The sequence below is a fragment of the Sphingomonas limnosediminicola genome (assembly GCF_039537965.1).
GTDB classification, from domain to species: Bacteria; Pseudomonadota; Alphaproteobacteria; order Sphingomonadales; family Sphingomonadaceae; genus Sphingomicrobium; species Sphingomicrobium limnosediminicola.
The window spans coordinates 2,778,422-2,835,151 of sequence record NZ_BAABBM010000001.1 but is presented as its reverse complement, the minus strand read 5'-3'; the positions used below and the strand labels follow the sequence as shown (position 1 = coordinate 2,835,151).

Sequence of the window (56,730 nt, the reverse complement as noted above, 5' to 3'; positions counted from 1 at the left end):
CGCTGACGTCACAGTCTTCGGAAAGCCGGTTCGCGAGCCCGATGGCTCCACGACCATCACGATCGAGGCACTGACGATTGGCGAATAGTCAACCCAACGAGCGGCGCAGTTCGGCAAGCGCTTCGTGAAGCGCTTCCGACGCGTCCGCGGTTTGCGGCCGCTGAGCTTGCTGGGACGGCGCGCCGCGCAAGTGCCGCTCGATACGATCGTTGAGCTGCCCAGGCGTCGGCATCGCTGCCCGGTCGAACAACCGGACGACACGCGATTCCGGGCCAAGCTCGGCCAAGATATCGTCGAGGACGAGTTCGTCGGCTTCGGAGGCAGCCATGGGGCGAAACCGGTCTTCCTCGGTGAGAAGCAACTCGACCTGCTCGGTCAGCAGCAACTCCTCCTCGGTAAAAAGCAACTTGGCCTGCTCGGTCAGCAGCAGCTCTTCTTCGAACTCAAGATCGGGCAGGTCGAAAGATGACGAACTGAACGCCTCCCCGCCGGCCGGCACTCGCCGCAACGCGCCTGCGCAGGCTTCATAAGCGAGCGCCCCGAAAAGCAACGCACCCGCCCCGAGACGCGGCAAAGGCAGCGCCTCGCGCATCGCGACAATGACGACGAACGCCACCGCCACGGCGAAGACCGCAGCCGCAGTCTGATCGATTGCGGCTTCAATTCGCTCTTCCCTGCGTCCGCGCATGAAAGTCGGACTAGCAGCTAATCCTTGCCAGTCAGTTAGGCTGGGATCTCGCGAGGATGCTGAATTTCCGTGACCTCCGGCGCCTCCTCGATCAGGTCGACGATCGCGCCGGTGAAGGCGTCGACGTCCTCAGGATTGCGGCTGGTGACGATATTGCCGTCCGTTACGGCCGCTTCATCAACCACATTGGCACCGGCATTCCGCAAATCCGTTCGGATCGACGGCCATGCCGTCGCGGTGCGCCCGCGCAGAAGGTCCGCCTCGACCAGCAGCCACGGCCCGTGACAAATGGCGCCGACCGGCTTTCCCGCGTCGGCAAAATCCTTGATCAGCTGGATCACCTTCACGTTGGTCCGCAGATGGTCGGGATTGCGAACACCGCCCGGCAGGATCAACGCGTCGAAATCATCGGCCAGCGCCTCGTCGACAGTCAGGTCCGGCCGGATCGTCTTGCCCGGATCGTCGTGGACCGTCGCCTGAATCGGATCGCGCTTTGGTGACGCGAGCACGACCTCGGCGCCGCGCTGCTGCAGGATCTGGCGCGGACCGAACAGCTCCCACTCCTCGAAGCCGTCGGTCGCGACGATCAGCACTCTCGCTTCATTGATCTGAGGCATCGGCGAGTCTCCTCCTTACTTCCGTTAGGAACCCCCGCCCTTCCCGCTCGCTTATGCCTGCCGATGGACCGAGTGAAGCGACAATCGGCGTGCTGAGGCATAGCAGCGATGCCGAGCCAGGCATCTCCCGCAAGCGGAAGGGCCGTTACTGGGCCTATTTCGATCCCGACGGGAAGCGCATCACGGACCGCGACGAAATCGACCGCCTCAACGCGGTCGGCCTGCCCCCGGCCTATGAGAATGCCTGGTTCTGCACCGATCCCAACGGCCACCTTCAGGCGACCGGGGTCGATGCGAGGGGCCGCAAGCAGTATCGTTACCACGAGGACTTTCGTGCCAAGCGTGAAAGCGCGAAATACGACGGCCTGCTGGAGTTCGGCAAGGCGCTGCCCAAACTTCGCCGCCACGTCGAGAGGGATCTGAAGCATCGGCAGCTCGGGCGAGAAACCGTGCTCGCCGCCGTGATCCGGCTCCTCGATACCGAGCATCTTCGCATCGGCAACGAGCAATATGCGCGGGACAACAAGAGCTTCGGCGCCACCACGCTGCGCGGCCGCCACCTCCGCAGCATAGGCAGCAAGATGACGATGCGCTTCACCGGCAAGCACGGCATCGTCCACGAGGTCCGGATCAGCGACAGCAACCTCAAGCGCATCTGCAAGCGCTGCCAGGAACTGCCCGGCCAAATGCTGTTCCAGTACGTCAACGGCGACGGCGAGCCGAAGCCGATCACATCCGGCGACGTGAATGAATATATCAAGCAGGCGACCGGCGGCGACTTCACCGCCAAGCATTTCCGGACCTGGGGCGCGAGCGTCATCGCCCTAGAGCAATTGCTGAAGAAGGCCGAGGACGCGCGGATCAGCGTCAAGACGGTGATCGAACCGGTTGCGGAAGCGCTCGGCAACACGCCGGCGATCAGCCGCAAGTCCTATGTGCACCCGCAATTGCTCGAGGCCGTAAAGGATGACGCGCGCGATCCGCTCAACGGCATGGAGCGGCCGCGTGCCAAGACGCGCATGTCGAGCACTGAAGTCGCGTTGCTCGAATTTCTCGCCCTCAACGGCAAGAAGCCGCGTCGCAGGAAACGGCGGTGAAGGAGAAGACCGCCGCTTGATTGCCACGGAAGTCGTTGCCAAGACCGCTGTCATGGCCAGCCAAGACCTCGCGACCTGGTTCAACAACAATCACCAAGGCTTGCTGATCGGGCTTCTGGTCGGCGCGATCATCGTCGCGGTGATGCTGATCCTGCGCACGATCGGTCAGCGGATCGTCGCCCGGGAGACCGAGACCATAGGCTGGCGAACGGTCGTCGGCCGCGTCCTTGCACGCACCACGACCGTCTTCATGGTCGTGGCCGCGGCAGACGTCGTTTCGACCTACGCCGAATTTCCGCACAAGATCGCGCGGCTCATCGACATACTGTTCATCATCGCCTTCGCGGTGCAGGGCGCAATCTGGGTCCGAGAGCTGATCCTTGCCCTCATCGGCCGCAGGATCGCGGGGGAAGGAAACAACAGCGGCCTCGCCAATGCGATGGCGATCATCCGTGTGCTGATCAGCGTCACGCTGTTTGCCATCGCCGGCATCCTGATCCTCGACAATCTGGGCGTGAACGTCACCGCGCTTGTCGCTGGCCTCGGCATCGGCGGTATCGCCATCGGCCTCGCCGCCCAGGGCATCTTCTCCGACCTCTTCGCGGCCCTTTCGATCCTGTTCGACAAACCTTTCAAGAAGGGCGACACGATCCGCTACGACCAGAGCACCGGCACTGTCGAGCGCATTGGCCTGAAGACCACCCGCCTCCGCTCCATCACCGGCGAGTTGTTGATCATGGCCAACACCAAGCTTCTCGAGCGCGAGATCCACAACATGGCTGCTGCCAAGGCGCGGCGGGTGACAATCTATCTCGCCATCGGCGGCGAAGCATCGGCGGCCTCGATCGATATGGTTGCGGAGCTTGCCGCTAAAGCCGTCGAGGAACGGAAAGGCTGCAAGCTCATTCGCTGCACCTTGTCTGGTGCGGGCGGCGGCGGCGGCCTTTCGTTCGATTTGGTCTACGACGACGCAACCCGCGACAATGACGTCATGCCCGCCAACCGCGCGGCGATCCTTCGTGCACTCGTCGAAAGCCTCGCCGCCAAGAAACTCCAACTTCTCCGCGCTTCCGACCAGCCAACCGCGCCACTTCCGCTCTGATCGGCAGTTGCGCTCTTATTCACACCTCTGCAAATAAGCGTCGATGCCAATCGCCAGCCTCGACGACATCCGATCCCGCATTGGCGAGGAAATTGGTGTTTCGGGTTGGCTCGAAGTCACGCAGGAACGCATCGACGCCTTCGCCGACGCGACCGAGGACCGGCAATTCATTCACGTCGATCCTGCGACTGCCGCGCAGACGCCTTTCGGCGGACCGATCGCGCACGGATTCCTGACGCTCTCGCTGCTGTCGCGCATGGGGGCGGAGGCGATGCTGCTTCCGGACGGTCTGAGGATGGCCGTGAACTATGGACTGGACCGCGTGCGCTTCCTTGCGCCGGTGCGCTCCGGGAGGCGAGTAAGGGGCCGCTTCGTCCTTGACTCCGTCGACGAGAAAGCGCCCGGACAATTGCTGTTACGTCATACGGTTACGGTCGAAATCGAGGGCGAGGAGAAGCCTGCCCTGACTGCCGTGTGGCTTGGACTGATGTTCACCTGAGGAGAGAATAATGGCTCGCGATGCCGTGATCGTTTCGACTGCCCGGACGCCGATCGGCCGCGCATACAAGGGCGCGTTCAACGCGACGCCCGGCCCGACCTTGGGCGCCTTTTCGTTGAAGCCGGCGATCGAACGCGCTGGCATCGACGCGGGCGAGATCGACGACGTGGTGTGGGGCGCGGTGCTGACGCAAGGCACGCAGTTCGGAAACATTGGGCGCCAGGTCGCCCTGCGTGCCGGCTGCCCCGTCAGCGTGTCGGGCATGACCATCGACCGCCAGTGCTCTTCGGGCCTGATGGCGATCGCCACCGCCGCCAAGCAGATCATCACCGACCGCATGGACGTAGTCGCCGCGGGCGGGCAGGATTCGATCAGCCTGGTGCAGACGCCCGAGATGCGGATCGCGCCCGATCCGTCGCTGATCGCCATGCACAAGCATGTCTACATGCCGATGCTCCAGACCGCCGAGACGGTCGCTCGCCGATACGGCATCAGCCGCGAGCGGCAGGACGAATATGCGCTGAAGAGCCAGCAGCGCACCGCAGCCGCGCAAGCCGCCGGCCGCTTCGACGCCGAAATCGTGCCCGTCACGACGACCATGTCAGTTAAGGACAAGGAGTCTGGCGAGGTCTCGCAGCACGAAATCACAGTTGCAAAGGACGAAGGCAACCGCGCCGACACGACGCTGGAGGGCCTCTCGGGCCTTAATCCCGTGCTCGGTCCCGACACGTCAATCACGGCCGGCAACGCCAGCCAATTGTCGGATGGAAGTTCTGCATCGATCCTGATGGAGGCCGGCGAAGCCGCGGGCCGCGGCATCTCGCCGATGGGCCGCTACGTCGGCATGGCGGTCGCCGGTACAGAACCGGACGAGATGGGCATCGGCCCGATCGATGCGGTCAACAAGCTCCTCAAGCGCTTCGACCTTAAGGTCGACGATATCGGCCTATGGGAGCTAAACGAGGCGTTCGCCGTGCAAGTGCTCTACAGCGCGGAGCAACTCGGCATTCCTGAGGATCGTCTCAACGTTGACGGCGGCTCGATCTCGATAGGTCACCCTTATGGAATGAGCGGCGCCCGCATGACCGGTCACGCGCTCATCGAAGGCAAACGGCGCGGCGTGAAATATGTTGTCGTCACGATGTGCGTCGGCGGCGGCATGGGCGCAGCGGGATTGTTCGAAGTGCTGTAAGCAAGCGGCACCGGCCACGCGGGGAAACGTATGACACCAGGATTGTTGATCTTACTCGTACCGTTGGTCCTGCTGCTGGTCAGTGCGCTCAAGAGCTTCGGCATCAACCAGGAATATCAGCGCGGCGTGCTGTTCCGCCTTGGGCGGCTTGGGACGATGAAAGGACCGGGCTGGTACTGGCTGATTCCGTTCGTCGATCGGGTGATCCGCGTCGATCAGCGGATCATCACTTACCAACTGGAGACGCAGGAGACGATCACGCGCGATGGCGTTGCGGTTCGGGTCAACGCCGTCGTCTGGTTCCGGGCCGACTCCCCGACCCAGGTCGTAACCTCGGTCGAGGATTGGCGCGGAGCGACGGTCCAGGCGGCGGAGACCGCGCTGCGCGACGCCATCGGCCAGAGCGAGCTCGACCAGATGCTGAAGGACCGGGTGTCGATCAACCATCGCCTCCAGCAGCTGCTGCGCGAAGCATCGCTGAAGTGGGGCGTCGAGATCGATGCCGTCGAAATCAAGGACGTCGACATCCCCGAGCAAATGCAGCGGGCGATCGCCAAGGAGGCCGAAGCGATCCGCGAGAAGCGCGCGCGCATCATCCGGGCGCAAGGCGAGCAGGAAGCCGCGGCGAAACTTAGCGAGGCAGCGGAGGTCATCAGCAAGGCGCCCGGCGCCCTTGAGCTTAGGCGCCTCCAGACGCTCAGCGAGATCGGCGTCGAGCACAACAGCACGATCATCGCCATGCTTCCGGTCGAGCTCGTCCACGCGGCTCGCAAGATTGCCGGCATGCCCGACGCAACCGACGACTGACCCTGGGCGTGTCGCCTGTCGAACTGATCGCGCTGGCGTCCACGGTTAGCCTGCTTGCCGGCTGGCGGCTTTACCTCGTCACGTTCGCGGTCGGGCTGGCGATGCGTTTCGGCTGGGTGCCGCTACCCGAGCAACTGCACGCGCTCGACGTGCTCGCGAACAACTGGATCCTCGGGATTGCGGGCGTCGGCGCGGTTGCGGAATTCTTCGCCGACAAGATTCCCTGGGTCGATAGCCTGTGGGACGCGGTTCATTCCGTCGTCCGGCCGATCGGCGGCGCGCTTCTCTCGATGGCGATCATCGACGGCGGCGATCCGGCCTGGCAGGTCGGGAGCTTCCTGCTCGGCGGCGGCGCGGCCCTGGTCGCCCATGCCGGCAAGGCAGGCGCGCGGGCGCTCGTGAACGCCAGTCCAGAGCCCTTCTCAAATGTCATCGTCTCGACCGGCGAAGACATCGCAACCGCGGGACTACTCGGGCTCGCCATTGCCAATCCGATCGCCGCGGTGCTGATCGCGCTTATCCTCGTCATCCTTTCGCTGTGGCTCGTTCTGGCGGCGCGACGTTTGTTAAAGCGCATCCTTGAACCCAAACGGCCCTCGACGGGTTGAATGCGGCAAAGAGGGAGGAACGAAGATGCCCGTTTCCGATCAGCCGCTCGTCGAGCGTATCGCCCGCGTCCTTGCCGGCGCAGCACACAGCAGCAATGCCGAGGGCAGCGACCCTTCCGCAGGAGAGAAAGTCGACCTCGTCTGGCGCCAACATGTGAACCAAGCGCTCGCCGTGCTCCATGCCATCCGTGAGCCAGACGAGGACATGGCAAGTGATGGCGATGCCGACGTGTGGCGCAAGATGGTCGAAGCAGCGATCGGCGAAAAGGTCGGTTGAGTCCGCTCGACTCCAGCGGTCGTTCAAAGACGCGGGTCGATCCGCGCTGGACTCTGGTGGCCTGCGTCCTCGCTTCCAGCCTGTCCTTCGTCGAAGGCTCGGTCCTCAGCGTCGCCCTGCCCGCGATCCGCGGGAGCTACGGCGCCGGCACGCAGGAAGTGCAGTGGGTCGTCAATGCCTATCTGCTGCCGCTCTCCGCGCTCCTGCTTCTCGGCGGCGCGCTTGGCGATCACTTCGGGCGCAAGCGGCTGCTGCTCATTGGCACGAGTATCTTTGCGCTCACCTCACTGGTGTGCGCGCTGGCGCCGAGCCTTCCGCTGCTGCTCGCCGCGCGTGCCGCTCAAGGTGTGGGTGCTGCCCTTCTGCTTCCGAACAGCCTCGCGTTGCTCAATGCCGCGTTCCAGGGTGAAAAGCGCGGACGGGCGGTCGGCATTTGGGCTGCTGCGGGAGCGGCTGCCGCGGCGATTGCGCCGCTGATCGGGGGCTGGCTGGTCGGTACCGTCGGCTGGCCGGCGATCTTCTACATCAACCTGCCGCTGGCGCTTGGCGCGATCATCATCGCCTCGCGCTTTGTCGAGGAAAGCAGCGAGGCGGGCGCCGGCCGGACCGATTATCCGGGTGCACTGCTGGCGACGCTCGGGCTCGGCGGCCTTACCTATGCGCTCACGTTGTGGTCAGCGACGCGCAGCTTCACCGGGGAAGCGGCAATCGCCCTCGCCATCGGCATTGTCACATTCGCGGCTTTCCTCTGGGCAGAGAAGAAGCGTGGCCTGCGGGCAATGATGCCGTTGAGCTTGTTCGCCAACCGCTGCTTCTCCGGCCTCAACCTGCTGACGTTCCTACTCTACGGAGCGTTCGGCGCGGCGATGCTGCTCATTCCGTACGTGCTGATTTCGAGTGGCGGCTATTCGCCGGTGCAGGCGGGGCTCGCGATGCTCCCGCTTCCGATCCTCATGACGTCGATCTCGCCAACGATGGGCAGCCTCGCCGCACGCCTTGGCCCGCGCATCCCGCTGAGCGTCGGGCCGATGATCGTTGCGGCTGGCATGGTTCTCGCCGTACTCGTGACCCCAAGCGGAAGCTATTGGACGGGCGCCTTTCCGATGATCCTGGTGATGGCGGTCGGCATGACCATCGCGGTTGCGCCGCTCACCTCATCGGTGCTGGCTTCGGTCGAAGAACAGCATGTCGCCATGGCCTCCGGCTTCAACAGTGCGGTCGCGCGCACCGGTGGCCTCATCGCGACCGCCCTGCTCGGCGCCGTACTGTCGAGCAAAGGCGACGAACTCTTTGCTGGATTTCACGGCGCGATGTTCGTCTCCGCTGCCGTCGCGGCTGCCGGGAGCCTCGTCGCGCTGACGATGCTCGGCGGAGTCAAAATGAAGAAGGGTTGATCGCCGCCTAGTCGTTGGCGGCGATGAACTTCTCGACGACCGGCGCAATGCGCTCGCGCCACTTGCGGCCGTTGAAGATGCCGTAGTGACCGACATCCTTGGCGAGCAGATATTGCTTCTTCGCCCGCGGCAGCTTGGTCGCGATGTCGAGCGCGGCCTTGGTCTGGCCGATGCCCGAAATATCGTCACGCTCGCCTTCGATCGCCAGCAGCGCAGTATCCTTGATCACCGCCGGATCGACGCGCTTCCCGCGATGCATCATCTGGCCTTCGGGAAGGAGGTGCCGCTGGAACACGACGTCGACGGTCTGAAGATAGAATTCCGAGGTCATGTCGCAGACAGACCGATATTCATCATAGAAACCGCGCGTGGAATCGGCGCTTTCCTCGTCGCCGACCACGAGATGCTTGAACATCTCCCAGTGGCTGATGAGGTGCGAGCCAAGGTTCATGGTCATGAAGCCCGCGAGCTGCAGGAAGCCCGGATAAACCTTTCGCCCAGCCCCCGGGTAGATAATCGGCACGGTGGCGATAACGTTGTTCTCGAACCAGCCGAACGGCCGCTGCGTCGCCAGGGTATTGACCGCGGTTGGAGCCTTTCGCGTGTCGATCGGGCCACCCATCATGGTCAGCGACTTAGGCCGCCATGGGTTCTTGGCGGCGTTCATCACCGCCGTTGCCGCGTAAGCCGGGACGGCCGGCTGGCAAACCGCCAGCATATGCGGCCGCTCACCCGTGCGCTTGCCGATCACTTCCAGGAACTCGATTAGATAATCGACATAATCGTCGAGATCGAACGTGCCGTCGGACAGCGGAACCATCTTCGCGTCGCGCCAGTCCGTGATGTAAACGTCCGCGCTCGGCAGCATCCGAGCCACCGTCCCGCGAAGAAGCGTCGCATAGTGGCCCGACATCGGTGCCACAATCAGCAGCGCCGGGCCGCCTTCGACGCCCTCGCGCTCGAAATGCTTCAGCTGGCCGAACGGCTTGCGGAGCAGTATCCGTTCGTGGACCGCGACAACCTTGCGGCCGATCTTCGTCGACTGAATGTCGAAGTCAGGTTTTCCGCGCGGCGCCGAAGCATGAGCAAACACTTCGAGGCTCGCCCCAACCAGCGGGCTCATCGAATTGTATCCCCAGGGATTGGCCGGATTGGAGAGCCAGCCGGCTCCCAGGCCCGCTAGCTTGCTCGCACCTGCGAGAAAAGAACGCTGAACCTCATAGGCGTCGTATAGCAATAGAACCTCACAAAAGCGCTCTGTCCCAACCGATGTGGCCCCCGTTTGCTCCACTGACAAGGCGAATGTTGCACCGCGAAAGCCGCAGTGCGGCAATTGAGCCGATTATGGCACGCTGTTAGAGCGTACAGATGGCTACCACACCCCAGAGCCGGCCCAAGGGCCGCTCCATCAAAAACCTTCGCATGGTGTGGAGTTTCGCGCTTCGCTACCCCGGTCACATCGCGGTTGCGGCGATTGCGCTGCTGGTTGCCGCGGGAGCCGCGATCTCAATCCCGTGGGGCTTCAAGTTCGTTATCGACAAGGGCTTCGGGTCGGGCGCGGGCAATGCCCAGTCGATCGCGCCATGGTTCGAAACTCTCCTCGCGATCGTCGCGGTCATGGCTGTCGCCACCGCCACACGCTATTATTTCGTCTCCTGGCTCGGTGAGCGAACCGTCGCCGACATCCGCTTGGCGGTGCACCGCAATCTGCTGCGCCTGTCCCCGGGCTTTTTCGAGGAGAACAGGCCAGCCGAAATCACCTCGCGCATCACGGTCGATACCACGATCATCGAGCAGGTGGTCGGCACCACGGTTTCGGTCGCGCTGCGAAACGTCGTCATGGGACTGGGCTGCGTGGCGACGATGTTCGTCCTCGCGCCGAAGCTGGCCGGCCTGATGCTCCTGGGCATTCCGCTCGTGCTTGGACCGATCCTGACGCTTGGCCGCCGCGTCCGGGCAATCTCGACCCGCAATCAGGATCGGATCGCCGACGTCGGAACCGTCACCAGCGAAGTCCTCGGCTCGATGAAGATCGTCCAGGCCTTCAACCAGCAGCAGCGTGAGTCCTCGCGCTTCAGCGAGGCGGTGGAGCGCGTGTTTGCAACCGCCAAGCGGCGCATCGCGCTCCGCTCCATTCTGACTGCGATCATGATCTTTCTGATGATCGGTTCGATCGTGATGGTGATCTGGCAAGGGGCCGTCGACGTCGCCAAGGGCAGCATGAGCGGCGGCACGATTGCCGCCTTCGTCCTGTGCGGTGGCTTGCTTGCCGGCGCGGTTGGCGCCTTGTCCGAAGTCGTCGGCGACTTGCTGCGAGCGGCGGGTGCGTCCGAACGCCTGTCGGAATTGCTGGATGCCAGGCCGGACATCCAGGCTCCCGCCGATGCGATCGCGCTGCCGACACCGCCTCTAGGCGAGCTCGAGTTTGACGCCGTCACCTTTCATTATCCGACGCGCCGCGAGACTTCAGCGCTCAAGGACTTCAGCCTGCGCGTGAAGCCGCGCGAGCGGCTCGCCGTCGTCGGGCCTTCAGGCGCCGGCAAGACGACCATCTTCCAGCTCGCCGAACGCTTCTACGATCCGCAATCCGGCCGCGTGCTGCTCGACGGCGTCGATCTCAAGGCAGCCGACCCCGCCGACATTCGCCAGCGCATTGCGATGGTGCCGCAGGACACGGTGATCTTCGCGGCAAGCGCGCGCGACAATCTTCGCTACGGCAATTGGGACGCGAGCGAGGAGCAGATTTGGCAGGCCGCGCGCGATGCGAATGCCGAGGAATTCCTGCGCGCGCTACCGGAAGGGCTCGACACGTTCATGGGCGAAGGCGGCGCGCGTCTGTCCGGCGGTCAGCGCCAGCGCATCGCGATTGCTCGCGCGTTGTTGCGCGATGCCCCTCTCCTTTTGCTCGACGAGGCGACCTCGGCGCTGGACGCCGAAAGTGAGCGGCTGGTGCAAGACGCGCTCGACCGCCTGATGGAACACCGCACGACGATCGTCATCGCTCACCGCCTCGCGACCGTGCGCGCGGCAAACCGCATAGTCGTCCTGGACGAAGGCCGCATCGTCGAAGAGGGCACGCACGCGAGCCTCAATGCCCGCGGCGGCCTCTATGCCCGGCTTGCGCGCCTCCAGTTCGAGGATCGCGCTGCCTAAGCTTAGCTCGGGGTTGCGCCCGAACCGCCTCCGGACCCGCCACGTCCGCCACGGCCACCGCCGCGCGTCGTGCGTGCTCGCGTTCCGCTTCCGCGCGTACGCGAAGCCGCAGCACGCGGCTTCTTGGCCGCGCCAGTCGAACGCGCAGCCGGCCTTTTCGCGGCAGTGCTCTTCGCCGCCGTCGAGCGCGTGGCGCCTGTCGCCGACTTGGCGCGCGTCGACGTCTTGCGGGTGCCCGATGCCTTGCGCTTCGTGCCAGTCGAGGCCTTGCGCGCACCGCCGCCGCGGCCTGCTCCAGCCGACGCCGAAGTCGAACCGGAAGACGTGCTCGCGCTGCCTTCGAGCGACCATTTGCCCGACATCACGCGCTGCGCCGCTTCGGCGACCGCTTCCGCGATGATCGAACCGAGCTTGGTCGCGCTGCTGACGACATTGCTTGCCGCGGCCGAAGCCGTGTCCGCCGCGTCGAGACCGGCGTCGCGAATTTTGCGCCGCGCAGCTGGACTGGCGCTGATTGCTGCTGCCGCAGCCGCGAGACCGGCCGCGAGCATCTCCTTACTCATCGCCGCCTTGGCGAGCTTGTCCATCGTGTCGCTGCTCGACGACGAGCCCGAAGTCTTTTTCGAAGGTTTGGCCATCACTTTATCTCCATCCATTGGGCGGAAAGACATTTGAATTGCCGTGACGGTTCCCTAACGAAACCCGCGAAGACTTTAAAGCCGGTCAATTCCTGAGGCGAAATTCAGGTATTCCAGATATGTTAAAGGGCACCGCCGCATTCCCTGCAGCGATGCCCTTCGACATGGTCAGCGGCCGAAGGTGTGGCCGTTCGTCAGCGATTAAAGCTTACGAACACCCCTTTCCGACCTCTGTGCTGAACCATGAGACATCGGATCACCTCCTTTCGCTGCGTTGAAGCAGCCTTGAAGATGAGTCGGATTCGACCTCAACGCAAGACTTGTAATGAGGTGAACATTCGGCAATCTTCATCGCTTCGCGCTATTCAGGCGCGGCAATCCTCCACTACACGAGCGACCTCCGCCCAGGCGGGAAATATGATCGCGGCTTGCGCGCCGATGCCGATCGCGAAGCGCCCGCGGCTGAATGCAATCGCATCGAGCAATTGGTCATAGGCGCTGAGATTCGCAGTGAGTCGCGCCGTCGCCGGCTGAAAGCTCGCCGGGAGATTCCGCGATTGAGTGCTCGTCCAGACGAAGAGGAACGGAGCCGCGCCAGTCGCCGGTCTGGAGATCGTGACGCTTCGAGCGGCGACGGTGCAGCGAACGCTCAGTTGCATCTGGTTCGCAACATTGCTGAATGTCGCCTCGCTACCGCCGGTTACGGGCGCGTAGCTCCAGTTGCCCTGGATCGGTGTCGCAATGCTGTAGTCGACTGTCGTTGTCATGGTTGTCGCAGTTTGAGCGTTGAGCGACGTGGCGGCGGCGGTCAGCGCGAGCGCTGCGGCAAATCGAATGATCATGACTGGCTTAACGGTTGAGGCGTTCGACTTTGGCCTGCAGCTCGGCGAGTTCTGCGCGCAACTGGTCGAGTTCGCTGCTGTCCGTAGCGGACTTTTCGATTTTCTTGCCGGTGAAGGCCCGGCTCGCGTCTTCGAACATTGCCATGTTGCGCTTCGCGAGGTCGGCGAAGACGTTTCCGCTGAACGCATCCTTCGCCGCATTCTGGTTGCGCGAAAATGCATCCATCGCCGCCTCGAGATATTGCGGCACGAAATTCTGCATCGAGTTGCCGTAAAGGCCGATCAACTGCTTCAGAAAGTTGATCGGCAGCATCGTCGAACCGCGCGCTTCTTCGTCGACGATAATCTGGGTCAGCACCTGGCGAGTGATGTCTTCGCCGCTCTTCGCATCGACGACTTCGAACTCGCGTCCTTCGCGCACCATTTGCGCAAGCCGGTCGAGCGTGATGTAAGTTGAGCTTTCGGTGTCGTAGAGCCGCCGGTTGGCGTATTTCTTGATCGTCACCTTACCCGAAGATTTCGCCATGAACCGTTCCCCAAGGACTTCTCAGCCTACTGCGCCCGAGGCCTTACTACCGCAGATTAGTGCGCTGCAACATGAACCGGCGAACGGCAAGGCGCCACGCCCACTCCCGCTCTTTCTCGAATTGGTACGGCGCGTAGGCGAGACGGACGCTGAGATCGCGCGCGAAGCCCTCGTTGGGTTGCGCGCTTATGAGAGCGCGGCGCGTCGCACGCGTCCCGCAGCAAAGCCTGAAACGGCGCGCATTCACGGTGCCTGCTTGCGCGACCACGGCGGCGACGGACCGGCGGCCGTCCTCATTCCGTCGCTCATCAATCCGCCCCGCATCCTCGATCTCGATGAGCAGGTCTCGCTCGCAGGTGCAGTGACGCGCATGGGCCGGCGCACGCTCTTGCTCGATTGGGGCGAAGCCAAGGCCAGGGCGGAACTCGACGTGGCGGGTCACATCGAAGAGCTGCTTCTACCGCTGCTGCGAAGCATCGGCAAACCGCCCGCGCTGATCGGCTACTGTCTGGGCGGTACGATGGCGCTCGCTGCGGCGAACCTTGCGAAGTGCGAGCGTGTCGTCACGCTCGCAGCGCCGTGGCATTTCGACCATTATCCCGACGCGTCGCGGCGGGCGCTCGACGACATGTGGCGACATGCGCAGGCGGCGAGCCGCGAGCTCGGCGCGCTGCCGATGGAAGTGCTTCAGGCCAGTTTCTGGTCGCTCGCTCCGGAGCGCACGGTGCAAAAATTCGCCGAGTTCGGCCGCCTCGATCCCGCAAGCCCTGAAGCTGCGCGCTTCGTCGAGCTCGAAGATTGGGCGAACGAGGGCGAACCCCTGCCCCTCCCCGCTGCGCGCGAGCTCATCGAGGACATTTTCGGCCGGGACCTTCCCGGCGCAGGCCAATGGGAGGTCGGCGGCCGGACCGTAACCGAGCGATTGAGCGTCCCGCTTCTCAACCTCACCGCCGAGCGCGACCAGATCGCCCCGGCCATCACCGTCGCGGCCGGAGAGACGATCGGCATTCAGTCGGGTCACGTCGGGATGATCGTCGGCTCGGCCCGGGCTCGCCTGCACGAGGCGCTGAAAGCCTTCCTGACGCCTTGCCGCTAGCAGCCGCCGTCGCTAAGTCGGCCGCGAAGCACCCGTAGCTCAGCTGGATAGAGCGCTGCCCTCCGAAGGCAGAGGCCACAGGTTCGAATCCTGTCGGGTGCGCCACTCCCGTGCAAAAATGGGCACCTTGGTTCCGGCGCTTGCCGCGGTCGCAATCACCGCGCGCTCCAGAGCTTTGCGCGAACCTCGGATCTGAATCTCGGTTTCATCAACGGTTACGTCGTCAATGAGTAGACGAACATAGGCTTGGCGCAGCGCGGGATTGTCGGCCCGCAGTCCCTCGCTCAACAACTTGCCAAATCGACCGACCACGTCCGGCGTAATCCGTCGCCGGCTTGATCCCAGCTGCCGCTCTAGCGAAGCGATATCGGCGCTGATTGCCACGATGCGCTGTCGATGATGCGTCAGACGTTCGGCAAAGTCGCGATCGGCGGGTGACGCAAGGCCTTGCTCGACCAACTCGTAGAGGCGATTGAGCGCGCCCTCGCTGTTCGTCCGGGCACCGCGCAGGAGTGAGAGCTCCTCACGCTTGCGCTGGTCGGACACATCGCTCTTCTCCAGGAACGCTGCCAACAGCTCGGGCAGACGCTCTGGAGCCAACACACGCTGCTCGAGCGCGTCGAGGACAATACCGTCGAGCTTCTCCATTCGGATCGAACGGCCATTGCAGGCAGTCTCCCCGCGCGTGGCCCGGCGCGAGCAAGCATAATAGCGGTACTGACCAGACTTGCCGGTCCGGATGGTCATGGCCCCGTGGCAATCGGGACAGCCACAACGCGCTATTCCGGTAAGCAGGGTTGGCCCGGAGACGACGCGGGCGGGTGTTTGCCTCAGGTTGCGTGCCCCAAGCTGTGCCTGGACCAGCTGAAAGGTCTCTTCTTCGACAAGCGCCGGCACAGCCATCGGCACCCACTCGTCACGGTGGCGACGCTCGCCAGTGCGCGAGTCTCGCTGATTGAAATAGTGGGTGCCCATGTAGGTCGTGCGCCTGAGCACTACGTCGACGTTGGACACGTGAAAGGGCTTGCCGCGATAGGAGTAATTTCGAGCGTTGAGCCACGAGACGATCTTCTTGATCCCCAACGGACCTGATGCTCCGTCGCCTTCGAGATACAGCGAGAAGATTCGCCGAACGAGCGGCGCCTCGGCCTCGTCAACGGCAAGCACCTTCTTGTCCTTGTCGCCACGGCGCTCGGCGATCACCACCTTGTATCCGAGCGGCGGGATCGAGCCGTTCCAAAATCCGTCCCGAGCATTGGCGATCATGGATCGTCGCACGTGCTTCGCCGTCTCGGCACTCTGGTACTCGTCGAACTTGCTGAGGATCGAGCGAACCAGATCACCGGTCGCACCTTCCCCAACATCCTGCGTGATCGAGACCAGCTCGACCTTGGCCTTGGCGAGCTTGCGGCGATAGCGCTCGAATTCGAACTGGTCGCGGAAGAAGCGGCTGAAGCTGTGGACGATGATGAGATCGTACGGACGCTCACGTGCAGTTGCTGCCTCGACCATCGATTGGAACTGTGGCCGGTTGTCATCCGTCGCGGATGCGCCGGGCTCCCGATACACATCGACCAGCAGGATGCCGCGAGCCTCGCAATAGGCCGTGATTGCTGCGACCTGGTCGGCGAGGCTGGTTTCATGCTCAGCCTGCCTGTTCGTCGAAACACGGACATAGGCGGCTGCCCTAGGTGCCGCTTGTGGCAGCTGAGGGGAATCCGGAGATGAACGCATGATACTCCTCAACCAAACAAGGCGAGAATTTCTCTGCCAAGATACAGATGAAGCAGTCTTACTTCATCGTCCGTGACTGCAAGGCAAGTCGGCAGATCATTGACAGGCGGGTTATCGTTGGCCGGAGCGTTTCTTTCCGGCACAACCAAGGGCGGCAGTCCGTTCAGCACAGTAATGTCGTTGGCTGGATTTGGCATCGGCGCGATGCTCGTCGCCGCCTGCACTGAACCATGTTTTAGCATTTAACCCTCCGCTGGTGAGGGTTTCCTGAGGTGACCCGAAAATAGGCCGGTGCAACACCCTGCTGTTGTAAGCTCGCCTTCTACAACAGCCGGCGTTGAATCAGTTCTGGCAGCCGAAGCTCAAGAAGGCCGGGTGGTGCCCAGGAGAGGACTATCGCATCACACTCCTAACCTATTGAAAACATTAGGCCCGCCCAACCGTGGGTGTATCAGTTGGGCCAGCCAGATGTAACAGTTTCACATATGCCTGCAAGCGAAGCTCGGCGCGATCAAGACCCGGCTGGGTAGAACGGCGCGTTGTCCTTGACCCCGGACAGGTGGCCGAAGGTGTAGGCTATGCGCAGAAACGTTACGAACGCCCACACGAACAATGCAAACCATGCGGAGACCACCGCGTAGACGACCGAGGTGGGGGCCTTAAGGTCCGGATTTATCACAAGCAGCGGTATGGAAAGAACGGTCAGGACAAAGCCCAACACGTTTGCGGCTTTCACGTAACGGTGGAAACGGTCCATGGCGACCGTACCCCGGACCGCATCGATGAAGCCCCCCGCCTTACTCGCTACGAAGCCGTAGACCCCGAAGGCAAAGCCGGTCTGGATTGCAGCCCAGTTGAAGACCGCTCCGTATAGGCCCTCGGCCTTCCATCCGTGGTTTGCGAACTGCGAGACTACGGCACCCTGCCAAAGCTCCAGCGCAACGAAGGTAAGCCCGCCAACGAGCAGCGGACCCCAGCTTTCTAGGAAGAGTGTAGTCTTACCGAGTTTCATTGTTGGTGTCGTGCAAGCACACGCTCAACGTGCCTAGCGCAAGCCTCATAGATAGCGTCTGGGTCGTTAGGTGGGGAGGCTATCTCGTCTTTATCAGAGAGCAGCTGATCTAGCAGATTTATGTCCTCATTATCTATGCCCTCCCCGGCATCTGGCGTAACCACGATACCCCTAACGTCAGCGCCTTGGCCGAGCATCCGCAGGAAGCCTTCGGTCATCTGCTTAGCCCCATCTGCTAGATGGCCTTTCGCATGACCCATGCTCAGTTCGAGAGTGACAACGGGGGCCTCGTAGTCTTCGCCTAAGTCGCGCAGGGCTAGGGCGGCTGGAGCAGCTGCGTCCTCGATAGCCGCTAGGTTCCTTGGGGTCGCCAGCTTGATCTTTACCTTGCGCAACGGCTGCGCGCGGAACCGTGCGATTGCATCATCGTCCATCGTTGGAGTGAACTCAAACAGCGGCGTGCGGTGCCACTGGGCGATGTAGTCAAACATCCGGCCAGGAGACACAACCCGAGGGTCGTACTGGATTGCAAGGCGACTGTCGGCTTCCCGGAACCTGAACGCTACGCCATCCCCTATGGGGCCATCGACCCCCAATCTCCGAGTACCTTGAGGCAAGACCTCGCACGGGAAATCCGTAGTCCGTACGCGCAACATTTCGCCCGACACGAAGCCAGCAGTGGTATGAAGCCGTTCCAGCCGACAAGAGAAGCTCTCGGATAACTTCACCTCCCGGTCGCCGGGTGGTCCGCTATCGTAGATTTCTTGAAGAGCTTGCCGGAGCGAAGCACCGTGCTGGGTAAGCTTACCTATCTCGAAAAAGCGCACCGTAATGGACTTGGGCATAACTCACCCATCCCTCCCCCCTGATCGGCACAAAGTTCACATTAAGCATTAGACTACGCTAGTCAAAGCAGGTCCCATTATTGGGACGCACTGAGGGGGGTAGCGCGTATTGTCTACAACCAAGCCGCCGCGCAGAAAGCAACGTCGCCCAGATCGTGAGCTAGTGGGGCTTAGGCCGTGGGCCGACGGCACTACGGCCTTGGCCATCGGGCTGGCATCAGCGGCGTTACTGTCGTCACTCGCGGCGGCGGGCCTTAACACGTTGACGGTCGCAAGGCTGCTTCTAGTGGCGGCATGGGTAGTCGGTCTGCTGTTTATATTTAGATCGGCGCCTGCCGCACGCTGGCCCTCGCGTACGAAAGTGGGCGCAGCTTTAGGGCTAACCTTGGCGTGCTTTGCTGTTGAACGTGTCGAAGCCCGCTACCAGCCCAAGCCTGTGCAGCTTCCGGCCCTTCCCCGGCCGCCGCTCATGCTGATGCTAAGGGACGGTCCCCGAAGTTGGGAGCTGACACCACGTGACTTCACGTTGTTGGCTCCTGTCCCCAATACGCCTAGCCGCAGGCGGCCATACGACGGGCCATCTTGCCTACGTGATCAAGGGTCCGATCGACCCGACATTAAGAGACAAGATCGGCGATGACGGACTACAGGAAGGCTACAGGTTCCAACTCATAGTTCGAGACAGGGGTACGGGAGCAAGCGAGACGCTAACGCTGCCGACCGCTCACCCAAAGGCATAAGGGGGCAGATCTGTGTCCCCGCCAGTTCACGACCTGTGCCTAGGCTTCTTACCCGAGAGTAGCCCTCTGATCGGATGCGTGCGTGGTTCCCCCATGGGTACCCGCTAATCCCTGACACACGCTTGTCCAGAATGGTCTAACGCTCGCTTGGCTGTCTCGGACGCGAGAGCGAACACTTCGAACTCCCTCCAGGTGCATCAAAGTGCGTCAATCGCCTTCCTCTCGGGCGCCAGAGGGCAGTGAGGTGCATCAAAACCGACACGAAAAGCACGCGGGCGAGGCGCGGGGCCAAGCGCCGCGCGACGCCGTTTGGCGATGCGCCAGGTGCATCAAAACGCGTCAGCGACCCTTCTCTCTTGTGTCAGAGGGAAACTACTTGCGTCAAAACCGATAGGAAAAGCACGCGGGCGAGGCGCGGGGCCAAGCGCCGCGCGCCCACTTTTCCAGAGCGCGAGTGCTGTCATTTAAGCTGAGCAAGTGCTCTTCGCCGGAAACTCCACTAAATCCTCCGGATGGAAATTCATGGAAGCATTGCAAACAATCTTGCGTCAGCGGTCCAGAGCGCTCGGCGTTTAAGGGGCCACCCCATCCACGGCGATACACTTGGCCATTGGAAGGATCTTCTCAATCACGCCCGTCAGGAGCTTGCAAATGGGTCAACTGAACCGATCGGAGCCCTGATCGCAGAACTCGAAAACGAGCTAGCCGATCGTCCAGCCTAAAGTCTGCTCTGGTGCTCGAACGAACTCCTGGAGACCCCGTCTAGGTGACTGAAATCGAATGACGGGCTCTCCTCTCGTAACGCAGAGGGGGAGAAGGTGACTAAAAACCGGTACGAAAAGCGCGCGGGCGAGGCGCGGGGCTGAGCGCCGCGCGACATTGCCGAGCTTGAGTGAATTCGAGTGAATCGCGGCCTTCTCTCAACGCAGAGGGCAACACGGTGAGTGAAGACGGACAAGAAAAGCACGCGGGCGAGGCGTGGGGACAAGCGCGACGCGAGGATCGCGACGTCTCAGATTGGCCGTTAGCTGACGATCCGCTTGTGGCAGGTTTCGACCCATTCCTGCCGCTAGCGAGGGCGACTTTCGACCCGAAGCCACATCTCGCCTCAAGCGGGGTGAGCGAAGGCTAGAGGACAGCGACAGTCACTGCCAAAACGGCCAGGGCGACGCCCGCGAGGAACATTCAACGACGGCCCTAGCCCCGGCTTCCAGCATTCAGTCGAGTGCCCTTCTCATTACTGAAGTTGCGTTGCGGGCCTGTTGGGCGCCGCTGTGAGCAGCATCTTTTGCCCGCTGCAACGCAGCAAGGTTGACGATGCCCCTTTCGTCGTCAGCAAAGGCTACAATTGCATGCTCAATCGTTGCCGCAAGCGTCTCGAAGTGGGTGACGATCTCATGCATAATCTTGTGATGGTCTGGCGCGGACATAATGAAGCTCCGTCACAGCGGGAGCTCTCGTATGTCTCTCAGTCGCCGTCGCGCTGATGCTCGGCACGGCGATGGTTTCGCGTATAACACTCAGATCCGATGGCGAAATACGGAGTAGTGCCTAAATCGGCGCCTCGACGATTTCCGATTGCGGACCTCCGGAAAATCTAGCTTCAGACTGAAACTGCTTTCGCGCCTCAGTTACGTACAATACCCAATGCACTGTCGTGAGGCAGCGAGATAGGGTTCGTGCCGAAATCGAGGCCTTGATGCCCATGCAACTTACCACCGTGTGGCCGTTACTACTTCTTGCCGTCCCTTTCTTCGTTGGGGCTGCAATTTATGCCCGAGCTTGGCTGCGAGGCTAAGTGCTCCCGGCAACGTTGATGTCCGCGTACCAGCCATTTCAGACATCGCCGGCACGGGTAACGTGACCTCGTGCCAAACAGCTACGAGGTAAGTGCCTTTGCGGGTCAGTCCAGTACGTGGTCCGCAACAAGTTCGACTATGTGCTCAATTGCCATTCTGAGTTCCACCCAAGCGGACATCACTGTGAAGGTACACTCACCATGATGTTGGCGTGCCGGGCGAGATGCCGCCAACCTTCGCCAGTACGAATGTAAACGTTGGTGTAGCGTCGGTTCAGGGTCTTGCGACCATACATGCGGGCCTGCTCGCTCGCCGCGCCTGCGACGACCACCTCGTGGCCCATCACCACACCGACATCGCCTGTGATGACCACATCCTCGGGAGTGCGCTCGAACACCTCGTTTCGGATTTCGCCCGACGCAACCATTCTCATCAAGTCTTCTCGCGTCAGAATGCGGTTATTGGGTGCGTTCACGCGCAAATGCGGATCTGAGATCCTGCCAATCGCAACAATGTCCTTTGATGCCACAGCCAGCCGCTGCTGCGCGTCTGCCGCCAAGACCGCCCGCTCATCGACGGTCTGATCCGCGGGGGCTGGAATTGCGGCCAGTGACGGCTGCGTAAAGATTATTGTTGCCGAAACCGCCCACGCAAACCGATGACATCGCAAGACGTTCATGTCCCACCTCCGGCCGCGAAGGCGGCTGCTACAGTTGGGCGCATCTCGCGCTGGAAGCTAGTGTCTGCTTTGCGCCGATGGCAGACATTTGCAGGTCTCCGAAGTCGTAACTTCAACCGTGAATGGTCTCGCCGCGCTCCAGCATGGAGACATATTCGGCGATCTTCCTGGCGCGCGTCTCCGGCCGTTTGACCGAGCCGATGCGGTAGAGGATCGCGTACCGGTTCGTCCCCTTCAACGTTGCGAAGAACTTCGCCGCCTGCGGATTGGCGTCGAGTGCATCCTGAAGATCAGCCGGGACTTTCGCGGAACTTGCAGGCGCGTAGGCGGCGTCCCACCTGCCGTCTCTCCTTGCGGCCTCGATTTGTGCAGCGCCTGATCTTCGCATCCGGCCTTCGGCAATCAGCTCAGTCGCCCGCTTCTTGTTCACCTGCGACCATTTGCTGCGAGCTTTTCTGGGGGTGAAACGGACGAGCCAATATTGGTCGTCATATTTGTCGAGCTGGCCGTCGATCCACCCATGACAAAGTGCCGCGTCGATCGCTTCAGCTTTTGTCATGCCAGGTGTGCTAGCCGACTGCTTCGGGAGCTTCACCCATGCCCCGGCGGCATCCGCAGGTTGCTGATCCAGCCACTCTTCGAAACTCTCTCCATCGCGGAAAGCAAGAACAGGTAAACCGCCGCGCTGCTCAGTCACCAAAGTGGCATAGCCGACACATCAGTTCTCGCAACCACGTCAGTTCCAAGGGTAGCTTTCCATCCCGACCTGCCGCGGCGACTTTCGACCCATTGCGGACATCGGCCTCGAGTGCGAAATTCTCCGCCATGTTGTACCGACCGTCTAACCCGCCAAAGCCCTAAGCGGCGAGCAGCTGTGGCGCGAATCTTCCTCAGTTACTCGCGTAAGGACGCAGACGCCGCGAAGGTGATCTCTGCTTCGCTGAGTGAACGCGATCACGACGTCTGGTGGGATAAGCACATCAGCGGAGGATCGAGATTTGCAGCCGAAATTGAGCAAGCCCTTACAGCTGCCGACGTTGTCCTCGTTCTCTGGTCGAAGGACGCGATCGCTTCCGCGTGGGTTCTCGACGAGGCCGCCGAAGGTCGTGACACGGATCGGCTGCTGCCAGTCTCGCTGGACGACTGCAAGCCACCGCTAGGCTTCAGACAATTCCAGACCATTCCGACGGATCATGGTCTCGAAAACGCGTTAGACAACATCTTGAAGTCGATTGCCGCCAAGTGTGATGCCGGTCTCTCGCCTTCCGCCACACGCGATCTTCCGCAGGCGAGCACGTCGTCTGCGGTCGCCATCGTTGCAAAGGCGCGCAATCTCCAAGAGCGAGGTGACTTCAAGAGTGCCGTCCGAGAAATCCAGGCAGCCTTGGTTCTGGACCCTGACAATATCGACCTGAACAAGGAAGCCGGCTCCCTTCATTATGTTCAAGGGAGAGCGGTCGAAGCGATCGCGTTCTATGAGAAGGCGGCGTTGCACTCAAAGAGCGATCACGAAAGCCCGGCGATGCTGGTTTCTTGTTACCGGGCAATCAAAGATGATGATGGTATGGATCGTGCTGCAACGCTCACGGTTGAGCGCGCTGAACAGGCGATTGCAGCGGCTTCTTCCAATGGGGCGGCTTTCGCATCGGGGGCCAAGGGCTTGGCAGCACTTGGTCATCGGGACCGCGCTAGAAAATGGATTCGGAAAGCGCTGAGCGTCGATCCCGGAAATCTGCGTATGCGCTATAATCTTGCGGCGACCCTGGTCCAGTTCCTGGAAGAGCCGGAAGCAGCCTTAGATGTGATAGAACCATTCGTGGAGGCGGCGCAGAACCGTATTCACTTGGCGCTTCTTCAGGCTGACCCGGCGTGGGAGCGGATACACGACACACGCGCCTATCAGGCAATGCTCGGCCGAGCGAGCAAGTGTATCGAGGCCATTGAATCTACCAACCGACTCTAACAGCACGTCTGTGTTCGGTAGTACTCAGCAGAGCGCCGCTTCATGCTGACCGGGTCAATCTCCACACGCTCCGGTCGGCGGTTGAACGAGTGCTCACGGCCTTAAACCAGCGCCTGACATTCGTACAATCTTCGGGCAACGGTTGCCCCTTGTCAGCAAGTTCGTCGAGGTAACCGTAGAGGCACATATCCGCGATTGAAAAGCGAGGGCCGACGATCCACTCATCGGTAAGCAACGCGTTGAGCCAGCGCATGCCGTCCCGCGCCCGCTCCTTCATCCCCTCGGCTGCTTGGGGGATGCAGCGAGTGCGCGTCCGGAACAGTTCGAGCCCTTCGCCGAAATAATACCCCATGATCATCGGTTGGCAGATGTTTAACTCAACTCTACGCCACCACATGCGCGTGATCGCGCGCTGTAATGGGGTTTCGCCGATTAGAACGGGCTCTTGGCAGGCCTCTTCGACATATTCGCAAATCGCAGGCGCTTCAGCCAGGATTGTGCCGTCCTCGAGCTCTAGAGCAGGGGTTTGTCCTGACGGGTTGAGCTTTAGGAACTCCTCGTCGCGATTCTCGCCGAGAAGAAGGTCTATTTGGTACCTGGGGATATCGATGTGCTTCTCAAGCAAGAAAAAGCGGACCATTCGTGGCGCAAGCCCAAAGCTATCAAAAAGTCGAACGGGCTGGGCGAGATTGGCCATGCCGCTGACCATAGCAGCATGTCAGCCGCCCACTCAAAATCTCTCTTGAGCTAGTGGCGGCTTTCGACCCATTGCAGACATTAGCGAAACGGGAGATGCTTCTGCCGATCTCAAATACTGAGCAAAGCCTTGGCGACAATCTTCATCAGTTACGCGCGAAGCGACGTGGCGGTTGCCGAAGCTCTCGCTGAAGCGCTTGAGCAAGCGGGTCACTCGGTCTGGTGGGATCGCCGGATAACGGGCGGAGCAGAATACAGCCGCGAAATCGAGGAGGCGCTTGGTTCAAGCGAGAAGGTCATCGTCCTGTGGTCGACACAGTCTAAAACCTCGCCTTGGGTTCGTGACGAGGCCACTTCAGCGATCGAAGCGGCAAAGCTCGTCCCGTTGACTATTGATGGCACGACCCCGCCCCTCGGGTTCCGCCAGTTCCACACAATCGATCTTTCTCGTTGGCTGGCGAGCCCAATCGGTGGATTACCAGACGAATTGGAACTGTCGCTCGGGCCGATTGATCTTCCGAAGGACAAGGAAGTCACACGCAAGAGTCCAGTGCGGGGCCGTCAGCGCATCACATTCGCGCGTGCAGATGACGGTGTGACTCTTGCCTATGGTCTGCTGGGCGATGGACCCGTGTTGGTGAAGGCGGCCAACGGCAATAACCATCTGGAACATGAACTGGAAAACCCGTTGTGGCGCAACTGGATCGAAGAGTTAGCTAGCCGCAACACGCTCGTTCGCTACGACCAACGCGGCACCGGAATGTCGGCTCGCGAAATAACCGATTTGAAATTCGATCTGCTCGTTGAAGACTTGGTCGCTGTCGTGAACGCGGCCGGCTTGGTACAATTTGACCTGTTCGCGATCTCGCAGGGATGTCCAACAGCGATCGCATTTTCGGCACGCTATCCCGAGCGGGTCAAGAGGCTCGTCCTCGTCAACGGGTTCGCCCGCGGTTGGCGATTTTCGCCAGACCGCGACTTCGTAGACAGCTGGGAGGCACTTTGCGTGCTCGCCAGATCTGGCGACAGCAATCTGCCACCTGGCTTGCGCAAAATATTCACCAGCCAGTACTTCCCCGGCGCGACACGAGCGCAGACGGACTGGTGGAACAAGATTCAGGAGCAGAGCTCCACCCCGAGCATGGCGCTCCGCTATATCGAGATGCTGGGCGACTTCGATGTGACGGCGTCGCTCGCGAAAATCCGGGCACCGACGCTGGTCATGCACAGCAAGGACGATCAGGTAGTGTCGTTCGACGCAGGACGCTTTATCGCGTCAAGCATTCCAGGTGCCGAGTTCGTGCCGTTGGAGGGAAGAAACCACCTCCCGCAGATTACGGACGAGGGTTGGCCGGAACTGTGGAACGAGCTTAGTCGATTTCTCGCCTGATGTGTGCCGCTATAGCGGGTAGCCACTTCCGACCCAAAGCTGCCGCTAGCCTAGTGTCAGCTTGGTGCGGAGCAGGCTGGGACTAGGTGTTCGAGAACTCGTTGCGGACGAGGCAGCTTCTGATAGGCCATCGAAGACCGCAACGGAGACACCGACAGATGTCTTGGGACCTGATCCTGCAAGCCTTGGAAACCTTGGCAGTTATCATCGGAGTGGTCTTCGGCCTGGTTCAGCTTCGGCAGCTTCGCGTGCAGCGCGAAGTCCAAGCGGGCATCGAGTTACTGCGACCGCTGCAGGCACCTCAGGCCGCCGAAGCATTGATGTTGATCCATGGTCTGCCGGACGGGTTAACTGAGGCGCAACTCACACGCAGTCTCGGGAAGAATTTCGGTGCGGTGATGGGTGTGCTTGCGCTCTTCGAAAGTCTGGGCCCCTTAGTTGCGCGAGGTCACGTGCCAATTGAAATGTATGCCGATTCCTATCGTGGGGTGACAGTGCTGTGCTGGCAAAAGCTACGGCCGTATATCGAAGAGCGAAGGCAGAACGGCTGGCCGAACTTGTTCGAGTGGCTGCAATGGCTCGCCGAAAGGATGGAGCAGCGCACGCCGCGAGCCGGGGATGTTCCTGCATTCGACCGGTTCAGGACATGGGTAAGGGGAAGCGACTACGAGCGGCTGTCTGCTTGATAGCTCCCCCCTAATGGCAGCTTTCGACCCATCCCTGCCGCCAGCGTGCGGCGGCAGTGTCCGACCCCAGACAGACTCGATTTGTCCCGGTGGCCAGGATGTCCAAGGGAGCCGAGTTTGGAGGTCGAGTTCGACTTGGGAGTTCCCGACTAACGGGTATATCCCGCCAGATCGGAAGGCTCCTGGTTTACGACCCGCTGAACCCGCTCGAAATCCCAGCGCTGAACGTCGCGCTTCTCCTTCCACTCGGCGACCGTCAGGCAGACTTTGTCGATTGCCAGTCGACTGCCGGTCCGCATCACGCGCTCGCAGACGACTTGCTCGAGATTGTTTTCTGGAAGCGGCGGCGGCTTCACGGAAGCATTAGAGTTTTCGATGCTGATGGTTTGCGCTGGGGCCGCAGCAGCAGCGCAGAGGGCGATTGCGGCGACGATGATACGCGACATAGCCGACTCCCAATTCCATAGGGGACCCCGTCACTATCACGAAATGCCAGGTAAGGCTTCAGTTTGCCTTGCGCGTCGCTTCAAACAGCGGATCCTGGACGACCTTTGTGGCGCTGAGAGCGCGGCATCCGCGTCAGCTTCCACCCATTCCGTTTCGACCCAAACTTGCCGCTACCGAGCCATTCCGGGAAGCCGGAACCTAACGTAAACCGGGAACGGGTAGGTGTTCACGTCGAAGGGGGAGGCACCAGTGAAGGGTCAGAGGCACAAGGGGCGTCTGCGCTACATTCTGCCAGCGCTCTACATAGCTTTCGCGGTCTACGGGTGGATTGATTTCGCCAACACCAACCACGATGGGCTCGCGAACCTGGGCCTGTTTGTGGCGACCCTGCCAGTCACGGCGGTCGACCTAATATTGGCCTATGCGCTGGGTGAGACTTCCGTCCTCATGCCAGAGGGTCATGGCTATCTCATGGATCATGCCTTGTACTATGTTCCAGCCGTCGCTGTGACGGCGTCACTCTTCTGGCTGGTTGGCCGGTCCGTCGATCGCCTGCGACACCCGTGATGCGACTGTTTGCAAATCCGCTGGCGATTTACTTCGCCGTGGTCGGCTTTGCCCTGTTTGCTGCGGGTTTGGCGCTGATGGTAGCTCGCCTGAGGCTTGCTGGCGGGCAACGCGCTCAAGGTCAGATTATCGGCTACCAAAAGCGCATGCGGGAGCGATTGGGCGCGAAGAGGCAATACATGCCCCTTGTGCGCTACCGTCCAGCTGGCGGTTCACCGGTTGAGTTCCAATCGCGGATGGGCAGCACTTCAAAGCCATTCCAGATCGGCGAGACGGTGGCAGTTCTGTATCGGTCCGACAAACCCGAGGTCGCAGAGATAGCTTCAACGCCGCGCCTCTGGCTGGCGCCGATCGTCATCGTTGGGATGGCGGTCGTTAGCTTCTATGCTTCTTGGAAAGCGGGCGCCGCGCACTGACCGATGGCCTGGTAAAAGCCCGCAAGCCAGCTCCGCCAACAGTACGGACCCTAAGCGTGAAGCTGGCCCACCTCGCCAATCTTGCCGGACCTGCGGCGACGCAAGGCAAGCCCCACTGTACCAAAGCCGAGCAGTAGCATCGTCCAAGTGCCGAGCTCCGGCACGCCACTCGTCGCCCGAACCGAAACGTCATCGAGGTACCAGAATGTCCGGTCGTGCTCGAACTCGAATGCGATCTGCGTGGCGGTGTCCGTCGCGATCAGAGTGAAAGTCTCAAGCGAATAGCCAAAGGGACCCGACCCGCTGCCCAACGAGAGCCGAGTGCCGCCGCCCCAGCGGAAATCGAAACTGTAAATTGGCAGATCAGGTTCATTCGCAAGCCAGAAAGACACGTCGTACGACTGACCGGGAATGGTCGTTAGAACCTGGCTGAGCGTGCCCGTCCCGAAAGTTGCACCAAGTGCGGCGCCCAACGATCCGCTGTGCGCGCAGGATGACCCGCATACTACCGTGCGACTGGTCAGTCCGGTCTGCAGCCATCCGCCGAAATCCCCGGTTTCGAACCCACCGTTGGTGACTAGTTCTTGCGTGGCGGTTGCTGGCGCCGACAGGCCGAACGCCGTCGCGCCGAACGCAGCGAGGATGACCTTGCGCATATGCTTGTGTGCTCCCCTGGGTTACGACAGCATCAGCGCCTCGCAACTGGGGGCAGCGTGGTCAGATCGACCCATCCGCCGGCAAGTCCAATGCCGCCCTGCTGCGATCTTATACGTGCGAAGGCCTAATTGCTAATTCAATTAACGCATTGTTAACGACATTGCCCGGGGGGCTTGTGGCAGCTCGCGACCCATTCCTGCACGGCAGCTTTCGACCATTGCGCCCTTTGAGCGCGTGTGTTCTCTCAAAGAATGGATTTCACGTTCGTCACAACACGCTTGTGCGTTGCCCTGGTTTGCGGCTTCATTCTTGCAGGCGCGGCAACAGCTCAGCCCGGCTCGGAAGCGTCGCAGGTCCCGATCCAAATCGGTTCGAGTTACAGCTTGCAATCAAAGACGCTCCATGAGTTGCGGACGGTCAATGTCGTTCTGCCTGCGAGCTACAGCAAAGATCCGTTGCGACGATATCCGGTCCTATATCTGCTCGACGGCGGTTTGGACCAAGACCTCCTTCACGTGGCTGGCGTGGTGCAGCTAGGCGCAATGTGGGGCCGGTCGGCCGAAGCCATTGTTGTCGGCCTTGAGACAAAGGACCGACGCAAGGAACTTGTGGGCCCGACAGCCGATCCCGAGCTGGTGAAGCGTTACCCGACAGCGGGCTCTTCAGCCAAGTTTCGCGAGTTCATCCGTAAGGAGGTGAAACCCCTAATTGAGCGCACCTATCGCGGCGACGGACATGACGTTGTTCTGGGGGAGTCTTTGGCGGGCTTGTTCGTGACCGAAACGTACCTTGTCGAGCCGTCGCTTTTCGATGGTTACGCGGCTGTGGATCCTAGCCTCTGGTGGGACAAGGAGTCTCTTTCAAATTCGGCTGCCGCAAAATTGAATGGCAGGCAGAAAGGTCATCGTTTGATGCTGGCGGCAGCCAAGGAACAGCTGGATGATGCCGCCGCGATTAAGCGCCTGGTCTCTTTGTTGAAGCAACGGGGGCTGACTTACTGCACAATGGCCCGTCCAAATCTCACGCACGCAACAATCTACCAGCAGCTGACGCCCCAAGCGGTTCAATACCTGCTGCCGCCTCTAGCCCCTCCACCGATCGGGTACGGGTTCAACCTAAATTGCTCAGACCGGTAGCGTCCGTTTTCGACCCATTGCGGACTCTTGCAGTGCAGCATTTCTCATCTTCGTAGTGGCCGCTTGCATGCTTTGGAAAAATGAAAGCAGCATCGGCCTCTAAGTAGTAGAGGAGCCGAGCCCCCCCCATTGCAGATCGTTGGTAATCGGGCGATTGCGTCGCTCCCCAACCCTTCCTTGAATGCGGACGCAGCTTACGGTGAAGGCCAATTCCAAACTGGATGCGATAGCATTCGCCGCCACCCTAACGATGTTCCTAGGGGTCTTCCTGTCGTCATCCACAGCAGTAGGGCCCGTCCTCATCGGCGCCGGCGCTCTCGTTATGTTGCTGGTTCTTCTCCACGTCGTGCGTAGGAAGGTTTGAGGCTGTTTCGACCGATGCTTTTGGCTCCGGCTTACAACCGCGGGGTTAGCTCTTTTCGGCAAGCATTCCGGTCGAGCGAAGCCGCGCTCATCGGCCTTGCTGTTCTTGTTGGGATTGGTGCTGGGCTGCTCATGATCGCGCAGCATGCGATCGCCCATGGCATGCAAGCGCTATTCTATGGATTAAGTGGCGCAAGCTTAAGTGCAGCGGCCTCGATCCCTCCAATCCGGTTTTTTGCGCTCCCGGTCGCCGGACTGGTGCTGAGTATTGGCTCCCGAGCGGCGATCCGCCGGTGGCGGACGCCTGTCGACGTCGTTGAAGCAAATGCCCTTCATGGGGGCGCCATTTCAATTCGAGATACGATGATCGTCTGCGCTCAAACGATCGTTTCAAACGGCGCAGGAGCATCAGTTGGGCTTGAAGCCGCGTACGCACAGGCTGGCGGCGGACTGGCATCAACTCTCGGGGCGTGGCTCCGACTCAGGCGCGCAGACATGCGGGTCCTAGTGGGCGCGGGAGCGGGGGCGGCCGTGGGTGCCGCTTTTGGCGCCCCCCTCACCGGAGCGTTCTACGCCTTCGAAATCGTGATCGGCGCCTACACGCCAGCCGCAATCGCACCGGTTGCAGCGGCATGTCTGTCGGCAGTGGTGCTCGTTCGGCTGGTCGGCATCGAAGCCTATGTTGTTGCGCTACCTGGCGCGAAGGCGATCACCACGGTTGATTACCTCCTTTATGCGGGTTTGGGCCTTATCTGCGCCTTCGTCGGAATCGCCGTCATGCGCGGCGTGACCTCACTCGAAGCGCTAGTGCGCCGTTCTCCAATCCCAGAGCTTTGGCGGCCGGCAATTGGTGGATTGTTGCTGATCCCCCTGGCCATGATCACGCCTCAGGTGCTCTCCGCAGGCCACGGCGCACTGCACATCGACCTCGGGGCCGAGGTTGCGCTCCGTTTCATTCTTCTGGTGCTTGCGGTGAAGGTCGCGGCGTCCACCATCTCGCTTGGATTCGGCTTCAGAGGTGGATTGTTCTTCGCGTCGCTCTTCATCGGTTCTTTGGTCGGACAGCTGTTCGCAGGCGCCATTGGTCACTTGGCTGTCTTCCCCCCCCTTGACCCTTCGGACGCGGCCCTCATCGGGATGGCGGCAATGGCGGTTGCGATTGTCGGGGGCCCGATGACCATGTCCATGTTGGTCCTCGAAGTGACGCATGACTTCGCACTAACAAGCGTCGCGATCACTGCAGCGCTTTGCGCGAGCACCTTCGTCCGTGAGACTTTCGGTTTCTCCTTCTCCACGTGGCGACTGCATATGCGGGGTGAGAGCATTCGAAGCGCCCGCGACATAGGATGGATGCGCACACTCACCGTCGGAAAGATGATGCAGCGTGGTGCGGAGACCGCCGTTGCCACAATGTCGGTGGCCGAGTTTCGACGCCGCTTTCCATTAGGTTCGACGAACAAGGTTGTGCTTGTCGATTCCTCGGGCCGCTATTCGGGTATCGTGGAGACAGCTAAGGCTTTTGATGGCGGGATGTCGTCCGACGTGGAGATAGGCACGCTTGGGATTCTCCCGGATGTGGCGCTTACTCCGGATCAGAACGTACGCTCTGCCATTCAACATTTCGACCTGAGCGAAGCGGATTATCTTGCCGTGATCGACGATGAGGGCTCCGTGCTCGGTACGCTCTCCGAGAGGTTTGTCCACCGCCGTTATTCCGACGAGGTCGAAAAAGCTCAGCGGGAGATGTTCGGTGAATGATGCGGAGCAACCGCCGCGTTGGCCCTCTTTTCGTGCTGTATCGCTAGGAAGCGGGTTGCTCGCGGTCGTTCTGGGGGGCGCATTCGTGGTCCGGTTGCTGTCGCCCGACGAGCGACCTCTCCGCCATCCACCTGTCGCTCCTTCGCCGGGACGACCGATCGTCCAAATTGTACGGCAGCAGCCCGGTCTTCCTGACCTCGCCGACCTCGTAGACCGGCTTTGTCCCTCGGTAGCAGTCATCGTACCGCACGGTTTGGATGTGACCTCCGAAGCCGACGGTACCGCGGTGGTACCCGCCTCGGCTTATTCGGCCGACGGCTGGCTGGTAACTTCTGCCGCCGAATTGCCACCGATGCCCCTTGACGCTGTCTTCGGCGACGGGCGCAGGGTGAACCTGGTGGACCAAAGGAAGGACCCGGTCTCTGGCTTGGCGATCGTCAAGGCGGAAACGACTGTCGCTCCACTGACATTCAGTGACCAAACGTTTCCACGCGTCGGCCAATTCGGAATGGCGATAACGACGGCGATTGGTAGCGGTTGCAGTGCAGCCGTGTCGATGATCGGCAGCGACTTTCTGGCGGACGGGGGCAGTGGCGTCGGCTACTTTCGGCTGCGGCCAGCGCCGGATGATTGGACTGCGGGAACGCCGTTGGTGGCCGCTGATGGCCAGGTCGTGGGAATCGGGACGGATGCGCCGCTCGGCGCGCTGATCCCAGCGCCCATTGCCAGTGTCATTCTCGACGAGCTCATTCGCAACAGCCTCTCAGCATCGACTAAATTCGGTTTTCGCACGATCGACTATGCCGCGCCTTTCTCCTCGCGGCTGGGGGATTTCCGGTCCGGTGCAGGGGTGGCGATCGTGCAAGCCAAGTCATCCGCCGAGAAAGCGGGACTTCAAGCAGGAGATGTCATCACGACGGTCGATGGCCACCCGATATCGAGCGCCTCCGAACTTAGCCGATTGCTTGACGCCGCGAGCAGCAAAGTGACTTTGACGGTGAAACGGCGCTCGGAGCAGGTTCAACTAGCCATCAAGCGAAGCACCAATTCGTGACGGATAGCTAATGTCCGCTTTCCACCCATTCCTGCCGCTAGCCGAGTGGCCGCTAACGACCCATTTCGGACATCAGCCGATCTTCGCGCTAGGACATTAGTGCTGTTCGCCAAGGCGGGGTTGCCAGAGGATAGGCCCATAAACGACCAGGAACAGAATTAGGGCCAACCCCCAGAACGCGCCGGCTACATCGAGCATGATCCCGTAAGGCCCCAATCCAAGCGACGCGGCGACCCTTAGAACCGCACCAAAGGTGACGCAGACGTACGCGGCCACAGTTGTCGGTGCGGCTCTGAGCTCCCGCGCGGTGTGGCCTAGGCTAGCGCGGGTCATGACTGCGAGGATCATCGTTGTCATTCCCCCTGCCGTAAGCGCGTGCACCCCTGCACTTGCAGGGATGTCTCGCCCTGCAATCGACAGACCGAGGAGCAGCAGGCCGACGGGCAGCCAGATGTAACCAAGATGAAGCACAAGGACCAACGGGTCGCTTCCGGTGCGATGTCCGCCCCAGCGATATTGCCGCATAAGCTGCGAGCCGGCCGCTAGCATGAGAACGATGCCTGTAAGCCAGTTGTTGGGAAAGATAAGCCAAAACAGGAGGGCCATCGCAGTAGATGCAATCACGAGCAGATCGAGCGCCTGCGGCTGAGTTGGAAGCTGCGTGGCCGGCACACGACGTTTGACCATCCAGTTCCGGGTGAACGATGGAATGATGCGACCGCCAATCATCGATATCATGATTGTCATCAACGCGACTGCGCTGCGCCAGCCGAGGTCGGTTGGGATAACACCCGCGGACCCTGCGTAGTCGGCTGCATCCGCAACACCAAAGGCAAATACCATCCCTACAATGGGGAAATTGCGATTATTGGTTGCGATAACTTCTCTCGCAGCGAGCATCGCGAGTGACAAGAATAGGCCGACGTCCAGGATGGCTGCAGGCCAGAAGCCGCTCAACGCCGAAGTGAGGACCGCGATGCGCGCCGCGGCCCACCAGGCAAATAGAGTGAGCAGTGGTTTACCCGCGATTGGCAATCGTCCGGTCCAGTTCGGGATAGCTGTCAAAAGAAAGCCCGCGACTGCCGCGCCGACAAAGCCAAACAGCATTTCGTGACGGTGCCAGGCGACCCCGTCGAAGCCGCTCGGGACCGTGATCTTCCCGGCAAGCTCGCACAGCCACAGCGTTAGAGCGATCACCGCCCAGGTGGCGGCGCCGAAGAAGAACGGACGAAAGCCGCCACGCAGAAACGGATGCGTGTTGGCCATCCGCTTCTTTCGGAGTGCCAGCATCTGCTCGCCCCGCGTGGCTTTGCTTGTCGGAGTGCCGGACACTCTCGCAATCACTCGAACAGGATGGTTAGCAGCAGCGAGCTATCCTCGATGGCGCTTAGGGAATACTTCTGAGCCCTAGCGAGGTAGAGCCACTCACCTATATTCAGCCGCACATCCTCCGGAGTCCTAAGTGACACCGCTCCTTCGATGCATTGTAATATCGTGTATCCGGGCACGGGGTGTCCGGAGATTTCGTCACGGGCGTTAAGCACGAGTTGCACCACTTCAAACCGGTCGGTTTTGACAAGTGCCCTCGTCTTTCGTCCGCCCGTCGCAGCAGTAGACAGGAGTGGGAATTTCTCGCCCGGTGCAAGGTGGTGGAGGGCCATCGGTTTTAACTCTCTTGCTCAATTTCGCACTGAAACCTCAAGCGGCATGGATGCCGGACCAACGTGCCGCGAGGTGGAAGCTGGCTTGGCGGCCGGACGCAATTGGCAATCTGTCTACTCGGCAGGGACTGTGGCTAATCGTCCCCGTGGTTCTTCAAGGCCGCGTCCCTTGCGCAGTTTGACAATGAAATCCCAGCTCATCAGCAGCCCGCCCGCGGAGAACACAACGTCGCCAGGCAAGCGCATCCACTGCCAGAAGAGCGTCTGATCATAAAATGCCTGGCTGCGCGCCCATGCGTAGCCGTGCTCGAACACGGCATTGAGTTGCGGCCAGCCAATGGGGAAGAAGTGCAGGAATATCCACATCCCGAGGCCGAGATTATAGAGCCAGAAAGCGATACGACCGGGAGTTTCATTGAACTCCGCTTCTGGCCCCGCGCGATACCTGAGGCAAAAGTAAATCAGGCCCAGGGCGAGCAGACCAAACGCTCCAAACAAGGAGGTGTGAGCATGATTGAGAGTCAGGAAGGTGCCGTGCTCATAATAATTGACGAGCGGTGCATTCAGTGTCCCGCCCCCGAACACGCCGGCGCCGACAAAATTCCAGAAGGCGGAGCCGAGGATGTAGAGGTAGGCGAGACCATAATCAAAGCTCGCGCTGCCCTTGATCAAACGATGCTGCGATATCGCTTCCAGGATTAGAAGCACTAGCGGCAGAACTTCGATGAAGGAGAACATCGACCCTAGCGGAACCCACATTCCGGGACCGCCGCCCCAATACAAGTGATGGCCCGTGCCGAGCACGCCGCCGAGGAAGATGAGGATAAGTTCGAGATAGACCGAGCGCTCTGCAAGCTTGCGTGAAACGAGACCGAGCGACATCAACAGGTAGGCACTCATCGCGACGGCGAAGAACTCGAACGATTGCTCGACCCAGAGATGGACGACCCACCAACGCCAGAAGTCGGTGATCGTGAAGCTTTTCTCGATACCGGTCAGCGGGATCATCCCAAAGATGTAAAGGACGGCGACGTTGATCGTCGCTGCCCAGATCAGATGCTCAAGTCTGATCTTCCCGCTCCAAAATTGCCGGGTAGCCTCGAGCACTGTGTCGCGACTTGGCCACAGGGCGCGAAACATGAGCCCGCTCCAACTCATCAGGGCGACGAAGAACAATATTTGCCAGAAGCGGCCGAGCTGAATGTAGGACAGGCCCTGGTTTCCGAACCAGAACCAACCCTGATCAATGACGCCTTGAATGCCGAGGTAGTTGCCGAGGAGCGCGGCGCCCACGACAAACAGCGATACCCAGAACAGAAGATCGACTAGGAAACCCTGTCCTTTGGCTTCGCGGCCGCCAGCGATCGCTGGTGCGATGAACAGACCGCTCGCAATCCATCCGAGGCCGATCCAGATAATCGGCGCTTGCAGGTGGAAGCTCCTGAGGAAATTGAATGGCAGGATATAATTGAGTTGCACGCCATAGAAGGTCGCGCGGTCATAATAAGAGTGCGCCATGATCGCGCCGGCACCTTGTGAGGCAAGGAACACCAGCGCCACGACCAGAAAGTATTTCCCTGTCTTGATCTGACTTGGCGTCAGCGCCCGGTAAATTGCGAGACCGCGCTCCATCGGCGCGTCGTCGGGATGGTCGAGATAGGCTCGATACAGCCACAGCACGAACCCCATTGCAAAAAAGGTGAAGCAGAAGCTGATCCAGGTCCACTGGAAGGTATTGGTGGTAGGCGTGTTCCCGACTGATGGCTCGTATGGCCAGTTCTCGGTCCATGACGTGTTCGGATGATCCGGCCTCCGCGCGACCGTCGTGATGGCCGAATAGATGATGAAGTCTGCAGTTTGCTTGCGCAGCTGCGGATCGAGACTTTTCGCGGGAACCCAGCCCGCGGAGAGGTTCTCACTGTTGAGCTTTTTGGTGAGCTCGCTCTGCAGACCACGGACCGCCTGCGCCACCTCGTCCGGCAAGACCACCTTGGGCTGCGTAAGATTAATCGACTGAAGCTGTTTCTGCATCGTGGCCGTCGCGGCAGCGTCGACCAGGGCATCCGCAGCCGACGTGGCAGCTGGGGTCGTGGGTTCGGGCGGCGTTCCAGCAGGCCCAGTGGTGGCGAGCGACTTATTGGCCGGAGCCGGGGTGCCTGGTGGCGTTGCGCCTGACTTGGTTAGACCCTGCTTAGTAAGCACGGCGAGGCGGACGAGTGCCGACGCGGTGTAATCCTCGCCGAAGTAGGACCCCATGCCGTAGATGCTGCCGTAGTCCATGAGGTCGGCTTTTTGAAAGCCGCCTTTGCCTGCGACGATGTCGTCGGCCGTCATCAGAACGTTCCCGGCGCGATCCGTGAATACGTGCGGGTGCGGAGGCGCCTGTTCGTAAGTTTGGATCGTCGCCCAGCCGAGGAGGCCGAAACAGATTACTGCGACGATGAGCAGTATCCACTTCAGAATGTCACTGACGGGATCAACTGAGGAAGCGAGGTCTCGAGGTGCGCTTTCGTTACGTGCTTCCGACATGGACTACTCCCGTCAAGGGTTGCCCTGCTATACGATTTCATGGCCCGACGAGTTTGCGCTAGCGCAAACTACCGTGCACTCCCCCGCTCGAGTCTGCAGGAACCGAGGAGTGTCAAAATGACCGTCCGGCATGAGAGCAGCGAACTCGCGACTGTAAGTGTGTTTGCAGACCTGGACGATGCCGCCCAGATGCAATGTGCCAGGAGTGCCCTCCGACGCCTTCTCTTCAAGGGGGAGCCGGTCTTCCACCAGGGTGACCGGCCTACGCGCTTCCATGTGCTACTTTCTGGCTGGGTTCGGATTTTGCAGGCGGGCGCAGACGGCGGGCTCTCGGTCGTACGCTTCGTCGGACCGGGCGAGGTATTTGGATCGTTCGCGCTGTTTACCGAGAGGGGGTACCCAGCCGATGCGATCGCCGCTGCGGACGCTGTCGAGTTGAGCTGGACCGAAGCTCAACTCCGTCAACTGATCGACCAGTACCCTTCCATCGCGATGAACCTCATGGCGGTAGCCGCTCGCCGGCTGGCAGATTTGCAGGAGCGGGTGCGGGAGATCTCGACGCAACGCGCTGAACCGCGCATCGCGAACGCGCTCCTCCGATTAGCCCGAAAGGGAAGCGAACCGCGGATTGATGGAGGCATTGAAATGCTGATGCCGTTAGCCCGGAAGGACATAGCGGCGATGTCCGCAACAACACTTCATACTGCTAGCAGGACGATGTCTGCCTGGCAGCGGTGCGGAATCCTGGCCTCGAGTAGACAACGCATCTCCATCATTAAACCGACTGAGCTCAAGCGAATTGGCGACGGATCTGATGGCTGATCTTCTTCAGCCGCCCGTAAATTGCGCTTTCCACCCGAACCTGCCCGGCAGCTCTCGACCCATTTCTGCAACTACCCGATAGGGACCGCGGTAGGCCTTGCAGACACAAGGGTCGCCGAGTGTCGCGGAATATGGACGAACCATGTCCCAAGCCGTCTCTTCAAATCTCTGTCCAACAGTATTGCCAGCGCTGGATGCGAAGGTATGCGGGCTGCTGCAAAGCATCGGAGAGCGGCAGCACCAAAAGAGATAAGATAAACTACTTATTCCGTACCTGACCCGACTGGCGCACTCTCGTCTCGACAAGTGACGTTGTAGGAGTTGTCATGTTGGGCGATAGAAAAACCCACGGTGAGCGAGTGTCTCGCCGTGACTTCCTGAGCATCGCTGCAGTCGGGACCGGTGCGATTTTCGCAGTCAGCGTGCCGACGACGAGTTCTGCGGCACAAAAGAAGTTCACTCAGCAGCAGGCGCACTATCAACCGGTTCCGAAATCGGGACAGCGTTGTCAGACGTGTGCGCTTTGGGAAGCGCCAACGTCCTGCCAGCAGGTTGAGGGGTCAGTGAGCCCCGCGGGATGGTGCGTGCTCTACGCGCCGAAGGGCTGAGTGTATCCTGAAATCGATACGCGCCTTCGAGGAGGATTGAAGTAATGAAACCCCATCGACAGCTTCTTTTAGCTAGTGTTGCTGCGCTTTTACTTGCCGTGCCGGCCTTCGCCGCCGAAGGGCCAGCTGTTCAGCCTGCCGCACCGGTCAGCAATGCCGCCGATATCGTCCGCGATCCGGCCGACCTACCCGGCCCGCTCGCCCGTCGGACTCCAGCGACGGTGACCGTCAATCTTGAGACCGTCGAAATTACCGGGCGTCTCGATGACGGCACGACCTACGATTACTGGACCTACAATCGAAAGGTCCCAGGGCCGTTCATAAGGGTGCGCGTCGGTGACACCGTTGTCGTCAACTTGAAAAACGACGGCACTAGCGGGATGATGCACAACATCGATCTGCACGCAGTCAGTGGTCCCGGCGGCGGCGCAGTCGCCACCATGGCGAGGCCCGGCGAGGCCAAAGGCTTCACGTTCAAGGCGCTGCACCCAGGCCTTTACGTCTACCATTGCGCCGTACCGATGGCAGCGCAGCACATCGCTAACGGGATGTACGGGATGATCCTGGTCGAACCCGGACAGGGGCTGCCGAAGGTCGATCACGAATATTACGTCATGCAGGGCGAAATCTACACTGAGCAGCCAAACGGAACGAAGGGCGAGCTTACGCAGAGCATCGACAAGCTGATCGCCGAACAGCCGGATTACATGGTATTCAATGGCGCTGTGGACGGTCTAGCGCGCAAGCCGCTCAAGGCGAAGACCGGCGAAACCGTACGCATTTTCTTCGGCGATGGCGGTCCAGACAAGGACTCGAGCTTCCACATCATAGGTGGGATCTTCGACTCCGCCTTGCCGTACGGTTCATTCGACGCACCTGCAGTCGGCAACGTCCAGACGATTACCGTCCCGCCAGGCGGCGCGGCCGTCGTCGAGTTCAAGCCGGCAGTTCCAGGCAAATTCTTCCTTGTCGATCACGCGCTTTCTCGCGTGGAGAAAGGACTCAAGGGCACGATCGAGGTCTCCGGCGAGGCACGCGCCGATCTATTCCGTCCTAACCAGCCGGTAGATTCCGCGTTGGCTGCTTCGTCCGGACATTGATCGCGTCTTGTTAGTTCAAGGATCGCCCAAGGACTGTCGCGCTTAAGACCACGGCTAATCGCCGCTTTCAACCTAGTCCTGCCACTAGTGCAGTGGCAGCTTTCGACCCAAAACTGTACTCTGGCGCATGGCGCTTCGTTCAAATCAGATTGGCGCCGTGACGGCTTTACGGAATGTTACGGGCATCCAATCGATGCGATTGGTTGCCCCTTGATCCTACGTCAATTGTCGCTGCTCAAAGACCGAACGGGTACGTCTCCGGGGCGCCGTGTGGCCTTTCGTGCCCAAGCGGAGTGACGGGCGACGTATGCTCGAACCACACCCAGCAGTCGAACTGCTCCGACAGCACCGCCTCAAAATAGTGGCTATAGAGTTCAGTCTCGGGACGGTAGACGACCCCGATTGCGCGCTCGAGACGCGGCTCCCGTAACAATTCGCGGAGATTCCCCTTTTCTCCACCTCGCCATTCGGTCAGGCTGCGGGCGACCCCAGACCGGCGAAAGACATGCTCGTAGCTGTCTTCCCTCGCCGGCCGCACGGACTTGATCTCCATGTCAGCGCCCCAGTCGCTGGCTGCGGCAACCGTTCCCGTGTCGGTCCCAAACCCGACGAGAACAGCGGCATCGCCGTATGCGATGCGGGCCAGCTCGCCGATGTTGAACTGACCGCGCCAGCCCATTCCCGTCGCCGCGGCATTGCCGACGTGGCTGTTATGCGCCCAGACGACGGCCTTGGTTCCGAAACCGCGGTGGGCAATGACGGCCTGAAGCGTGTCGAACATGTGCCGGTCACGCAAATTCCAGGACTCGTTCGAGCCCTGATACATGACCCGATAGTAACGTTCGGCCGCGCGAACGATGCGGGCATTCTGGGCTGCATCGAACCAGGCCTCGCCATCACGGTCGATCCAGTCGAGACGCTTTGCGAGCATTTCCTTGAGTTGCTTGACGACGCTGGCCTCGCACGGATCAAGGTGGCCATGGACCACTGCCTGTCCATATTTCGCTGGATCCTCTTGCCACGGAGACAGGCAACCATAGCGGTAACGGGCTCGCTCCGATGCTTCTGGATCAACGCCGTCGAGGTACGAAACAACCGCATGCATCGACTCGCCCATGCTATAGACGTCCAATCCGTGAAACGATGCGTGGCGCTCCGCTGACTTGCCTTCGTTGAAGGCCCGCAGCCAGTCGGCGAATTCAAGTACCTCGACATTGCGCCACATCCAGGTGGGGAAACGGATGAAGGATTCGCCGCGGCGTGGACGCTTGGCATGATGCCGGACATAGCCATCGATCCGCGCGGCGTCTGGCCAGTCGGCCTCGACTGCGACGACGGTGAACCCGTGTTTTTCAATGAGCCGGCGCGTGATGGCGGCACGGGCCCTATAAAATTCCGAAGTCCCGTGGGTCGCTTCGCCCAAGAGGACGACTTCGGCATCGCCAAAGCGATCGAAGAAGGCACCGAATTCGTCCGCTTTTTCGGGACGCGGTAAAGGCTCCAGATGCGGCCGTAGCTCGTCCGCCAGCCTGTCGGCGTCTTGAATCTTTCCGACCTCGGGGCGCGTTGCGAATCCCATAGATCACCGCTGCTTCGAATAATGAAACTGCCAGTCTACGCGGTGCCGCCAGAACGTCTTTACGCAACCTTACGGATGCTCCGCCCCGTCCTCCCATATATTGGGGCGCCAGCAATGCTTTCGGCATTTAGTGGATGAGTACGGCGGAGCGTTCGGTCCGTGCGTAAGTACAAATACGGAGAGCGTGTTTGGCTAGACTGCGCAATTCTCTAATTCATGGCATCGACCGATCTCAAGTTCGGCATACCTGACCTCGAACTGTGCTGTGCTTCGGGGGCCAAGCTTAATCCGGCGAGCTTTGCAGGGCATGAGCTGATTGCGTTGTTCTGCCCCATTGATGTCGCCAAGTCCGCTCAAGAGATTGCCGCGTATCGACAACATAGCGTTGAGCTCGTGAAACGTGACGCATGGCTGCTCACATTCGCGGACCATTGCGACGATTTGTCGGTTGACGGTGATGAGCGCGTTTTGACGATCCCCGATCCCGAGAAACGGGCATGGGTCGCGTTCCGTAACCTGACAACGCATCCGGAAGAAATGGATCGGAGCAGCGGCGCGACTTTCCTGTTCACGCGCGGTGGTGGTTTGCACCGCTACTGGCACGGCGCCGGGCATGTGGACGAGGTGTTGTCAGAGCTGCGTGTGCCATCCTCCCAGCATCGACATCAGCCCGCCGGCTAACGTGGTCGTCTTCCAGGACTTAGTCATTCAGCCGTAGATCCGGGCTTGGCTAGCAACTCGCGCGCATCGATTGCCGCCCACCCATAGGAATCGCACCGGCGAGAGCCTCTGTGCCGGAGGCCGAAATGCGTTTGGGCGCAGGCTAGCAAAAATGAGGAGGCCCAGCTTGCGCTGGGCCTCCTGGGCCGCGACTGCCCCTAACCTTCGCGGCCGATCTTGATCTTTCGGACGTTCTGTTTTTCCTCGCCATCCTTCGCGATGGTAATCGTCAAAACGCCGTTCTTGAACTTGGCGTCGATCTTGTCTGGGTTGGCAGCGCTCGGAAGCGAAATAACACGCTCGAAGCTACCGTAGCTGCGCTCCGACAAGCGATAGCCCCGCTCATTCTCTTCGCGCTCTTCCTTCTTCTCGCCAGCGATCCTCAGAAGACCATCCTCGAACGTCACGTCGACATTGTCCGGGTCGATGCCGGGAAGCTCGGCGGTGATCTTGTAGGCCTTGTTCGTCTCGCTCATCTCGAGGGCCGGGGCAGTGGCGAACCTCCCCAGCTTCAAAGACGGAAGCCGAAACGGGAAGCTTTCGAAAAGGCGGTCCACCTCGGTTCTGAGCTGGGTAAACGGCTCAATCAGCTGGTCGGTAAAATCGGCGGCCTGACGAGTTGTGACGGGCGGTTTTGCTGTCTGTTTGGTGTCCATCGTTCCACTCCCTTTGCGGAACTCGGGAATTACAGAACTGCAGTCCCAATCCTGATACGCAATTGTCCGGATCAGCCCGTTTCGCTGGTCGCCTCCAAGCGACGCTCGAGCAGCTGGCGAACCTCCTCGTCAGAGGTTTGGTCGAAGTCTTCGTAGTGAACCCCGACTGCATAAAACGGATCGGGCGTTACCAGGCAGATCACCTCGTCGCATTCATCCTGAAGCGACAGGATGGTGTCCGGCGCTGCCACTGGCACGGCAAGAATAAGTTTCGCCGGCGTCTTCTGACGGATCGCGCGCAAGGCTGCGCGCACCGTGTTACCAGTGGCAATTCCGTCGTCCACCACGATTACCGTGCGTCCGGTCACGGGCGTGGGCTTTCGCCCGCCGAGGTATTCTTCGCGGCGGCGCTCGATTTCCCTAAGCTGTCTGTGGGCCTCGTTGTGGATGTACCCTGTCGGAACGCCGAGCTGTTCCGCAATGTCGTGGTTGACGAGAACCTGCGGATGTTCGCCGTCGACCACTGCACCAATCCCAAATTCCGCATGATGCGGAGCACCGATCTTCCTGACCAGAAGCACGTCGAGATCGGCATTCAGCTTGGTGGCGACTTCGTAAGCCACCGGCACACCGCCGCGGGGCAGCGCAAGGACGAGCGGACGATCCTTCGCGAACTTGACGAGCTCTTGGCCCAAGAGCTTTCCCGCCTGCCTGCGGTTCGTAAAAGGCAACTTGACCAGCTCTGACGCGCCGGAGTTTGCGAAACGTTGGAACCAATTGGTCGCCATCTGAACGACAAAGTCCAGCGTCCCATGCTCTTCGAACAGATGGGTTGCACCGGGCACGATGCACAACTCCACGGTGCACTTCATTCGATCCATCGCCCACTGATTGAGCGCGATCACTTGCTCGTCCCGACTTCCGACCAGCAGCAGAGTCGGTGCTTCAACAACCGGGAGTGCGTCGCCGGCGAGGTCTGGGCGACCCCCTCTCGATACTACTGCGCAGACGTGTGCGGGATTCATGGCGGCAGCTGCAAGCGCCGCCCCGCCACCGGTGCTCGCCCCGAAATATGCAATTGGGAGCTTCGCCAGCTGCGCGTGTGCTCTTGCCCATTCAGTTGCCTCGACCACCCGAGATGCAAGCAGCTCGATGTCGAAGACATTGCGGCGGTCAGCTTCTTCTTCGGGACTGAGAAGATCCAGGAGCAAGGTCGCAAATCCTGCTGCTTCAAGTCGGCGCGCGACGTAATTGTTGCGCGGGCTGAAACGTCCGCTGCCACTGCCGTGAGCGAAAATAATCAAGCCTTTAGGATTGGCGGGGCGTCCAAGAAGACCTTCCAGATTATGCGGTCCGATGACAACCCGGGCAGGATCTGTACTCGTCATGGCGGCCTCCAGTCTTTAGCGCGCTCAGCCGGCGAACAGTGGCGCCTGGCAGTGCATGCCGCTCGGTTCGCATATGTCTGCGAGAGTCTCGGTCACCTCTTTCTTGTCAGGGTCGTGGTCAGCGAGATCGGAAAGGGCGACGATTCCAACCAGTCGGTTGCGGTCATCGCAAACCGGCATCCTGCGGATTTGCTCGCGCCCCATCAAGAGAAGCGCGGTTTCGATATCGTCGTCGGGCGAACAAGTCGCGACCTCTTCGGTCATGATCCGGTGAATTGGCGTGTCGGCCTTAACGCCAAGTGCAACGCCGCGGACCGTAATGTCGCGATCCGTGACGATCCCGACCAGTTCTCCGGAACTCAGAATCGGCAAAGCGCCGACATCGTCTTCGGCCATGCGCAGCGCGGCGTAAGCGATTGTATCGGAGGATTCGATCGAGTCCACCGATGCCGTCATGATATCTCTGACTTTCATTGGGTCCTCCGTCGAAGGCCCAGTAATTGCAGCTGGCCACGTTCGGCGCGTTACGGAAATATCCGTAGCGGTGCCGCGGCGCCGACTATGGAAAACTCCCCATGTTGCGCTTCCTCGCTCCGGATTCGCAAATATTACGATCTCAATGCCGCCGCACTCTGAGGGAACGCCTTCGATCTAGATTGTTGCATGGGAGCCGGCGCACTCCTTTATAGGATCATCTGGCCGTCCAGCCTCCGTCCACCGCAAGCGCCTGTCCGGTGACGAAACTCGCGGCGGGGTTGCACAGCCATAGGACAGCCGCGGCGATCTCCTCGGGCGTGCCGAGGCGCCCGACGGGTTCCGTCGCGACGACGCTCTCGCGCGGTACGCCGCCGGACATCAATCGCTCCAGCATCGGCGTCTCGATGGCTCCCGGGCAGACAGCGTTCACACGGATCTTCTGCTGCGCATATTCAAGAGCGGCATTGCGCGTGAGCCCCACCACGCCATGCTTCGAGGCAACATAAGCGGGGATACCGGCGAAGCCAACGAGTCCGGCTACTGACGAGCAGTTGACGATCGCTCCGCCGCCGTCCTGCTTCACCATCTGCCGCAACTCCTCACGCATGCAAAAGAAGACACCACGCAGGTTCACGCCGACCACGCGGTCGAAATTGTCTGTTGCGCATTCAGCTGTCGCAGCTTGGGCACCTTCAATTCCGGCGTTGTTGAAGGCTGCGTCAAGCCGGCCGAAGCTCGAGACGATCTCGGACATGAGGCTCTTGACGCTCGTTTCGTTTGAAACATCACACTGAATGAAGCGACAGGTCGCTCCCTCACGCGTGCATTCTGCGGCCGCGTCGGAGCCTTCCTGCTCATGAACGTCGGCAAGCACGGTCGTGTAACCGGCTTTCGCAAATGCGCGGGCCGTCGCGCGACCAATCCCCGAACTGGCTCCAGTGACGAGCGCGACCTGTTTTTCGCCAACGACCATGGGCAGTTCCTCCTTTGGCGGTGAATGGGGATGTCTGTCTCGAAGAGCACTACGGGATGTTACGGACGGCGCTTGGCATCGCGCGCGCGTAGGAGAGGCTTCGGAAGCGACAGCGAGCCGGTGGGGCGCAACGGCCTCCACGAACGGGACGAGCGAAGCCATGAATGAATACATCTTCAACCTGGCCGACGTCGGCATGGGCGAGGTTCCGCTCGTCGGCGGAAAGAATGCGTCGTCGGGCGAGCTCATTCGCGCCTTGTCGACGGTTGGAATCCGCGTTCCGCGAGGCTTTGCCGTATCGGCAGCGGGATATCGCGACCTCATCAGCGCCAACAAGTTGCGGGATCCGATCGCTAGAGCGCTTAGCGCGTTGAGAAAGTCCGAGACCAGCCTGTCGGCTGCAGGCGCAAGAATCCGCGAGCTCGTCGGAAACGCAACAATCCCCACAGATCTCGCGGCTGACATCCTCAGCGCTTACCGCAAGCTCGGGGCGGCCACCGGCGAGGCCAATCCGGCGGTAGCGGTGCGGAGCAGCGCGACGGCGGAAGACTTGCCCGAGGCGAGCTTTGCCGGGCAGCAGGAAAGCTACCTTAACGTTGTCGGCGAGGAGCAACTGCTGGGCGCGTGCCGCAGCTGCTATGCCTCGCTCTTCACGGATCGAGCCATCGCTTATCGCCAGGCTAAGGGGATCGACGATCTCGCGGTTGCCTTGTCGATCGGCGTCCAGCAGATGGTGAGGTCCGACATTGGATCGTCCGGCGTCATGTTCTCGCTCGATCCCGACAGCGGATTTCCACGGGTAGTGGTCATCAACGCCGCCTGGGGACTTGGCGAAGCGATCGTCCAGGGCGCCGTTGATCCTGACAAATACGTAGTGTTCAAGCCGCTGATGAAGACGTCAGGATCTCTCCCGCTGATTGAGAAGCGCCGCGGCGGCAAAAAATTAAAGGTCATTCTCGATAAGACTGGCGGGACAAAGACGGTCGACACCCTCGTCGACGAGCAGCAATCCTGGGTCTTGTCGGACGCCGACTTATCCGAGCTCAGCCGGTGGGCGCTGCTCGTCGAGGAGCATTACGGCAGGCCCATGGACATGGAGTGGGCCAAGGACGGTGTGACCGGAGAGTTGTTCATGGTCCAGGCGCGTCCGGAGACCGTGCAATCGGGTGCGGGCAGCCATCTGATCCAATACAAGGTACGGTCCAAGGGAAACTGCTTGCTCGAGGGCCAGGCGGTCGGCACCTCGATTGCGTCGGGTGAGGCGTGTGTGATTGCGAACGCCGCCAAGATCGAACGGTTCAAGGAAGGATCGATCCTTGTCACGCGCCGGACTGACCCCGACTGGACGCCTATCATGAAGCGCGCAGCTGCGATCGTCACCGAGCATGGTGGCACAACCAGCCACGCGGCGATCATCAGCCGCGAGCTGGGCATCCCGGCAATCGTCGGAGTGGAAGGTGCAGCCAGCATGCTCAACAGCGGACAGGAAATCACCGTTTCCTGCGCCGAAGGTGAAAGGGGAAAGATCTACAAGGGCCGCATCGACTTCACCCGGGAGGAAATCGATCCGGCAAAGCTGCCGACTTCGAAAACGGCGCTCATGGTCAACCTTGCCGATCCAGATCAGGCGTTCCGGTCTTGGCAGTTGCCGGCCAGAGGCGTGGGTCTCGCGCGCATGGAGTTCATCATCAGCAATCTACTGCGTGTCCATCCAATGGCCCTCGTCCATCCGGAGCGGATCAGCGATGAGGACCGTCAGACGATTGCCGAGCTGAGCATAGGCTATGCGACGCCGCGGGAATTCTTCGTCGACAATCTTGCGCGCGGCATCGCTAAGCTCGCAGTGCCTTACCATCCCGAAATTGCAATCGTCCGCCTCAGCGATTTCAAAACAAACGAATATGCCCATCTGATCGGCGGAGCCACCTTCGAGCCAGGCGAAGAAAATCCGATGCTCGGGTTCCGGGGAGCTTCACGCTATTATGATGAGCGTTACCGCGACGGCTTCGCGCTCGAATGCGAGGCTCTGAAGCGGGCTCGGCAGATGCTTGGCTTCAAGAATATCGCCGTCATGATCCCCTTCTGCCGGACGCCGACTGAAGCCGACCGCGTACTTGAAGTCATGGCCGAGGAAGGACTCAGGCGTGGCGAAGCGGGGCTCCAAGTTTACATGATGTGCGAAATTCCCTCGAACGTAATCCTCGCCCGCGAATTCGCCAGCCGCTTTGACGGATTCTCGATCGGCTCCAATGACCTCACGCAACTCGTGTTGGGGGTCGACAGGGATTCCGACATTCTCGCAAAGCTGTTCGACGAGCGAAATGAGGCCGTCACGCGGTCGATCGCTTCGGTCATTGCCGACGCGCACGCCGCGGGTATCAAGATCGGAATTTGCGGCGAAGCGCCAAGCAATGACCCCGAGTTCGCGGATTTCCTGGTCCGGTGCGGGATCGATTCCATGTCGCTCAATCCCGACAGCTTCGTAAGGACCCTCAAGTCCGTGACGGCGGCCGAGACGGGCGCGTTGTCAGGGCTTGCTGCTCAAAGGCCGATCCAAAAACCCTGTCTTGAGAAAGTCGCGATCATCGGGTGAATGAAAGGTCGCGGCCGCCTAGAAACATTGTCTGGCGCCCCGCTCTCTCGCTAGATTGAACTCACGGGACGAGGACTGCAGCTCCCTCGATTGTTCCGGCGCGCAGCCTCTCCAGCGCAACATTCGCCGCGGGAAGCGGAAACGCCGTTGTCGCCGTGTTGATGGGGATTCGCTCGGCAAGCGCGAGAAACTCCCGTCCATCGGCCCGTGTTAGGTTAGCGACCGACACGATCGATCGCTCTCCCCACAACTGCTCGTAGGGAAAGGCCGGGATGTCGCTCATGTGAATCCCCGCGCATACGACGCGCCCACCCTTGCGGACGTGCCGTAGTGCCTGTGGGACGAGATCGCCAACCGGTGCGAAGATGATTGCGGCGGCCATGGGCTCGGGCGGCGCCTCCTCCGAACTGCCGGTCCAGCTACATCCAAGCGAGCGGGCGAACGTCTGCCCGGCTTCGTCACCCGCCCGCGTGAAGGCATAGACCTGTCGATCTTCGAAGGCCGCAACCTGCGCGACGATATGTGCCGCAGCACCGAACCCATAGAGTCCGAGCGGACTACCCTCCCCGGCTGCCCTAAGCGAACGATAACCGATCAGGCCAGCACACAGCAAAGGGGCGGCCTCGACGTCCGAGAAAGATGCGGGGAGCGGCAGGCAAAAGCGTGCATCGGCCAGGCAATGGGTGGCAAAGCCGCCATCTCGCGTAAAGCCGGTGAAAACGGGATTGTCACACAGGTTCTCACGGCCCGAACGGCAATAAGAACACGTTCCGCACGCCCCGCCAAGCCATGGGATGCCAACGCGGTCGCCGACTTCGAAACCCTCGACTAAACTTCCGACGGCAATCACTGAACCGACAATCTCATGGCCAGGGACGATTGGGAGCCGCCCACGAAGGTCGCCGTCGACGACATGAAGATCAGTACGGCAGACACCGCAGGCGCGCACGCTGACGAGCAGGTCCTGCCCCGACGGTTTGGGAAGCGTCCGTTCGATAGACCGGAGTGGAGAGCCGGGGGAATCGAGCTGCATCGCGCGCATTTTGACGTCTGGAGCCGGACTGGGGAGGTCCGCCACTTCAGGCACCACACAGTTGTTGGCGAATTCGGCCGTGCGTAAGCGCATGCGTCCGCCTCAGGGGACGGCCGGCTAAGTCGGGCGAGGGACTTGGTGAGGATGGTGATCTCAGCATTGCCTTCATGCGGGCGAGTAGCAAATCCCTGGCCGCCCGAACTCGATAGCACTCCGGTCGAGATTACCCATGGTCAGTCCGGTTCGTCGGGGCATTCGGGAGGGTACGTCGGCGCTGTTGGCTCCCGGGCCGGCTGCGGTCTCTCGGGAGGACAAGGCTCGGTAAACGGACTCGGCTCCGGCGATGGGAGGCCGGACGGTTCGTCAAACGGCAGCTCTTCCGGTCGGGTAGCCATCTATCGCTCCTTTACTGGGAGGCGATGTGATCCTGAATGCTGATCCGAACCATTCGTAAGAATGCGTACCTGCCGTGCAGCCAATCCCGTGGCGGTCGCGGACGGGACACTTCCTGAAGTAAATTGTCGGCACCGAAAAAACGCGCGGGAGAAGCTGGCGAGGATAGTACAGAGTATTTGATACGATGCCGCATTCTCGGGTGCAGCCGCTTCTGAGGAGCCAATCACGGAAACACTCGAAGCGAGGCTTCAGCAGGCTCCTGACCCGAGAATGTCTCAAGACCCCTGACAGGCAGATGCACCAACGTCCGGAGAATTGCTTAGTGCATTGGCCCGGTGGTCAAGGCATGATCGGGCTTGGTTCAATAGCCGAGTTCAGGAGGAGATGATGGCCTTTCCGGGAGGTGCCGCCACTGCCACTCGAACAACCTCGGAAGACCTCGAACAATCAGCTTCGCATCGGCAACAGGCTTTGTTCGCTACGGCACATTCAACATGGCAGTGGAATGTTCGCACGCGCCCCTATCGTAAAGAGTCGCTCGACGAACTGACCTACACTGACCGGCGTTATGACGAAGAGATGCAAGCGGGCAGGAAGGCTAAAAACAGGCGTGCCAAAGCGTCACATTTTGAGTTGGCATATCGTTACGCACTCCGGGCCAGTGAACTCCGCGCCGTCGTTCAGCACGAACCGCCAATCAATCGTCGCCCGCGTTCAATCTAGTCCAGATATACGCGGTCCCGGGCAGTGGCGACAAAAGCCTAGTCCGAATATCCAGCTGCGGCGGCACTATCGGCGAACGTGCACAGCGTCCTCGAAGCCCATCGAACAAATTATCGCACCTGCTTCGTCGAGCACGTCAATCCGCTGAGCCAGGTTGATGGCTCCTTCGAGGGCATCGTGGCTGATGATTTCGCGCGCTTGCAGCAGTGCTGTGGCCTTCGCAGCCTCGATGCCGCCAAGCTCCAATCCTTCGCCGTCGATCAGGGTGTCCTCGCCGTCCCTCAGATGGAAAAAGTAAAGCGGCATGGACCTCGCCCTGCTCAATGATTCGCACTTCCTGCGAATTGATGACCTTAACCTAGGTTCACTACGATAAGTATAACCTCGTATCGGTTGCTCATTACATTCTGTGATAAGCGGGCTGCGTGCAACGTGCCGGATTTTCGTCATTGCGACCGCCCCGATGACAGACAGAAGAATCTCGTCATTCATTCGCCGGCTACGTTTTCATGGCGGTCTTAACCACGAAAGCGCTGAGGCGGTCCAGGCACTTCCTTGGCGTGTGGCTGAGCGCCCGAAGCTCTCCTATGTCGTGCGCGAAGGCGACAGGCCAAACGAAGTTTCGGTGTTGCTCGCAGGGTTTGCTCAGCGACAAAAGCATACGAGCGAGGGAACGCGCCAGATCATGGCGTTCAGCCTTCCGGGGGATCCGCTCGATTTCGAATGCCTATTTCTCGACGAAGCCGACTTCAGTGTGCAGATGGCGGTAACTGGCATGATCGCGTGCGTCCGTACCGAGGCGATCAAGTCATTGCTGCATGATCGGCGCGAACTGGGCCAGGCGATCGAGCGAACGCTGCTCGCGGATGCGTCCGTTGCCCGCGAATGGGTTGTCAATGTCGGTCGACGGGACGCCCGGCGTCGGGTCGCGCATCTCCTCTGCGAGCTATTGGTTCGAGCGAAGGCTCAACAAATAGAGACGAGTCTATTCGAGTTGCCATTTACGCAAGAGCAGTTGGCCGATGCCACTGGACTCACGCCTATTCACATCAATCGCATCTTGAGACAGCTGACGACCGATGGGGCCATTCGCCGCTCTGGCCGTATGATCACGGTTCCTGACTGGGAGCGTCTTAGGGAGATCGCGGACTTTGACGAGCGCTTTCTCCACATGAAGAGAGCGTCCTGATCGCATTACGAATAGAACCGCTTAGTATCACGCGAGCTTTTAACAGCTGCGGAAAAATACGACTAGCCGAGCTTCTTCAAAAGCCGAGCGAGCCAATCTTCGATCAGACTAGTGTCCACTGCGAACAGCGACTCAGACCGGTTCCACCAGTATCGCACCAGCTGGTGCGTTTGCTCTCTAACAAGCCCCGCCGTCCCTAGGTTCGCTGAGCGACTTTGATGCCATCGCGGACCTTGTCGCTTGGATGGAGCAAGACTTTCTCTCCGGCGCTGAGTCCGCCGAGGACCTCGGCCGAGCTATCGTTCATGTGCCCGACCATGACCTTCTTGAGGCGCGCTCGGCCCTCAGAATCGACCGTGAACACGCTCCACTCGCCTCCCGACCGGAACAAGGCGCTAATCGGGACCTTGAGGATGTTTGGCGCGGACCAAGTGACGATGCGCACGGTCGCACGATAGCCGTGGCCAAGGCGCTGGATTGCGTCGAACGGTTCGATGAAATCGATGACGACATTGACGCGCTGCTCCTCGACACCCAAGGCCGATACCTTGGTGAAGCCGTAAGGCTCTACGAGGCGAACCCGCCCATTAAGCGCGCGTTCGCCACCCCAATCTTCGATCAAGACGGCTGCTCCCGGCTTTACGCGAACTGCGTCCGAAGAGAGCAGGTCTGCCACGATCTCGAGCTTCTTCGGATCGCCGATTTCGACAAGCGGCGTGCCAGCAGCGACGGTTCGCTCGCTCTCCTGCGGCACCTGCAGAATGTAACCCGCTACGGGTGATGTAACGTTGACCGGTGCCTCGCCATTGGAAGCTGATGTAGAAGATAGCAGAGCGGCCCGTGCTGCCTCCAGGTTATGAGCCGTCGCTTCTGCGGACCGCACCGCCTCCGCTACGGCGGCGCGGCCACGGTCGCGCGCGCTTCGCGCGCGGTCTAGGCTCGCCTTGGATATGAATCCCCGGCTCGACAGATCGGAAGTTCGGGCAAAATCGCGCTCTGCAAACGCCAGCTCAGCGCGCAGCTCGGAAATCTTTTCGCGGTCCGCGGCGAGGCGGTCGTCGAGCGAGCGTACTTCGGCCTGCGCCTGGGCATAGGCTCGCGCATCAAGCGGCGCGGGTTGCATCGGCTGAATTCGCGCGAGAACCGTGGCGCGCGGAGTGACGGCCGTCCCGGGTTTCAGCGGAACGCGAAGCAGGCGGCCGGTCACGGGCGCCGAGACGACAAATAGATCGCGCACGCGAGTTTCGCCGAGATCATCGACCGTGACGGTCAGCGGTCCTTTTGACACCTCGGCAATTTCCACCGCGACGGGCGGCTTGTGCAGCGCGAACGTCACCGCCGCCGCAACCGCCAGCAAAAGCAGTGCCAATAGAATACGCGGCCCGGTTATCAGTGGGCGCTTCATTCGCGCGTCTTCAAAGCTTGCACGAGATCGAGCTTATCGACGCGGATGCGGATCAAGAGAGCGGTCGCCACAGCGGCGGCCATAACCACCAACACACCCTCGGCAAGAGTCGCGGCGTGGATGCCGAAGGGAATGGTGTAGAGATCGGCGCTGAACTGCTCCGTGACATAGCGAGCGAGCCAAATTCCGAACAGAATTCCAATCGGCAACGACAGGAGAACGAGCACGCCGAGTTCGCCGAGCAGCACAAATGCAGTCTCTCCACGCCGGAAGCCGAGCACGCGCATTGACGCAAGGTCCCGAGCTTGCTCCGACAGGCTGATCCGGGCGCTGTTGTAGACGACGCCAAGCACGATCAGCGCTGCGAGGCCGGTATTGAAGAGGGTGACGATGCCCATCTGCTGCGCAACCGTATCGCGCACGCCCTCGATGATCGCAGCTTCCGACGTCACCGAAGCGATCTGTGGGGTCTCTTTCAGCTCTCGATAGATGCGGTCGGCGAACAGGGGATCGACTTCGAGATAGGCTCCGGAAGACGTATCTCCCTCCCGCATGATGCGGTTCAGGGCTGACCTCTCCAACCGAGCGGAAGAGCCCAGTGGAGTATCAATTACCTGGGAGACACTGAGATCGACTGCAGGTCGCTCGCCTTCCGCTATCTCAGTGCGCAATGTCTCCCCGGCGTTCACGTGCAGTTGCTTCGCCAAACGGCTTGAAATGATCACTCCGGCAGCCGGCGGCTCGACAAGCCTCCCGTTCAGGTCGACCAAACGGCTGAGGTCAGCACCTGCACTATTGCTTGTCAGGCCTTCGCGGACGATCTGATGGCCGGCAATCAGCTTTGCGCCCACCGCCCGGTACGCCTCGACGCGCATGACACCGGGAATGCGAGCGAGCTCATGGATCGCGCGAGCGTCCCTTGGTTCGGCAAAAGTGACCACGAGATCGGCACGCTCCGCACGCCCGAATGCCAAGTCGATCATCTTATCGACATTGTCGGTCGAACTTGCCGACGCAATGTAGAGGGCGAGCGCAGCCGAGAGTCCAAGCACCGTCAGGCTCGTCCGCAACGGCCTGCGGAGAAGATTGCGAAGCACGATGCGGCTGGGTTCGTCGGGTCCGAGGCGCCTCGTCAGACCCGATATCCACCGGCCGGAATAGTCGGACGGCGCAGGAGGCCGCATCGCTTCGGCCGGCGTCAGCTGCGACGCCCGGCGAACCGAGATCGCCGATCCGATAAGCGCGGCCGCGACGGTCGCGGCAAGGGCGATGAGATAGCTGTCGGCGCCCGCCCGGAACTGCAAGAACGGGAACACGAAATATTGCTGGTACATCGTCGCTAGGGCGTGGCCGAGCCAGGTTCCTAAAAAGCTGCCGAGGACAAGCCCGCCTGCGGAAAGCAGGAGCGCGAGCGCTGCATAATGCCCCACGATGGCGACGTTCGAATAGCCGAAGGCCTTCATCAGCCCGATAACCTCGCGCTCGGTATCGACGAGCCGCGCGAGTACGATGTTCAGAAGGAACGCGGCGACGGCCAGGAAAATCGGCGGCAGGAGTTCGACGGTCGTGGACAGCTGGTCAATCTCATTCGAGACGAACCGGTCCGAGATCTGCAAGTCCCGGCCATATGCTCCGGTCCCGCCGTAGCGATCGAGCAGTAGATCAATGCGGCGGATCACTTCGGGCAGCGATCCTCTGGGCGCAATGCGGACGAGCGCCTCGTTGAACGAGCCTTCAAGATCGAGCGCTCCTGCGAGAGGGTCGCGGTTCATCCAGACTACGCCGTAGCGCCGGTTGTCTGGAAAGATCTGCCCGGGAGCCACGGCATAGACATATTCGGGCGAGAGTACGGTGCCGACGAGTCGCAGCCGTACCTGCTTGCCGTAGAGGAGCGCACCGAACGTTTCGCCAATTTCCAGCCGCGCGGCCCGTGCAAAGGCCTCGTTGACCACGGCCTCGTCGGGACTGTTGGCTGCGGGCAAGCGACCGCTTCGCAGAACGAGGAGGTTTAACCCGCCGAACGTCGGCAGCGAGTGGATGCGCGCGGACACCGGCTCCGCAACGCTAGGAACGTCGAGGATGGCGGTCGCGCTGACCCGCCCTTCGGCATAAGCAACCCCGGGCACGGCTCGTATCTGGGCAATCACCAAATCCGGCGCCCGTCGAACAGGCGCGAATATGTCGGCAAAGCGGTAGCGGTCGTAATAGGCGGCACGCGTCGCCTCGAGCGATCGGATCATCCCGAAAGACATCACGACCATGGCGACGCCGGCGGCGATCACCATGGCTATCGCAACCGACTGCGTACGCAGCCGCCACAGGTCGCGGAACAGCTTGATGGTCAGCGGCTTCATTCTCACCACTTGAGCTCCAGCGGCGGCTTGCGCTTGGCGTTCTGGCGTTGGCTGACAATGCGCCCGTCTGCGAATGAGACCACCTCGTCGGCCATCTCGGCAACCACTGCATTATGCGTGATGATGAAGACCGTGGTTCCGAGCTCGCGATTGATCGAGTCCAGCGCCGCAAGCACCTGCACGCCGGTGACGCTGTCGAGCGCACCGGTCGGCTCGTCGCAGAGCAGCACGCGGGGGTTCTTGGCGATCGCCCGCGCAATTGCCACGCGTTGCTGTTCGCCGCCCGACAATTGGGCAGGGAAGTGGTCGAGGCGGTCCTTCAAGCCCACCAACGCCAGCGCCTCGGCCGGTTCCATCGGCTTGTCGCTGATCTCTGTGATGAGGGCGACATTCTCCCGGGCTGTGAGCGACGCGATGAGGTTATAGAATTGAAAGACGAAGCCGACGCTCTGACGCCGGTAGAGGGTCAACTCATCGTCATTGCAGGTCGTGAGATCGAGATCATAGAACCACGCATGGCCCGCTGTTGCACGATCGAGGCCGCCCAAAATGTTGAGGAAGGTTGATTTGCCTGAGCCCGAAGGCCCGAGCAGCACCATCATATGGCCTTCGTCTATGTCGACATCGACGCCGCGAAGCGCATGCACGGCTGTGGGTCCCTGCCCGTAGGTCTTGGAGAGCCCCTCGACGCGATAGACGTGCACATTGTCCATTCGGCTGCGCCGCTTGCTCCTCCCTTCACGAGATCAGCCATTCCGATCTCCTGGTCCGCGAGTTCTTGTAGCCCGTGCAGTCCCGACTGCCGAATAGGGGCAGTTACCTAGCGATGGATCCGCAGTGCGCCGATCAGCCAATCGTGGCCGTGTATCGTCCAGGGTTCGCCGTCGTCGCTTGCCCCGACCTGAAGAAGATTCGGGCAGCAGACCAGCCGCCCGCGGCGATACCAACTGCAAGACCCACGCCTAGCTGACGCGCCGTCGGCACCGAAAAGCGCATAATCTCACGCAGTTCTGGCACCGCCAGCATCAGCAGCAAAAGCAGCGACGTGCCTGCCGTTATAAGCCACAACGTCCATCGATGATGACGTGGCGCTGTGCGGGCATCCGTGGCGAGAACCGCTGGTGCGAGCGCCAGATGACCCGCGACGAGCGCGACGAATGAAGCTGCGCGAGCCTCACCTGGTTCGGCACCCGTGCGGCTCATCCAAAGATAGAAAACAAGGATACCGACCAACAGAATCGCGCCTTGTAGGGCGGCCATCGCGATTTGCGCCGATCCGAAAAGCGGCTCACGGGCGTTGCGCGGCGGTCTCGTCATCGCACTACCTTCGCTCGGCTCCGCCTCAAACACGATAGAACAGAGAGGGTCGATAATGAGCTCAAGAAGCACTAGGTGCATAGGATACAATATCGGTGGAAGCCCGAGCAGGAGCGGCAACAAGGCCAGTCCTGCGACCGGGATATGGATGGCTGTGATGTAGATCATGGCACGCCGGAGATTGGTGAAGATCCGCCGGCCCAATCCAATTCCGATGATGACGGAGGCAAACCGGTCGTCAAGAACGATGAGGTCGGCCGCTTCGCGCGCGACATCGGTTCCTCGCTGACCCATCGCGATGCCGACGTCCGCTGCGGCGAGCGCCGGCGCGTCGTTCACCCCATCGCCGGTCATCGCGACGACGTGGCCTGCTCTCTGAAGCCGGCGAACGAGCATCAGCTTCTGCTCCGGCATCACCCGCGCGAAAATCCTGAATCGCGAAATGTCTGGCGCAGTCTCAGCTTCCGAGCCGCTCAGCACGCCTGCGGCCGTATCGATGCCCGCCTCGCGAGCAGCGGCGAGCGCGGTGGCCGGGTAGTCACCGGTAATCATAGCCACGGTAACGCCCGCCTGTCGGGCTAGACGAAGCGCCGGAGGCACGTCCGATCGCACCGGATCTTCGAACCCAAGCAGCCCTTCGAACTGGTAATCGACTTCCCTCGGCTTCCGCTCGGCAGCTTTATCCGTCCTTGCCGTTGCGACGCCAAGCACGCGCATTCCACTGCTTGC

Annotated in this window: 54 protein-coding genes, 1 tRNA gene and 1 pseudogene (2 of these 56 only partly in view); 26 read left to right on the top strand and 30 right to left on the bottom strand. The window is 60.9% G+C overall.

Translation table 11 applies throughout. From position 1 onward, the window contains the following. Positions 1-88, top strand: partial view of a hypothetical protein gene (locus tag ABD704_RS14590; RefSeq protein WP_344700423.1) — the 3' portion only. Its footprint begins 62 nt before the window's first position; the window shows 88 of its 150 coding nt (coding positions 63-150); its start codon lies beyond the left edge, outside the window; the stop codon is at positions 86-88. On the opposite strand, the gene ABD704_RS14585 is transcribed toward ABD704_RS14590, so the two are convergent. Together ABD704_RS14585 and ABD704_RS14580 are read right to left on the bottom strand one after the other, a co-directional pair. Continuing rightward, positions 89-688 (bottom strand): hypothetical protein, encoded by a 600-nt coding sequence (locus ABD704_RS14585; protein ID WP_344700422.1) that lies wholly within the window; start codon positions 686-688, stop codon positions 89-91. Positions 689-723: 35 nt separating this feature from the next. Further along, a complete protein-coding gene (locus ABD704_RS14580) occupies positions 724-1,305 on the bottom strand; it encodes a DJ-1/PfpI/YhbO family deglycase/protease (RefSeq protein WP_344700421.1) in 582 nt (193 codons plus the stop codon). A 53-nt stretch (positions 1,306-1,358) separates the two neighbouring features. On the opposite strand from ABD704_RS14580, the gene ABD704_RS14575 reads away from it, so the two are divergent. From ABD704_RS14575 to ABD704_RS14540, 8 genes are read left to right on the top strand one after another with little or no spacing between them, the layout of a single operon-like run. Then, positions 1,359-2,402, top strand: coding sequence for a DNA topoisomerase IB (locus ABD704_RS14575; RefSeq protein WP_425565441.1), 1,044 nt, complete (start codon positions 1,359-1,361; stop codon positions 2,400-2,402). Positions 2,403-2,454: 52 nt separating this feature from the next. After that, positions 2,455-3,504 (top strand): mechanosensitive ion channel family protein, encoded by a 1,050-nt coding sequence (locus ABD704_RS14570; protein ID WP_344700419.1) that lies wholly within the window; start codon positions 2,455-2,457, stop codon positions 3,502-3,504. Positions 3,505-3,547: 43 nt separating this feature from the next. Beyond that, positions 3,548-4,003, top strand: coding sequence for a MaoC family dehydratase (locus ABD704_RS14565; RefSeq protein WP_344700418.1), 456 nt, complete (start codon positions 3,548-3,550; stop codon positions 4,001-4,003). 10 nt (positions 4,004-4,013) lie between these two features. Then, positions 4,014-5,195: an acetyl-CoA C-acyltransferase gene (locus tag ABD704_RS14560; RefSeq protein ID WP_344700417.1), complete on the top strand. Its 1,182-nt coding sequence runs from the start codon at positions 4,014-4,016 to the stop codon at positions 5,193-5,195. Positions 5,196-5,240: 45 nt separating this feature from the next. Further along, on the top strand, positions 5,241-6,002 hold the full coding sequence (locus tag ABD704_RS14555) for a slipin family protein (RefSeq protein WP_344700416.1): 762 nt from the start codon (positions 5,241-5,243) through the stop codon (positions 6,000-6,002). 8 nt (positions 6,003-6,010) lie between these two features. Next, positions 6,011-6,610, top strand: coding sequence for a DUF4126 domain-containing protein (locus ABD704_RS14550; RefSeq protein WP_425565440.1), 600 nt, complete (start codon positions 6,011-6,013; stop codon positions 6,608-6,610). 25 nt (positions 6,611-6,635) lie between these two features. Continuing rightward, positions 6,636-6,887 carry a hypothetical protein gene (locus ABD704_RS14545; protein WP_344700415.1) on the top strand — a complete coding sequence of 84 codons (252 nt, stop codon included), beginning with the start codon at positions 6,636-6,638 and terminating at the stop codon, positions 6,885-6,887. Continuing rightward, positions 6,884-8,281, top strand: coding sequence for an MFS transporter (locus tag ABD704_RS14540; protein ID WP_344700414.1), 1,398 nt, complete (start codon positions 6,884-6,886; stop codon positions 8,279-8,281). The genes ABD704_RS14545 and ABD704_RS14540 overlap by 4 nt, the downstream gene beginning before the upstream one ends. Positions 8,282-8,288: 7 nt before the next feature. On the opposite strand, the gene ABD704_RS14535 is transcribed toward ABD704_RS14540, so the two are convergent. Next, positions 8,289-9,518: a polyhydroxyalkanoate depolymerase gene (locus ABD704_RS14535; RefSeq protein ID WP_344700413.1), complete on the bottom strand. Its 1,230-nt coding sequence runs from the start codon at positions 9,516-9,518 to the stop codon at positions 8,289-8,291. Positions 9,519-9,649: 131 nt separating this feature from the next. Here ABD704_RS14535 and ABD704_RS14530 point away from each other — a divergent pair, with 131 nt between their 5' ends. After that, positions 9,650-11,434, top strand: a complete 1,785-nt coding sequence (locus ABD704_RS14530) for an ABC transporter transmembrane domain-containing protein (RefSeq protein ID WP_344700412.1) — start codon at positions 9,650-9,652, stop codon at positions 11,432-11,434. 2 nt (positions 11,435-11,436) lie between these two features. On the opposite strand, the gene ABD704_RS14525 is transcribed toward ABD704_RS14530, so the two are convergent. The 3 genes from ABD704_RS14525 to phaR all read right to left on the bottom strand — a co-directional run bounded on the left by ABD704_RS14525 (position 11,437) and on the right by phaR (position 13,440). Further along, the gene (locus tag ABD704_RS14525) at positions 11,437-12,072 is read right to left on the bottom strand and encodes a hypothetical protein (protein ID WP_344700411.1); all 636 of its coding nucleotides are present in this window, start codon (positions 12,070-12,072) and stop codon (positions 11,437-11,439) included. Positions 12,073-12,437: 365 nt separating this feature from the next. Beyond that, on the bottom strand, positions 12,438-12,914 hold the full coding sequence (locus ABD704_RS14520; RefSeq protein ID WP_344700410.1) for a hypothetical protein: 477 nt from the start codon (positions 12,912-12,914) through the stop codon (positions 12,438-12,440). A gap of 7 nt (positions 12,915-12,921) precedes the next feature. After that, the gene (gene phaR, locus ABD704_RS14515) at positions 12,922-13,440 is read right to left on the bottom strand and encodes a polyhydroxyalkanoate synthesis repressor PhaR (protein WP_344700409.1); all 519 of its coding nucleotides are present in this window, start codon (positions 13,438-13,440) and stop codon (positions 12,922-12,924) included. A gap of 121 nt (positions 13,441-13,561) precedes the next feature. Here phaR and ABD704_RS14510 point away from each other — a divergent pair, with 121 nt between their 5' ends. Together ABD704_RS14510 and ABD704_RS14505 are read left to right on the top strand one after the other, a co-directional pair. Beyond that, positions 13,562-14,536, top strand: a complete 975-nt coding sequence (locus ABD704_RS14510; RefSeq protein WP_344700408.1) for an alpha/beta hydrolase — start codon at positions 13,562-13,564, stop codon at positions 14,534-14,536. Positions 14,537-14,564: 28 nt separating this feature from the next. Beyond that, positions 14,565-14,641, top strand: a tRNA-Arg gene (locus tag ABD704_RS14505). 519 nt (positions 14,642-15,160) lie between these two features. On the opposite strand, the pseudogene ABD704_RS14710 reads toward ABD704_RS14505, so the two are convergent. The 7 genes and pseudogenes from ABD704_RS14710 to ABD704_RS14470 form a co-directional block, all read right to left on the bottom strand. Next, positions 15,161-16,270: pseudogene (locus ABD704_RS14710) on the bottom strand (recombinase family protein); the annotation flags it as partial. Between the two features lie 8 nt (positions 16,271-16,278). After that, positions 16,279-16,512: a hypothetical protein gene (locus ABD704_RS14495; RefSeq protein ID WP_344700406.1), complete on the bottom strand. Its 234-nt coding sequence runs from the start codon at positions 16,510-16,512 to the stop codon at positions 16,279-16,281. Positions 16,513-16,781: 269 nt separating this feature from the next. Further along, positions 16,782-17,282, bottom strand: coding sequence for a hypothetical protein (locus tag ABD704_RS14490; RefSeq protein WP_344700405.1), 501 nt, complete (start codon positions 17,280-17,282; stop codon positions 16,782-16,784). Continuing rightward, on the bottom strand, positions 17,279-17,773 hold the full coding sequence (locus ABD704_RS14485) for a hypothetical protein (protein ID WP_344700404.1): 495 nt from the start codon (positions 17,771-17,773) through the stop codon (positions 17,279-17,281). Before ABD704_RS14485 ends, ABD704_RS14490 begins: the two co-directional genes overlap by 4 nt. 2,311 nt (positions 17,774-20,084) lie before the next feature. Continuing rightward, positions 20,085-20,297, bottom strand: coding sequence for a hypothetical protein (locus ABD704_RS14480; protein ID WP_344700403.1), 213 nt, complete (start codon positions 20,295-20,297; stop codon positions 20,085-20,087). Positions 20,298-20,844: 547 nt separating this feature from the next. Next, complete coding sequence (locus ABD704_RS14475; protein ID WP_344700402.1) at positions 20,845-21,345, bottom strand: nuclear transport factor 2 family protein; 501 nt, start codon at positions 21,343-21,345, stop codon at positions 20,845-20,847. Positions 21,346-21,457: 112 nt separating this feature from the next. Further along, positions 21,458-22,042: a YdeI/OmpD-associated family protein gene (locus ABD704_RS14470; protein ID WP_344700401.1), complete on the bottom strand. Its 585-nt coding sequence runs from the start codon at positions 22,040-22,042 to the stop codon at positions 21,458-21,460. Positions 22,043-22,219: 177 nt separating this feature from the next. On the opposite strand from ABD704_RS14470, the gene ABD704_RS14465 reads away from it, so the two are divergent. After that, on the top strand, positions 22,220-23,308 hold the full coding sequence (locus ABD704_RS14465; protein WP_344700400.1) for a TIR domain-containing protein: 1,089 nt from the start codon (positions 22,220-22,222) through the stop codon (positions 23,306-23,308). A gap of 40 nt (positions 23,309-23,348) precedes the next feature. Here the strand turns inward: ABD704_RS14465 and ABD704_RS14460 are convergent, their stop codons facing one another. Next, a complete protein-coding gene (locus ABD704_RS14460; RefSeq protein ID WP_344700399.1) occupies positions 23,349-24,005 on the bottom strand; it encodes a glutathione S-transferase family protein in 657 nt (218 codons plus the stop codon). 129 nt (positions 24,006-24,134) lie between these two features. Here ABD704_RS14460 and ABD704_RS14455 point away from each other — a divergent pair, with 129 nt between their 5' ends. Together ABD704_RS14455 and ABD704_RS14450 are read left to right on the top strand one after the other, a co-directional pair. Beyond that, positions 24,135-25,394: an alpha/beta fold hydrolase gene (locus ABD704_RS14455; RefSeq protein WP_344700398.1), complete on the top strand. Its 1,260-nt coding sequence runs from the start codon at positions 24,135-24,137 to the stop codon at positions 25,392-25,394. A gap of 158 nt (positions 25,395-25,552) precedes the next feature. Beyond that, on the top strand, positions 25,553-26,080 hold the full coding sequence (locus ABD704_RS14450; RefSeq protein ID WP_344700397.1) for a DUF4760 domain-containing protein: 528 nt from the start codon (positions 25,553-25,555) through the stop codon (positions 26,078-26,080). A 149-nt stretch (positions 26,081-26,229) separates the two neighbouring features. Here the strand turns inward: ABD704_RS14450 and ABD704_RS14445 are convergent, their stop codons facing one another. After that, positions 26,230-26,526 carry a hypothetical protein gene (locus tag ABD704_RS14445; RefSeq protein ID WP_344700396.1) on the bottom strand — a complete coding sequence of 99 codons (297 nt, stop codon included), beginning with the start codon at positions 26,524-26,526 and terminating at the stop codon, positions 26,230-26,232. A gap of 250 nt (positions 26,527-26,776) precedes the next feature. On the opposite strand from ABD704_RS14445, the gene ABD704_RS14440 reads away from it, so the two are divergent. Together ABD704_RS14440 and ABD704_RS14435 are read left to right on the top strand one after the other, a co-directional pair. Beyond that, on the top strand, positions 26,777-27,094 hold the full coding sequence (locus tag ABD704_RS14440) for a hypothetical protein (RefSeq protein WP_344700395.1): 318 nt from the start codon (positions 26,777-26,779) through the stop codon (positions 27,092-27,094). Further along, entirely contained in the window at positions 27,094-27,510 is a 417-nt protein-coding gene (locus ABD704_RS14435) for a DUF3592 domain-containing protein (protein WP_344700394.1), read from the top strand. Before ABD704_RS14440 ends, ABD704_RS14435 begins: the two co-directional genes overlap by 1 nt. A gap of 50 nt (positions 27,511-27,560) precedes the next feature. On the opposite strand, the gene ABD704_RS14430 is transcribed toward ABD704_RS14435, so the two are convergent. Continuing rightward, the gene (locus tag ABD704_RS14430) at positions 27,561-28,166 is read right to left on the bottom strand and encodes a PEPxxWA-CTERM sorting domain-containing protein (RefSeq protein WP_344700393.1); all 606 of its coding nucleotides are present in this window, start codon (positions 28,164-28,166) and stop codon (positions 27,561-27,563) included. A 252-nt stretch (positions 28,167-28,418) separates the two neighbouring features. Between ABD704_RS14430 and ABD704_RS14425 the strand changes: the two genes are divergently transcribed. From ABD704_RS14425 to ABD704_RS14415, 3 genes are all read left to right on the top strand, one after another. Next, on the top strand, positions 28,419-29,303 hold the full coding sequence (locus ABD704_RS14425; RefSeq protein ID WP_344700392.1) for an alpha/beta hydrolase: 885 nt from the start codon (positions 28,419-28,421) through the stop codon (positions 29,301-29,303). A 378-nt stretch (positions 29,304-29,681) separates the two neighbouring features. Next, positions 29,682-31,424 (top strand): chloride channel protein, encoded by a 1,743-nt coding sequence (locus ABD704_RS14420; RefSeq protein WP_344700391.1) that lies wholly within the window; start codon positions 29,682-29,684, stop codon positions 31,422-31,424. Between the two features lie 85 nt (positions 31,425-31,509). Further along, positions 31,510-32,478: a S1C family serine protease gene (locus ABD704_RS14415; RefSeq protein ID WP_344700390.1), complete on the top strand. Its 969-nt coding sequence runs from the start codon at positions 31,510-31,512 to the stop codon at positions 32,476-32,478. A 96-nt stretch (positions 32,479-32,574) separates the two neighbouring features. On the opposite strand, the gene ABD704_RS14410 is transcribed toward ABD704_RS14415, so the two are convergent. The 3 genes from ABD704_RS14410 to ABD704_RS14400 form a co-directional block, all read right to left on the bottom strand. Beyond that, the gene (locus ABD704_RS14410) at positions 32,575-33,744 is read right to left on the bottom strand and encodes an NnrS family protein (protein ID WP_344700389.1); all 1,170 of its coding nucleotides are present in this window, start codon (positions 33,742-33,744) and stop codon (positions 32,575-32,577) included. Positions 33,745-33,818: 74 nt separating this feature from the next. Beyond that, the gene (locus ABD704_RS14405; protein WP_344700388.1) at positions 33,819-34,139 is read right to left on the bottom strand and encodes a cupin domain-containing protein; all 321 of its coding nucleotides are present in this window, start codon (positions 34,137-34,139) and stop codon (positions 33,819-33,821) included. A gap of 114 nt (positions 34,140-34,253) precedes the next feature. Further along, positions 34,254-36,668, bottom strand: a complete 2,415-nt coding sequence (locus tag ABD704_RS14400; protein WP_344700387.1) for a nitric-oxide reductase large subunit — start codon at positions 36,666-36,668, stop codon at positions 34,254-34,256. Positions 36,669-36,785: 117 nt separating this feature from the next. Here ABD704_RS14400 and ABD704_RS14395 point away from each other — a divergent pair, with 117 nt between their 5' ends. Next, a complete protein-coding gene (locus ABD704_RS14395; protein WP_344700386.1) occupies positions 36,786-37,490 on the top strand; it encodes a Crp/Fnr family transcriptional regulator in 705 nt (234 codons plus the stop codon). Positions 37,491-38,196: 706 nt separating this feature from the next. Continuing rightward, entirely contained in the window at positions 38,197-39,198 is a 1,002-nt protein-coding gene (gene nirK / locus ABD704_RS14390) for a copper-containing nitrite reductase (RefSeq protein WP_344700385.1), read from the top strand. A 235-nt stretch (positions 39,199-39,433) separates the two neighbouring features. Here nirK and ABD704_RS14385 read toward each other — a convergent pair whose 3' ends face one another. After that, positions 39,434-40,777 (bottom strand): erythromycin esterase family protein, encoded by a 1,344-nt coding sequence (locus ABD704_RS14385; RefSeq protein WP_344700384.1) that lies wholly within the window; start codon positions 40,775-40,777, stop codon positions 39,434-39,436. 216 nt (positions 40,778-40,993) lie between these two features. Between ABD704_RS14385 and ABD704_RS14380 the strand changes: the two genes are divergently transcribed. Then, complete coding sequence (locus tag ABD704_RS14380; protein ID WP_344700383.1) at positions 40,994-41,458, top strand: hypothetical protein; 465 nt, start codon at positions 40,994-40,996, stop codon at positions 41,456-41,458. A 197-nt stretch (positions 41,459-41,655) separates the two neighbouring features. Here ABD704_RS14380 and ABD704_RS14375 read toward each other — a convergent pair whose 3' ends face one another. The 4 genes from ABD704_RS14375 to ABD704_RS14360 form a co-directional block, all read right to left on the bottom strand. Continuing rightward, positions 41,656-42,153, bottom strand: coding sequence for an Hsp20/alpha crystallin family protein (locus tag ABD704_RS14375; RefSeq protein ID WP_344700381.1), 498 nt, complete (start codon positions 42,151-42,153; stop codon positions 41,656-41,658). A gap of 71 nt (positions 42,154-42,224) precedes the next feature. Further along, positions 42,225-43,541 (bottom strand): phosphoribosyltransferase family protein, encoded by a 1,317-nt coding sequence (locus ABD704_RS14370; protein ID WP_344700380.1) that lies wholly within the window; start codon positions 43,539-43,541, stop codon positions 42,225-42,227. A 24-nt stretch (positions 43,542-43,565) separates the two neighbouring features. After that, a complete protein-coding gene (locus tag ABD704_RS14365; protein WP_344700379.1) occupies positions 43,566-44,015 on the bottom strand; it encodes a CBS domain-containing protein in 450 nt (149 codons plus the stop codon). A 217-nt stretch (positions 44,016-44,232) separates the two neighbouring features. Then, the gene (locus ABD704_RS14360) at positions 44,233-44,991 is read right to left on the bottom strand and encodes a glucose 1-dehydrogenase (protein ID WP_344700378.1); all 759 of its coding nucleotides are present in this window, start codon (positions 44,989-44,991) and stop codon (positions 44,233-44,235) included. A 160-nt stretch (positions 44,992-45,151) separates the two neighbouring features. Here ABD704_RS14360 and ppsA point away from each other — a divergent pair, with 160 nt between their 5' ends. Continuing rightward, positions 45,152-47,584 (top strand): phosphoenolpyruvate synthase, encoded by a 2,433-nt coding sequence (gene ppsA, locus ABD704_RS14355; protein WP_344700376.1) that lies wholly within the window; start codon positions 45,152-45,154, stop codon positions 47,582-47,584. A gap of 61 nt (positions 47,585-47,645) precedes the next feature. Here the strand turns inward: ppsA and ABD704_RS14350 are convergent, their stop codons facing one another. After that, on the bottom strand, positions 47,646-48,710 hold the full coding sequence (locus ABD704_RS14350; protein WP_425565439.1) for a zinc-dependent alcohol dehydrogenase family protein: 1,065 nt from the start codon (positions 48,708-48,710) through the stop codon (positions 47,646-47,648). 690 nt (positions 48,711-49,400) lie between these two features. Between ABD704_RS14350 and ABD704_RS14345 the strand changes: the two genes are divergently transcribed. Beyond that, positions 49,401-49,736, top strand: a complete 336-nt coding sequence (locus ABD704_RS14345; RefSeq protein ID WP_344700375.1) for a hypothetical protein — start codon at positions 49,401-49,403, stop codon at positions 49,734-49,736. 66 nt (positions 49,737-49,802) lie between these two features. On the opposite strand, the gene ABD704_RS14340 is transcribed toward ABD704_RS14345, so the two are convergent. After that, positions 49,803-50,042: a DUF6894 family protein gene (locus tag ABD704_RS14340; protein WP_344700374.1), complete on the bottom strand. Its 240-nt coding sequence runs from the start codon at positions 50,040-50,042 to the stop codon at positions 49,803-49,805. A gap of 286 nt (positions 50,043-50,328) precedes the next feature. On the opposite strand from ABD704_RS14340, the gene ABD704_RS14335 reads away from it, so the two are divergent. Beyond that, the gene (locus tag ABD704_RS14335) at positions 50,329-50,925 is read left to right on the top strand and encodes a Crp/Fnr family transcriptional regulator (RefSeq protein WP_344700373.1); all 597 of its coding nucleotides are present in this window, start codon (positions 50,329-50,331) and stop codon (positions 50,923-50,925) included. 196 nt (positions 50,926-51,121) lie between these two features. Here ABD704_RS14335 and ABD704_RS14330 read toward each other — a convergent pair whose 3' ends face one another. From ABD704_RS14330 to ABD704_RS14315, 4 genes are all read right to left on the bottom strand, one after another. After that, positions 51,122-52,330 carry an efflux RND transporter periplasmic adaptor subunit gene (locus ABD704_RS14330; protein WP_344700372.1) on the bottom strand — a complete coding sequence of 403 codons (1,209 nt, stop codon included), beginning with the start codon at positions 52,328-52,330 and terminating at the stop codon, positions 51,122-51,124. After that, the gene (locus ABD704_RS14325) at positions 52,327-54,684 is read right to left on the bottom strand and encodes an ABC transporter permease (RefSeq protein ID WP_344700370.1); all 2,358 of its coding nucleotides are present in this window, start codon (positions 54,682-54,684) and stop codon (positions 52,327-52,329) included. The genes ABD704_RS14330 and ABD704_RS14325 overlap by 4 nt, the downstream gene beginning before the upstream one ends. A gap of 2 nt (positions 54,685-54,686) precedes the next feature. After that, positions 54,687-55,397: an ABC transporter ATP-binding protein gene (locus ABD704_RS14320; RefSeq protein WP_344700368.1), complete on the bottom strand. Its 711-nt coding sequence runs from the start codon at positions 55,395-55,397 to the stop codon at positions 54,687-54,689. A 133-nt stretch (positions 55,398-55,530) separates the two neighbouring features. After that, positions 55,531-56,730 carry the end of a cation-translocating P-type ATPase gene (locus ABD704_RS14315; protein WP_344700367.1) on the bottom strand. It continues 1,305 nt past the right edge of the window, so 1,200 of the gene's 2,505 nt are visible here — the last part of the coding sequence; its start codon lies off the right edge, out of view — the gene reads right to left on this strand; its stop codon occupies positions 55,531-55,533.

Bases quoted from the DNA above. Each gene is read 5' to 3' on its own strand.
- ABD704_RS14585 (WP_344700422.1), bottom strand. From the start codon at position 688: ATGCGCGGACGCAGGGAAGAGCGAATTGAAGCCGCAATCGATCAGACT.
- ABD704_RS14580 (WP_344700421.1), bottom strand. From the start codon at position 1,305: ATGCCTCAGATCAATGAAGCGAGAGTGCTGATCGTCGCGACCGACGGC.
- ABD704_RS14575 (WP_425565441.1), top strand. From the start codon at position 1,359: ATGCCTGCCGATGGACCGAGTGAAGCGACAATCGGCGTGCTGAGGCAT.
- ABD704_RS14570 (WP_344700419.1), top strand. From the start codon at position 2,455: ATGGCCAGCCAAGACCTCGCGACCTGGTTCAACAACAATCACCAAGGC.
- ABD704_RS14565 (WP_344700418.1), top strand. From the start codon at position 3,548: ATGCCAATCGCCAGCCTCGACGACATCCGATCCCGCATTGGCGAGGAA.
- ABD704_RS14560 (WP_344700417.1), top strand. From the start codon at position 4,014: ATGGCTCGCGATGCCGTGATCGTTTCGACTGCCCGGACGCCGATCGGC.
- ABD704_RS14545 (WP_344700415.1), top strand. From the start codon at position 6,636: ATGCCCGTTTCCGATCAGCCGCTCGTCGAGCGTATCGCCCGCGTCCTT.
- ABD704_RS14530 (WP_344700412.1), top strand. From the start codon at position 9,650: ATGGCTACCACACCCCAGAGCCGGCCCAAGGGCCGCTCCATCAAAAAC.
- ABD704_RS14525 (WP_344700411.1), bottom strand. From the start codon at position 12,072: ATGGCCAAACCTTCGAAAAAGACTTCGGGCTCGTCGTCGAGCAGCGAC.
- ABD704_RS14520 (WP_344700410.1), bottom strand. From the start codon at position 12,914: ATGATCATTCGATTTGCCGCAGCGCTCGCGCTGACCGCCGCCGCCACG.
- phaR (WP_344700409.1), bottom strand. From the start codon at position 13,440: ATGGCGAAATCTTCGGGTAAGGTGACGATCAAGAAATACGCCAACCGG.
- ABD704_RS14495 (WP_344700406.1), bottom strand. From the start codon at position 16,512: ATGCTAAAACATGGTTCAGTGCAGGCGGCGACGAGCATCGCGCCGATG.
- ABD704_RS14490 (WP_344700405.1), bottom strand. From the start codon at position 17,282: ATGAAACTCGGTAAGACTACACTCTTCCTAGAAAGCTGGGGTCCGCTG.
- ABD704_RS14485 (WP_344700404.1), bottom strand. From the start codon at position 17,773: ATGTTTGACTACATCGCCCAGTGGCACCGCACGCCGCTGTTTGAGTTC.
- ABD704_RS14480 (WP_344700403.1), bottom strand. From the start codon at position 20,297: ATGTCCGCGCCAGACCATCACAAGATTATGCATGAGATCGTCACCCAC.
- ABD704_RS14475 (WP_344700402.1), bottom strand. From the start codon at position 21,345: ATGAACGTCTTGCGATGTCATCGGTTTGCGTGGGCGGTTTCGGCAACA.
- ABD704_RS14460 (WP_344700399.1), bottom strand. From the start codon at position 24,005: ATGGCCAATCTCGCCCAGCCCGTTCGACTTTTTGATAGCTTTGGGCTT.
- ABD704_RS14450 (WP_344700397.1), top strand. From the start codon at position 25,553: ATGTCTTGGGACCTGATCCTGCAAGCCTTGGAAACCTTGGCAGTTATC.
- ABD704_RS14445 (WP_344700396.1), bottom strand. From the start codon at position 26,526: ATGTCGCGTATCATCGTCGCCGCAATCGCCCTCTGCGCTGCTGCTGCG.
- ABD704_RS14435 (WP_344700394.1), top strand. From the start codon at position 27,094: ATGCGACTGTTTGCAAATCCGCTGGCGATTTACTTCGCCGTGGTCGGC.
- ABD704_RS14430 (WP_344700393.1), bottom strand. From the start codon at position 28,166: ATGCGCAAGGTCATCCTCGCTGCGTTCGGCGCGACGGCGTTCGGCCTG.
- ABD704_RS14425 (WP_344700392.1), top strand. From the start codon at position 28,419: ATGGATTTCACGTTCGTCACAACACGCTTGTGCGTTGCCCTGGTTTGC.
- ABD704_RS14420 (WP_344700391.1), top strand. From the start codon at position 29,682: ATGCTTTTGGCTCCGGCTTACAACCGCGGGGTTAGCTCTTTTCGGCAA.
- ABD704_RS14410 (WP_344700389.1), bottom strand. From the start codon at position 33,744: ATGGCCAACACGCATCCGTTTCTGCGTGGCGGCTTTCGTCCGTTCTTC.
- ABD704_RS14405 (WP_344700388.1), bottom strand. From the start codon at position 34,139: ATGGCCCTCCACCACCTTGCACCGGGCGAGAAATTCCCACTCCTGTCT.
- ABD704_RS14400 (WP_344700387.1), bottom strand. From the start codon at position 36,668: ATGTCGGAAGCACGTAACGAAAGCGCACCTCGAGACCTCGCTTCCTCA.
- ABD704_RS14395 (WP_344700386.1), top strand. From the start codon at position 36,786: ATGACCGTCCGGCATGAGAGCAGCGAACTCGCGACTGTAAGTGTGTTT.
- ABD704_RS14385 (WP_344700384.1), bottom strand. From the start codon at position 40,777: ATGGGATTCGCAACGCGCCCCGAGGTCGGAAAGATTCAAGACGCCGAC.
- ABD704_RS14380 (WP_344700383.1), top strand. From the start codon at position 40,994: ATGGCATCGACCGATCTCAAGTTCGGCATACCTGACCTCGAACTGTGC.
- ABD704_RS14375 (WP_344700381.1), bottom strand. From the start codon at position 42,153: ATGGACACCAAACAGACAGCAAAACCGCCCGTCACAACTCGTCAGGCC.
- ABD704_RS14370 (WP_344700380.1), bottom strand. From the start codon at position 43,541: ATGACGAGTACAGATCCTGCCCGGGTTGTCATCGGACCGCATAATCTG.
- ABD704_RS14365 (WP_344700379.1), bottom strand. From the start codon at position 44,015: ATGAAAGTCAGAGATATCATGACGGCATCGGTGGACTCGATCGAATCC.
- ABD704_RS14360 (WP_344700378.1), bottom strand. From the start codon at position 44,991: ATGGTCGTTGGCGAAAAACAGGTCGCGCTCGTCACTGGAGCCAGTTCG.
- ppsA (WP_344700376.1), top strand. From the start codon at position 45,152: ATGAATGAATACATCTTCAACCTGGCCGACGTCGGCATGGGCGAGGTT.
- ABD704_RS14350 (WP_425565439.1), bottom strand. From the start codon at position 48,710: ATGCGCTTACGCACGGCCGAATTCGCCAACAACTGTGTGGTGCCTGAA.
- ABD704_RS14345 (WP_344700375.1), top strand. From the start codon at position 49,401: ATGGCCTTTCCGGGAGGTGCCGCCACTGCCACTCGAACAACCTCGGAA.
- ABD704_RS14340 (WP_344700374.1), bottom strand. From the start codon at position 50,042: ATGCCGCTTTACTTTTTCCATCTGAGGGACGGCGAGGACACCCTGATC.
- ABD704_RS14330 (WP_344700372.1), bottom strand. From the start codon at position 52,330: ATGAAGCGCCCACTGATAACCGGGCCGCGTATTCTATTGGCACTGCTT.
- ABD704_RS14325 (WP_344700370.1), bottom strand. From the start codon at position 54,684: ATGAAGCCGCTGACCATCAAGCTGTTCCGCGACCTGTGGCGGCTGCGT.
- ABD704_RS14320 (WP_344700368.1), bottom strand. From the start codon at position 55,397: ATGGACAATGTGCACGTCTATCGCGTCGAGGGGCTCTCCAAGACCTAC.